This is a genomic window from Arthrobacter sp. SLBN-83 (genome assembly GCF_006715285.1).
Classification (GTDB): domain Bacteria; phylum Actinomycetota; class Actinomycetes; order Actinomycetales; family Micrococcaceae; genus Arthrobacter.
This window is the reverse complement of sequence record NZ_VFMX01000001.1, coordinates 2,952,261-3,006,737: the sequence shown is the minus strand read 5'-3', so window position 1 is coordinate 3,006,737 and position 54,477 is coordinate 2,952,261. Positions and strand designations below refer to the sequence as shown.

Annotated in this window: 60 protein-coding genes and 1 riboswitch (2 of these 61 running past the window's edge); of the genes, 40 read left to right on the top strand and 20 right to left on the bottom strand. The window is 65.2% G+C overall.

Features of this window, described 5'->3' with window-relative positions; genetic code table 11:
• A protein-coding gene (locus tag FBY30_RS14035) for a cation diffusion facilitator family transporter (RefSeq protein ID WP_142133411.1) crosses the window boundary here: on the bottom strand, window positions 1-888 show its 5' portion. The gene continues 63 nt to the left of window position 1, outside the view; 888 of the gene's 951 nt are visible here — the first part of the coding sequence; it begins with the start codon at window positions 886-888; its stop codon lies off the left edge, out of view.
• 124 nt (window positions 889-1,012) lie between these two features.
• Here FBY30_RS14035 and FBY30_RS14030 point away from each other — a divergent pair, with 124 nt between their 5' ends.
• The 4 genes from FBY30_RS14030 to FBY30_RS14015 all read left to right on the top strand — a co-directional run bounded on the left by FBY30_RS14030 (window position 1,013) and on the right by FBY30_RS14015 (window position 7,529).
• Entirely contained in the window at window positions 1,013-2,065 is a 1,053-nt protein-coding gene (locus tag FBY30_RS14030; protein ID WP_142133410.1) for a M4 family metallopeptidase, read from the top strand.
• Between the two features lie 59 nt (window positions 2,066-2,124).
• On the top strand, window positions 2,125-2,475 hold the full coding sequence (locus tag FBY30_RS14025) for a protealysin inhibitor emfourin (RefSeq protein WP_142133409.1): 351 nt from the start codon (window positions 2,125-2,127) through the stop codon (window positions 2,473-2,475).
• Window positions 2,476-2,540: 65 nt separating this feature from the next.
• Window positions 2,541-6,521 carry an ATP-dependent RNA helicase HrpA gene (gene hrpA / locus FBY30_RS14020; RefSeq protein ID WP_142133408.1) on the top strand — a complete coding sequence of 1,327 codons (3,981 nt, stop codon included), beginning with the start codon at window positions 2,541-2,543 and terminating at the stop codon, window positions 6,519-6,521.
• Window positions 6,522-6,545: 24 nt separating this feature from the next.
• Window positions 6,546-7,529: a beta-ketoacyl-ACP synthase III gene (locus FBY30_RS14015; RefSeq protein ID WP_142133407.1), complete on the top strand. Its 984-nt coding sequence runs from the start codon at window positions 6,546-6,548 to the stop codon at window positions 7,527-7,529.
• A gap of 73 nt (window positions 7,530-7,602) precedes the next feature.
• On the opposite strand, the gene FBY30_RS14010 is transcribed toward FBY30_RS14015, so the two are convergent.
• The 3 genes from FBY30_RS14010 to FBY30_RS14000 are packed head-to-tail and all read right to left on the bottom strand — an operon-like array spanning window position 7,603 to window position 10,096.
• Window positions 7,603-8,031 carry an HIT family protein gene (locus tag FBY30_RS14010; protein WP_142133406.1) on the bottom strand — a complete coding sequence of 143 codons (429 nt, stop codon included), beginning with the start codon at window positions 8,029-8,031 and terminating at the stop codon, window positions 7,603-7,605.
• Window positions 8,028-9,185, bottom strand: coding sequence for an NAD(P)-dependent alcohol dehydrogenase (locus FBY30_RS14005; RefSeq protein WP_142133405.1), 1,158 nt, complete (start codon window positions 9,183-9,185; stop codon window positions 8,028-8,030). The genes FBY30_RS14010 and FBY30_RS14005 overlap by 4 nt, the downstream gene beginning before the upstream one ends.
• Complete coding sequence (locus tag FBY30_RS14000; protein WP_142133404.1) at window positions 9,182-10,096, bottom strand: sulfurtransferase; 915 nt, start codon at window positions 10,094-10,096, stop codon at window positions 9,182-9,184. The genes FBY30_RS14005 and FBY30_RS14000 overlap by 4 nt, the downstream gene beginning before the upstream one ends.
• A 132-nt stretch (window positions 10,097-10,228) precedes the next feature.
• On the opposite strand from FBY30_RS14000, the gene FBY30_RS13995 reads away from it, so the two are divergent.
• The gene (locus FBY30_RS13995; protein WP_142133403.1) at window positions 10,229-11,341 is read left to right on the top strand and encodes a PLP-dependent cysteine synthase family protein; all 1,113 of its coding nucleotides are present in this window, start codon (window positions 10,229-10,231) and stop codon (window positions 11,339-11,341) included.
• Here the strand turns inward: FBY30_RS13995 and FBY30_RS13990 are convergent.
• Window positions 11,338-11,994 carry an MBL fold metallo-hydrolase gene (locus tag FBY30_RS13990; protein ID WP_142133402.1) on the bottom strand — a complete coding sequence of 219 codons (657 nt, stop codon included), beginning with the start codon at window positions 11,992-11,994 and terminating at the stop codon, window positions 11,338-11,340. The genes FBY30_RS13995 and FBY30_RS13990 overlap by 4 nt on opposite strands.
• Window positions 11,995-12,109: 115 nt before the next feature.
• On the opposite strand from FBY30_RS13990, the gene FBY30_RS13985 reads away from it, so the two are divergent.
• The gene (locus FBY30_RS13985) at window positions 12,110-12,571 is read left to right on the top strand and encodes a Fur family transcriptional regulator (RefSeq protein WP_142133401.1); all 462 of its coding nucleotides are present in this window, start codon (window positions 12,110-12,112) and stop codon (window positions 12,569-12,571) included.
• Here the strand turns inward: FBY30_RS13985 and FBY30_RS13980 are convergent.
• The 5 genes from FBY30_RS13980 to FBY30_RS13960 form a co-directional block, all read right to left on the bottom strand.
• Window positions 12,549-13,433, bottom strand: coding sequence for a metal ABC transporter permease (locus FBY30_RS13980; protein WP_142133400.1), 885 nt, complete (start codon window positions 13,431-13,433; stop codon window positions 12,549-12,551). The genes FBY30_RS13985 and FBY30_RS13980 overlap by 23 nt on opposite strands.
• Window positions 13,433-14,248, bottom strand: a complete 816-nt coding sequence (locus FBY30_RS13975; protein ID WP_142133399.1) for a metal ABC transporter ATP-binding protein — start codon at window positions 14,246-14,248, stop codon at window positions 13,433-13,435. Before FBY30_RS13975 ends, FBY30_RS13980 begins: the two co-directional genes overlap by 1 nt.
• Window positions 14,249-15,232: a metal ABC transporter solute-binding protein, Zn/Mn family gene (locus FBY30_RS13970; RefSeq protein ID WP_142133398.1), complete on the bottom strand. Its 984-nt coding sequence runs from the start codon at window positions 15,230-15,232 to the stop codon at window positions 14,249-14,251.
• 138 nt (window positions 15,233-15,370) lie between these two features.
• A complete protein-coding gene (locus tag FBY30_RS13965; protein WP_142133397.1) occupies window positions 15,371-16,441 on the bottom strand; it encodes a hemolysin family protein in 1,071 nt (356 codons plus the stop codon).
• Window positions 16,438-17,772, bottom strand: coding sequence for a hemolysin family protein (locus FBY30_RS13960; RefSeq protein ID WP_142133396.1), 1,335 nt, complete (start codon window positions 17,770-17,772; stop codon window positions 16,438-16,440). Before FBY30_RS13960 ends, FBY30_RS13965 begins: the two co-directional genes overlap by 4 nt.
• Window positions 17,773-18,328: 556 nt before the next feature.
• Here FBY30_RS13960 and FBY30_RS13955 point away from each other — a divergent pair.
• The 5 genes from FBY30_RS13955 to FBY30_RS21240 all read left to right on the top strand — a co-directional run bounded on the left by FBY30_RS13955 (window position 18,329) and on the right by FBY30_RS21240 (window position 24,468).
• On the top strand, window positions 18,329-22,147 hold the full coding sequence (locus FBY30_RS13955) for a multifunctional oxoglutarate decarboxylase/oxoglutarate dehydrogenase thiamine pyrophosphate-binding subunit/dihydrolipoyllysine-residue succinyltransferase subunit (RefSeq protein ID WP_142133395.1): 3,819 nt from the start codon (window positions 18,329-18,331) through the stop codon (window positions 22,145-22,147).
• Window positions 22,148-22,300: 153 nt separating this feature from the next.
• Window positions 22,301-22,900 (top strand): GDSL-type esterase/lipase family protein, encoded by a 600-nt coding sequence (locus FBY30_RS13950; protein ID WP_142133394.1) that lies wholly within the window; start codon window positions 22,301-22,303, stop codon window positions 22,898-22,900.
• Between the two features lie 82 nt (window positions 22,901-22,982).
• Window positions 22,983-23,813 carry a DUF4097 family beta strand repeat-containing protein gene (locus tag FBY30_RS13945; protein WP_142133393.1) on the top strand — a complete coding sequence of 277 codons (831 nt, stop codon included), beginning with the start codon at window positions 22,983-22,985 and terminating at the stop codon, window positions 23,811-23,813.
• Window positions 23,813-24,274 (top strand): PadR family transcriptional regulator, encoded by a 462-nt coding sequence (locus tag FBY30_RS13940; RefSeq protein ID WP_142133392.1) that lies wholly within the window; start codon window positions 23,813-23,815, stop codon window positions 24,272-24,274. The genes FBY30_RS13945 and FBY30_RS13940 overlap by 1 nt, the downstream gene beginning before the upstream one ends.
• A 119-nt stretch (window positions 24,275-24,393) precedes the next feature.
• Entirely contained in the window at window positions 24,394-24,468 is a 75-nt protein-coding gene (locus tag FBY30_RS21240) for a 50S ribosomal protein bL37 (protein ID WP_369299106.1), read from the top strand.
• A 104-nt stretch (window positions 24,469-24,572) separates the two neighbouring features.
• Here the strand turns inward: FBY30_RS21240 and rsrA are convergent, their stop codons facing one another.
• Window positions 24,573-24,833, bottom strand: coding sequence for a mycothiol system anti-sigma-R factor (gene rsrA / locus FBY30_RS13935; protein ID WP_142133391.1), 261 nt, complete (start codon window positions 24,831-24,833; stop codon window positions 24,573-24,575).
• Window positions 24,830-25,645 carry a sigma-70 family RNA polymerase sigma factor gene (locus FBY30_RS13930; protein WP_142135286.1) on the bottom strand — a complete coding sequence of 272 codons (816 nt, stop codon included), beginning with the start codon at window positions 25,643-25,645 and terminating at the stop codon, window positions 24,830-24,832. Before FBY30_RS13930 ends, rsrA begins: the two co-directional genes overlap by 4 nt.
• Window positions 25,646-25,882: 237 nt before the next feature.
• Here FBY30_RS13930 and FBY30_RS13925 point away from each other — a divergent pair, with 237 nt between their 5' ends.
• From FBY30_RS13925 to FBY30_RS13890, 8 genes are all read left to right on the top strand, one after another.
• Window positions 25,883-26,428: a DoxX family protein gene (locus tag FBY30_RS13925; protein ID WP_142133390.1), complete on the top strand. Its 546-nt coding sequence runs from the start codon at window positions 25,883-25,885 to the stop codon at window positions 26,426-26,428.
• A 6-nt stretch (window positions 26,429-26,434) separates the two neighbouring features.
• Complete coding sequence (gene aroA / locus FBY30_RS13920) at window positions 26,435-27,823, top strand: 3-phosphoshikimate 1-carboxyvinyltransferase (protein WP_142133389.1); 1,389 nt, start codon at window positions 26,435-26,437, stop codon at window positions 27,821-27,823.
• Entirely contained in the window at window positions 27,807-28,922 is a 1,116-nt protein-coding gene (rsgA, locus tag FBY30_RS13915; protein ID WP_142133388.1) for a ribosome small subunit-dependent GTPase A, read from the top strand. The genes aroA and rsgA overlap by 17 nt, the downstream gene beginning before the upstream one ends.
• A 45-nt stretch (window positions 28,923-28,967) precedes the next feature.
• Window positions 28,968-29,780 carry a histidinol-phosphatase gene (hisN, locus tag FBY30_RS13910; protein WP_142133387.1) on the top strand — a complete coding sequence of 271 codons (813 nt, stop codon included), beginning with the start codon at window positions 28,968-28,970 and terminating at the stop codon, window positions 29,778-29,780.
• A 152-nt stretch (window positions 29,781-29,932) separates the two neighbouring features.
• Window positions 29,933-30,046, top strand: a riboswitch (SAM riboswitch).
• A 37-nt stretch (window positions 30,047-30,083) separates the two neighbouring features.
• Complete coding sequence (locus FBY30_RS13905) at window positions 30,084-31,496, top strand: aminotransferase class V-fold PLP-dependent enzyme (protein WP_142133386.1); 1,413 nt, start codon at window positions 30,084-30,086, stop codon at window positions 31,494-31,496.
• 100 nt (window positions 31,497-31,596) lie between these two features.
• On the top strand, window positions 31,597-32,355 hold the full coding sequence (locus FBY30_RS13900) for a class I SAM-dependent methyltransferase (protein ID WP_142133385.1): 759 nt from the start codon (window positions 31,597-31,599) through the stop codon (window positions 32,353-32,355).
• A 49-nt stretch (window positions 32,356-32,404) separates the two neighbouring features.
• The gene (locus tag FBY30_RS13895; RefSeq protein ID WP_142133384.1) at window positions 32,405-33,118 is read left to right on the top strand and encodes a metal-dependent transcriptional regulator; all 714 of its coding nucleotides are present in this window, start codon (window positions 32,405-32,407) and stop codon (window positions 33,116-33,118) included.
• Between the two features lie 61 nt (window positions 33,119-33,179).
• Complete coding sequence (locus tag FBY30_RS13890; RefSeq protein ID WP_142133383.1) at window positions 33,180-33,557, top strand: hypothetical protein; 378 nt, start codon at window positions 33,180-33,182, stop codon at window positions 33,555-33,557.
• A 42-nt stretch (window positions 33,558-33,599) separates the two neighbouring features.
• Here FBY30_RS13890 and FBY30_RS13885 read toward each other — a convergent pair whose 3' ends face one another.
• Complete coding sequence (locus tag FBY30_RS13885; protein WP_142133382.1) at window positions 33,600-34,583, bottom strand: S1C family serine protease; 984 nt, start codon at window positions 34,581-34,583, stop codon at window positions 33,600-33,602.
• A 221-nt stretch (window positions 34,584-34,804) separates the two neighbouring features.
• Between FBY30_RS13885 and FBY30_RS13880 the strand changes: the two genes are divergently transcribed.
• The gene (locus FBY30_RS13880; RefSeq protein WP_142133381.1) at window positions 34,805-35,914 is read left to right on the top strand and encodes an acyltransferase family protein; all 1,110 of its coding nucleotides are present in this window, start codon (window positions 34,805-34,807) and stop codon (window positions 35,912-35,914) included.
• Between the two features lie 10 nt (window positions 35,915-35,924).
• A complete protein-coding gene (locus FBY30_RS13875) occupies window positions 35,925-36,389 on the top strand; it encodes a pyridoxamine 5'-phosphate oxidase family protein (RefSeq protein ID WP_142133380.1) in 465 nt (154 codons plus the stop codon).
• A gap of 75 nt (window positions 36,390-36,464) precedes the next feature.
• Here FBY30_RS13875 and FBY30_RS13870 read toward each other — a convergent pair whose 3' ends face one another.
• Complete coding sequence (locus tag FBY30_RS13870; protein WP_142133379.1) at window positions 36,465-37,520, bottom strand: zinc-dependent alcohol dehydrogenase family protein; 1,056 nt, start codon at window positions 37,518-37,520, stop codon at window positions 36,465-36,467.
• Between the two features lie 10 nt (window positions 37,521-37,530).
• On the bottom strand, window positions 37,531-38,418 hold the full coding sequence (locus tag FBY30_RS13865) for a hypothetical protein (protein WP_200830693.1): 888 nt from the start codon (window positions 38,416-38,418) through the stop codon (window positions 37,531-37,533).
• A gap of 148 nt (window positions 38,419-38,566) precedes the next feature.
• Between FBY30_RS13865 and FBY30_RS13860 the strand changes: the two genes are divergently transcribed.
• Together FBY30_RS13860 and FBY30_RS13855 are read left to right on the top strand one after the other, a co-directional pair.
• Window positions 38,567-39,037, top strand: a complete 471-nt coding sequence (locus tag FBY30_RS13860) for a pyridoxamine 5'-phosphate oxidase family protein (protein ID WP_142133378.1) — start codon at window positions 38,567-38,569, stop codon at window positions 39,035-39,037.
• A 49-nt stretch (window positions 39,038-39,086) separates the two neighbouring features.
• A complete protein-coding gene (locus FBY30_RS13855) occupies window positions 39,087-40,106 on the top strand; it encodes a zinc-dependent alcohol dehydrogenase family protein (protein ID WP_200830692.1) in 1,020 nt (339 codons plus the stop codon).
• A 67-nt stretch (window positions 40,107-40,173) separates the two neighbouring features.
• On the opposite strand, the gene FBY30_RS13850 is transcribed toward FBY30_RS13855, so the two are convergent.
• The 5 genes from FBY30_RS13850 to FBY30_RS13830 form a co-directional block, all read right to left on the bottom strand.
• Window positions 40,174-41,199 carry an ATP-dependent 6-phosphofructokinase gene (locus tag FBY30_RS13850; protein WP_142133376.1) on the bottom strand — a complete coding sequence of 342 codons (1,026 nt, stop codon included), beginning with the start codon at window positions 41,197-41,199 and terminating at the stop codon, window positions 40,174-40,176.
• Window positions 41,196-44,381, bottom strand: a complete 3,186-nt coding sequence (locus FBY30_RS13845; RefSeq protein ID WP_142133375.1) for an HAD-IA family hydrolase — start codon at window positions 44,379-44,381, stop codon at window positions 41,196-41,198. The genes FBY30_RS13850 and FBY30_RS13845 overlap by 4 nt, the downstream gene beginning before the upstream one ends.
• A 57-nt stretch (window positions 44,382-44,438) precedes the next feature.
• The gene (locus tag FBY30_RS13840; RefSeq protein WP_142133374.1) at window positions 44,439-44,903 is read right to left on the bottom strand and encodes a pyridoxamine 5'-phosphate oxidase family protein; all 465 of its coding nucleotides are present in this window, start codon (window positions 44,901-44,903) and stop codon (window positions 44,439-44,441) included.
• A gap of 320 nt (window positions 44,904-45,223) precedes the next feature.
• A complete protein-coding gene (locus tag FBY30_RS13835) occupies window positions 45,224-45,622 on the bottom strand; it encodes an ImmA/IrrE family metallo-endopeptidase (protein WP_142133373.1) in 399 nt (132 codons plus the stop codon).
• Between the two features lie 39 nt (window positions 45,623-45,661).
• On the bottom strand, window positions 45,662-46,192 hold the full coding sequence (locus FBY30_RS13830; protein ID WP_142133372.1) for a hypothetical protein: 531 nt from the start codon (window positions 46,190-46,192) through the stop codon (window positions 45,662-45,664).
• A gap of 288 nt (window positions 46,193-46,480) precedes the next feature.
• Between FBY30_RS13830 and FBY30_RS13825 the strand changes: the two genes are divergently transcribed.
• The 17 genes from FBY30_RS13825 to FBY30_RS13750 all read left to right on the top strand — a co-directional run.
• Window positions 46,481-46,780, top strand: coding sequence for a helix-turn-helix transcriptional regulator (locus FBY30_RS13825; protein WP_142133371.1), 300 nt, complete (start codon window positions 46,481-46,483; stop codon window positions 46,778-46,780).
• 16 nt (window positions 46,781-46,796) lie between these two features.
• Entirely contained in the window at window positions 46,797-47,054 is a 258-nt protein-coding gene (locus tag FBY30_RS13820) for a hypothetical protein (protein ID WP_142133370.1), read from the top strand.
• Complete coding sequence (locus tag FBY30_RS13815; protein ID WP_160141480.1) at window positions 47,051-47,290, top strand: helix-turn-helix domain-containing protein; 240 nt, start codon at window positions 47,051-47,053, stop codon at window positions 47,288-47,290. The genes FBY30_RS13820 and FBY30_RS13815 overlap by 4 nt, the downstream gene beginning before the upstream one ends.
• 79 nt (window positions 47,291-47,369) lie before the next feature.
• Window positions 47,370-47,723: a hypothetical protein gene (locus tag FBY30_RS13810; protein WP_142133368.1), complete on the top strand. Its 354-nt coding sequence runs from the start codon at window positions 47,370-47,372 to the stop codon at window positions 47,721-47,723.
• On the top strand, window positions 47,720-47,845 hold the full coding sequence (locus tag FBY30_RS21140) for a hypothetical protein (RefSeq protein ID WP_268815699.1): 126 nt from the start codon (window positions 47,720-47,722) through the stop codon (window positions 47,843-47,845). The genes FBY30_RS13810 and FBY30_RS21140 overlap by 4 nt, the downstream gene beginning before the upstream one ends.
• Window positions 47,846-47,998: 153 nt before the next feature.
• Entirely contained in the window at window positions 47,999-48,775 is a 777-nt protein-coding gene (locus FBY30_RS13805; protein WP_142133367.1) for a hypothetical protein, read from the top strand.
• Window positions 48,775-49,473 carry a hypothetical protein gene (locus FBY30_RS20830; RefSeq protein ID WP_200830691.1) on the top strand — a complete coding sequence of 233 codons (699 nt, stop codon included), beginning with the start codon at window positions 48,775-48,777 and terminating at the stop codon, window positions 49,471-49,473. The genes FBY30_RS13805 and FBY30_RS20830 overlap by 1 nt, the downstream gene beginning before the upstream one ends.
• Window positions 49,470-49,832: a hypothetical protein gene (locus FBY30_RS13795; RefSeq protein WP_142133366.1), complete on the top strand. Its 363-nt coding sequence runs from the start codon at window positions 49,470-49,472 to the stop codon at window positions 49,830-49,832. The genes FBY30_RS20830 and FBY30_RS13795 overlap by 4 nt, the downstream gene beginning before the upstream one ends.
• Entirely contained in the window at window positions 49,829-50,203 is a 375-nt protein-coding gene (locus tag FBY30_RS13790) for a hypothetical protein (RefSeq protein WP_142133365.1), read from the top strand. The genes FBY30_RS13795 and FBY30_RS13790 overlap by 4 nt, the downstream gene beginning before the upstream one ends.
• Window positions 50,204-50,205: 2 nt before the next feature.
• A complete protein-coding gene (locus tag FBY30_RS13785) occupies window positions 50,206-50,694 on the top strand; it encodes a single-stranded DNA-binding protein (RefSeq protein WP_142133364.1) in 489 nt (162 codons plus the stop codon).
• Between the two features lie 26 nt (window positions 50,695-50,720).
• Window positions 50,721-51,041, top strand: a complete 321-nt coding sequence (locus FBY30_RS13780; RefSeq protein WP_327437015.1) for a glutaredoxin family protein — start codon at window positions 50,721-50,723, stop codon at window positions 51,039-51,041.
• Between the two features lie 233 nt (window positions 51,042-51,274).
• On the top strand, window positions 51,275-52,237 hold the full coding sequence (locus tag FBY30_RS13775; protein WP_142133363.1) for a hypothetical protein: 963 nt from the start codon (window positions 51,275-51,277) through the stop codon (window positions 52,235-52,237).
• Between the two features lie 256 nt (window positions 52,238-52,493).
• Window positions 52,494-52,856 carry a hypothetical protein gene (locus tag FBY30_RS13770; protein ID WP_160141479.1) on the top strand — a complete coding sequence of 121 codons (363 nt, stop codon included), beginning with the start codon at window positions 52,494-52,496 and terminating at the stop codon, window positions 52,854-52,856.
• Window positions 52,857-53,005: 149 nt separating this feature from the next.
• A complete protein-coding gene (locus tag FBY30_RS13765; RefSeq protein ID WP_142133361.1) occupies window positions 53,006-53,428 on the top strand; it encodes a hypothetical protein in 423 nt (140 codons plus the stop codon).
• Between the two features lie 71 nt (window positions 53,429-53,499).
• Window positions 53,500-54,093, top strand: coding sequence for an HNH endonuclease (locus FBY30_RS13760; RefSeq protein WP_160141478.1), 594 nt, complete (start codon window positions 53,500-53,502; stop codon window positions 54,091-54,093).
• The gene (locus FBY30_RS13755) at window positions 54,090-54,362 is read left to right on the top strand and encodes a hypothetical protein (RefSeq protein WP_142133359.1); all 273 of its coding nucleotides are present in this window, start codon (window positions 54,090-54,092) and stop codon (window positions 54,360-54,362) included. The genes FBY30_RS13760 and FBY30_RS13755 overlap by 4 nt, the downstream gene beginning before the upstream one ends.
• Before the next feature lie 77 nt (window positions 54,363-54,439).
• A protein-coding gene (locus FBY30_RS13750) for a VRR-NUC domain-containing protein (protein WP_142133358.1) crosses the window boundary here: on the top strand, window positions 54,440-54,477 show its start. It continues 259 nt past the right edge of the window; only the first 38 of its 297 coding nucleotides appear in the window; its start codon is at window positions 54,440-54,442; the stop codon falls past the right edge of the window.

Here is a 54,477-nt window from a genome sequence, read left to right as displayed (position 1 = left end):
GTGGTCCTCCAGCTCACGCTCGATCCGCCGCAGCACCACCGCGACCTCGTGCTCCGGATGGTCCCCCTGGAGATCCACGGCCGCTACGAGGTACAGCTTGCGCGGGCCCACGAATTCCAGGTGCAAATAGGTAAGGCGGGCGATGTCCTGGTGCTCCAGTACCCGCCGGGCCATGGACCGCTCAATGTCAGGTGTGACACCCTGCCCCACGAGGAAGCGCCTGTTCCGGTCGATCAGGACGACGGCGACGACGGCGAGCAGCACGCCAACGGCGATCGAACCGATCGCATCCGGCAGCGGTGATCCGGTGACCTGGTGCAGGAACACGCCCACGAACGCCACGACGAGGCCGATCAGCGCCGCCGCATCTTCGGCGAAGACTGCCCTCAGGGTGGGATCGGAACTGATGAGGACCTGTTCAAGGGTGTGCCGTTCCAGCTCATGGGCCGCTTTCCGGGTTTGCCGGAAGGCCTGGACGAACGAAATCCCTTCCAGGACGAAGGCCACGCCCAGGACCACGTAGGCCACCACGAAGTCCGACGCGGGTTCCGGCTCCAAAATCTGCTGGACGCCGTGCATGATCGACACCACCGCGCCGGCTGTGAACAGACCGAAGGCGGCAAACATCGACCATACATAGGCCTCCCGGCCGTAGCCCATGGGATGGCTCTTGTCCCGGGGACGGGCAGACCGGCGCTCCGCAAGGAACAGGAAGACCTGGTTACCGGTGTCTGCCCAGGAGTGTGCCGCCTCCGCGGCCATCGAGGCTGAACCGGAGAGGACAGCCGCCACCGACTTCGCCGCAGCCACCAGCGTGTTCGCCGCAAAGGCGACGATGACCGTCAGCAGCGTGGAGCCGGACTTTTTTCGCTTTTCGGTTTCAGCCATGCGCCTACCGTACCCACCAGGACCGGTATCAGTACGCGGGAGGGTGCACAATTCCCGAAGCGGGGTCCCGACGAATGTCAGTGGCTGCTCGTAGGCTGAAACCACCTAGCTGAGGGAGTACGCCATGCACGTTCAGTTCTGTTCCATCGTTCCGCCCTACCTGCTGCGGCGGCTCGCCCAGCAGGACGCGCCGGGGTTCTCTTCGGCGGCGAGCGCCGCCCGGAAGGCGTTGGGCCACGTCGAATCGTTCCAGGCCACCCGCGCCCAGGCTGTGCCGGTCCTCCCGCCCGGTCTTCGGCAGGTCAAACCAGGGCCTGTGAGCCGTACCATCTACGATGCCGGCGGCGAGGAAACGTTGCCGGGCAGGCTGGTCCGGGACGAAGGCGGGAAGGCGACCGGCGACGCCGCCGCGGATGAAGCCTACGACGGGCTGGGCAACACCCACCGCCTCTATGCCGACGCCTTCGGACGCGACTCCGTGGACGGGCGCGGGTTGAAGCTGGACGCCACTGTGCATTTTGGCAAGCTTTATGACAACGCCTTCTGGAACGGCAGCCAGATGGTGTTCGGCGACGGCGACGGCGACGTTTTCCAGCGCTTCACAAAGTCCGTCAGCGTCATCGGACACGAACTGGCACACGGGGTAACCCAGTACTCGGCGGGACTTGCCTACCGGAACCAGGCCGGCGCCCTGAACGAATCGATGTCGGACGTCTTCGGCGCGCTCGTGGAGCAATTCGTGAAAAACCAGTCCGCCGCGGAGGCAAGCTGGCTGATCGGCGAAGGCCTCTTCACGCCCAAGGTCCAGGGGCTCGCCCTGCGGTCGATGAAGGCACCCGGAACCGCCTACGACGACGACGTGCTGGGCAAGGACCCCCAACCCGACTCCATGGACTCCTATGTCCGGACCAGCGCCGACAACGGCGGCGTCCACATCAACTCCGGGATCCCCAACCGCGCCTTCTTCCTCGTGGCGGATGCCCTGGGCGGCTTCGCCTGGGAGGCGCCGGGCCGGATCTGGTACGAGACCCTGACCAACGGCTCATTGCCGGCGGCGGCCACCTTCACGGTCTTTGCACGCGCCACGGTGCGTGCCGCGGCAGACCTTTTTGGCGCCGCCTCCCCGGAGCATGACGCCGTAAGGGCTGCGTGGGAAACTGTAAAGGTCAAGGTTTAACCACTGCCCTGTTGCCCGCGCGTGGCAGCGGGGCCAATTGGAAGCCCAGGGGCCAGGCCATGAAGATCAAGGTGGAGCGCACCGGCGGGATCGCGGCGATGACGAGGGTGTGGACGGTTGACGCCCGGACAGACAGCGACTTGAGCCAATGGCAGCCCATTCTGGAGGCCTGCCCGTGGGATGCGGTTCCCAGCACCCCGCGGGCAGCGGCCGCGGCATTCGAGGCGCCGCAGCCGGACCGCTTCATCTACTCCATTACGGCGGGGCAGCGGAGGGCTGCCCTCCCCGAACAGGCCCTCACGGGCCCGTGGCGCATCCTGGTGGACACCGCACGGGCTGCCTCTGAGCAATCAGCCGGGGCGTTCCGTCCCGGGCCGGACGATGACGCGGAGGCCGGCAGCCCAAGCTGAACGGCGGGCTGCACGCAGACGTCGCATAAAGGCCCGTCGGCGACGGCAGTAGACTGTCTGCAGCCATGACTTTTCATATCTCCTATCCCGCCGAGCTGCCGGTTTCCGAGCGCCGCGAGGACCTGATGGCCGCCATCGCCGCCAACCAGGTGACCATCATCGCCGGCGAGACCGGCTCCGGAAAAACCACCCAGATCCCCAAGATGTGCCTGGAGCTGGGCCTGGGCGAGAAGGGCCTCATCGGGCACACGCAGCCCCGCCGGCTGGCAGCCCGGACGGTGGCCGAGCGCATCGCGGAGGAGCTCGGCGTCGAGATCGGCCAGGAAATCGGCTTCCAGGTCCGGTTCACGGGCGAGGTCAGCAAGGCGACCAAGGTCAAGCTAATGACCGACGGCATCCTGCTCGCCGAGATCCAGCGGGACAAACTGCTGCGCAAGTACAGCACCATCATCATTGACGAGGCGCACGAACGCAGCCTCAACATCGACTTCATCCTGGGCTACCTCAAGCGGATCCTGCCGCAGCGGCCGGACCTGAAGGTCATCATCACCTCGGCCACCATCGATCCGGAACGGTTCGCCAACCACTTCGGCACCTCCGACAACCCGGCACCCATTATCGAAGTCTCCGGCCGCACCTACCCTGTGGAGATCCGCTACCGCCCCCTCACGCAGCCGGCCGCGGACGATGAGAAGGCCTCTGACGATGAGCTCGAAGAGGACCGCGATCCCCTGGATGCCGTCTGCGACGCGGTGGACGAGCTGGCAGCGGAGGCGCCCGGGGACATCCTGGTGTTCTTCTCGGGTGAACGGGAGATCCGCGACGCCGCCGACGCCCTGCAGTCCCGGATCCAGTCCAACCGGAGGCTGGCCAACACCGAGATCCTCCCCCTGTTCGCCCGCCTGAGCCTGCAGGAGCAGCACAAGGTGTTCCACCCGGGCAGCAAGCGCAGGATCGTGCTGGCCACCAACGTGGCGGAAACATCCCTGACAGTGCCGGGCATCAAGTACGTCATCGATACAGGTACGGCGCGCATCTCCCGGTATTCGCACCGCACCAAAGTCCAGCGCCTGCCCATTGAACGCGTCTCGCAGGCATCGGCCAACCAGCGCTCAGGCCGCTGCGGCCGTGTGTCCGATGGCATCGCGATCCGGCTGTACTCCGAGGAAGACTTCGAGTCCCGGCCCCGGTTTACGGATCCGGAAATCCTGCGCACCAACCTCGCGGCCGTCATCCTCCAGATGACGGCGATGGGCGTGGCCAAAGGCCCTAAGGATGTTGAGGAATTCCCCTTCGTCGAACCGCCGGAAACCCGGGCCATCAACGACGGTGTCACGCTCCTTCGCGAGCTGGGCGCCCTCGCTCCCCCGCGCCAGCAGGCCAAAGGCGGCAGGACCGAAGCAGCCGAAGGCCGGGGCGGGCAAAAGGGTGGCGGCCTTACCGCCGTCGGACAGAAACTCGCCCAACTGCCCGTGGATCCGCGCCTGGGCCGCATGATCGTGGAAGCCGGAAAACGGGGCTGCGTCCGGGAAGTCATGGTCCTGGCTGCCGCGCTCACCATCCAGGACCCGCGCGAACGGCCCACGGACAAGCAGCAGCTGGCCGCGGAAAAGCACAACCGCTTCCGCGATGAGAACTCCGACTTCACCGGCTACCTCAATCTCTGGAACTACCTGCAGGAGAAGCAGCAGGAACTGTCGTCGTCAGCCTTCCGCAGGTTGTGCCGCGCCGAATTCATCAACTACCTGCGCGTGCGGGAATGGCAGGACCTCTTTACCCAGCTGCGCCAGCTCGCCCGGCCGCTGGGCATCACGCTGGACAATAAGCGCCTGGCCGACCCCGTGGGCAACCATGACGGCATCCATATCAGCCTGCTCTCCGGGCTCCTGAGCCACATCGGCATCCTGGACGAGCGCAAGCGCGAATACGCCGGCGCCCGGGGCAGCCGGTTCGCCATCTTCCCGGGTTCCGCGCTGTTCAAGAAGTCCCCCACATTCGTCATGGCGGCGGAGCTGGTGGAAACCAGCAGGCTCTGGGCCCGGGTGGCGGCCAAGTTCGATCCCCTGTGGGCCGAGCAGGTGGCTCCGGACCTGGTCAAGCGCAGCTACAGCGAACCGCACTGGTCCACCAAGCAGGGCGCCGTAATGGCCTACGAAAAAGTCACCCTTTACGGCGTGCCGATCATCGCGCAGCGACGCATCAATTACGGCCGGGTGGATCCGATGGTGGCCCGTGAACTGTTCATCAGGCATGCCCTGGTGGAAGGCGACTGGCGTACCCACCACAAGTTCTTCCACCGCAACCGCGCCCTCTTGCACGAGGTCGAGGAACTTGAGGCCCGCATGCGCCGCCGGGACCTGCTGGTGGATGACGAGACGCTGTTCGAGTTCTACGACGCCAGGATCGGTCCGGACGTCGTCTCCGAGCGGCACTTCGACAAATGGTGGAAAGATGCCCGTAGGGAAAATCCGGACCTCCTGGACTACGACAAGTCGCTGCTCCTGATCGGGGACGCCGACGACCTTGACGAATCCGCGTACCCGAAGACCTGGCTGCACAAGGGCTTCGAGCTCCCCCTGACGTACGAATTCCATCCTGTGGCGCCGGGCTCTGCCCCCGACCCGTCGGACGGTGTCACGGCTGAAGTGCCGGTCCTGTTCCTGAACCAGCTGGATGACGCACCGTTCCGCTGGCTGATTCCGGGCCAGCGTGTCGAGCTGGTAACCGCGCTTATCAAGTCGCTGCCAAAGCAGGTCCGGAAGAATTTTGTTCCCGCCCCCGATGTTGCGCGGCAGGCGGTGGCCCTCCTCGAATCGGACTTCGATCCTGCCAAGGACCAGCTGGAACCGTCGCTGGAACTTGCGCTGCGGCGGATCCGCGGCGCCATCATCCCGCCCGGTTCTTGGAACTGGGACGCCGTGCCCCCGCACCTGCGGGTGAGTTTCAAAGTGGTGGACAGCAAGGGCAAGGTCCTGGGCGAAAGCAAGGACCTTGCGGAGCTGCAGGAGCGGCTTGCCCCCGCCACCCGCCGCGCCATCGCCGAATCGCTCGGCGCTACCCCGGCCTCCGCAGCTGCCGGCACGTCCAAGCGGCGCAACGGCAAGGTGTCCGACGGCGGACCGGCCGCACGCCAGCCGGCCGCCGGGGTGCCGGGAGCCCCTGCCGGGGCCGGGTTCGTGGAGCAGGATGGCCTGACGGAGTGGGCTGTCGGCACCATTGAGCGCCGGGTGAGCAGCGTGGTCAAGGGGCACACTGTCACTGGTTATCCGGCGCTGGTGGACCAGGGCAAGTCCGTGTCACTGCGTGTGTTCCAGACCCCCGAAGAGCAGCTCGATGCGATGCGCGGCGGCGTGATCCGGCTGCTTGCCCTTCGTGTTCCGGCACCTGACCGGTACGTCCTGGAGCACCTGAGCAACACCGAGAAGCTCACCTTCAGCCAAAACCCTCATGGTTCGGTGTCTGCCCTTATCGCAGACTGCGCGCTGGCGGCCATCGACAAGCTCACCCCCGTGGAACTTCCATGGGACCGGGCGGCGTTCGACCAGCTGTACGAGCTGGTGCGCGCGGAACTGATCGACACGGTCTTTTCGGTCACTGCCGTCGTCGAACGCATCCTCTCCAGCACCCGCCGGATCGAAAAGCAACTCAAGGGCACCACCAGCCTGGCCCTGATCAGCGCGCTGAACGACATCAAAAGCCAGCTGGAGCAGCTGGTGTACCCCGGTTTTGTAGCACGCACGGGCTACTCGCAGCTGAGCCAGCTGCCGCGCTACCTGGCCGCGATCGAAAAGCGGCTGGAGCGCCTGCCCGGAAACGTGCAGCGGGATGCCCTGAACATGGCTGTGGTGCAGCGGCTCGAGGATGACTACGACGACGCTGTTTCAGCGCTGCTGCCGGGACGGGGCGCCGGACGGGAGTTAACCCAGGTGCGCTGGATGATCGAGGAACTACGGGTGAGCCTGTTCGCCGTCGAACTCGGCACGGCCTACTCCGTCTCCGAGAAGCGCATCCGCACCGTACTCAACAAGGCCCTGGCACCCGCCTAGCAGCGGCCCCTACGAGAGGAACACATGAAGCTCACGCTTGCCCAAGGTCCGGCAGGGACAGAGATTGCCGGGCTCGGCCATGCCCAGCCCGCGCGCATCATGGACAACCATGAACTCGAAGGCATGATGGACACCAGCGATGAGTGGATCCGCCAGCGCACCGGCATCGTGACCCGGCACATCGCCGGTGAAGGCGAAACCGTGGTGGACCTCGCAATCCCCGCAGCCCGGATGGCGCTGGGCGATTCGGGAGTCGCTGCGCAGGACATTGACCTCGTGGTGGTGGCCACCACGACGGCGGCCGAGCGGTCCCCGAACACTGCGGGCCGGGTGGCCCAGGCGCTTTGCCTGGGCAGGGACGGCCGGGGACCGGCGATCATGGACGTCAACACAGCCTGCTCCGGGTTCGAGTACGCCCTGGGCGTGGCGGACCAGGCCATTCGCAGCGGCAGCGCGTCCCACGCAATTGTGGTCGGCGCCGAGACCCTCTCAGCCGTGACGGACTGGACGGACCGTGCGACGGCGGTGCTGACCGCCGACGGTGCCGGCGCCGCCGTCGTGCGCCCGTCCAACACGGCCCGCATTGGCCCGGTGGTCTGGGGCTCGGAGGGCGGCATGGCTGACGCTGTCACCATCTCCCCGCCATTGGGCAGGTTTTCGCAGAACGGGCGTGAAGTGCTGCGCTGGGCCCTCACCAAGGCCCCGGAACGCGCCCGCGAAATCGTGGCGCGCGCCGGCTTGTCACTGGACGACATCCAGGTCCTCGCCGCGCACCAGGCCAACCTGCGCATCATCGAACCGCTCGCGGACGCTCTGGGCCTGACGGACCGGATCGTCATCACCGACGTGACGGAGTCGGGTAACACCTCCGCCGCCAGCGTGCCGCTGGGGTTGAGCAAATGGTGGCACGCCGGGAAGATCCCGGCAGATGTCCCCGCACTGCTGTTTGGATTCGGCGGCGGATTCACGTACGCGGGCATGGTGGCCATGACGCCGCGCAGGGACTGAGCCTTCAACGCCGTGCCGGGGCGCTAAACGCAGGCCCCGGCCGCGCCCTCCGCAACGGCGGGCGCGGAGCCGGCTATGACGCCGGAACAAACTCCCCGTAGCCGGCTGCGCGGAGGCCGTCGCGCAGCTTCTGCGCGTTGGCGTCCAGCACTTCAGGATCCGGGTTGTGGTCCGCGGAGCCGAAGTCGAAGTCGGCCATGCTTCGCGACGGCCAAACGTGCACGTGCAGGTGGTTGACCTCGTAGCCGGCCACGATCAGGCCCGCACGCCGCGCCCCGAAAATGTCCACCTGCACTGCGCCGATGCGCTGTGCCACCTCCATGACTTTGGCGAGGGTCTCCGGCGAGGCGTCCGTCCAGCGGTCCACTTCCTCGGTGGGAACCACCAGCGTGTGGCCATCGGCGAGCGGGCCTGTGGTCAGGAAGGCCGACACGTCGTCCTCCCGCCAAACGAACCGGCCCGGGATCTCACCCTTCAGGATCTTCGTGAACAGCGTGCTCATGCGTTTGCCTCCTCGGCGGCTGCCTGCAGCGTGCTGGTATCCAGCACGAACCGGTACTTTACGTCTCCAGCGACCATCCGGTCGTAGGCCTCATTCAGCTGGCCGGCGGACACCATCTCGATGTCGGCCACCACGCCGTGCTCCGCACAGAAATCCAGCATTTCCTGGGTTTCGGCGATGCCGCCGATCAGCGAGCCCGCATAGGCGATCCTGCGCCGGATCAGCGACCCCGGATTGACCGGCGGCATCGCTTCCGACGGCAGGCCCAGCTGGAACAGGGCACCGTCCACGCGCAGGGTGCGGAAGAACGGGTTCAGGTCGTGCGGGGCGGCAACGGTGTCGATGATGAGGTCGATGGTGCGGTCCGCGGCGGCCATCGCGGTTTCGTCCCGGGAGAGGACCACCTCGTCGGCCCCCAACTCCAGCGCAGCGGCAACCTTGGACTCCGAGGTGGTGAAGACCACCACCTTCGCGCCCATGGCCTTGGCGAGCTTGACGGCCATGTGGCCCAGTCCGCCGAGGCCCACCACGCCCACCACGTCGCCTTCTTCGACGTCAAAGTGCCGCAGCGGGGAAAACGTCGTGACGCCCGCGCACAGGAGGGGGGCGACGGCGGCCGGGTCCAGTGAGTCCGGAACGCGCAGGACATAGCGGCGGTCCACCACGATGGACGAGGAGTAGCCGCCCTGGGTGATCGTGTCGCCGTTCCTGCGGTCCTTTGCACCGTAGGTGCCGGTCATTCCCTTTTCGCAGTACTGCTCCAGGCCGTCCAGGCAGCTGTCGCACTCGCGGCAGGAGTCCACCAGGCAGCCCACGCCCACCCTGTCGCCCACGGCAAAGTCGGTGACGTCGGACCCGATCCTGCTGACTGTTCCCACGATTTCGTGGCCTGGCACCAGCGGGTAGGTCTGGCCGCCCCATTCGCCCCGGGTGGCGTGCACATCCGAGTGGCACAGTCCGCAGAAATCGATGGCGATCTCAACGTCGTCCGGTTTGGGCGCGCGCCGCGCCACGGTCAGGGGGACCAATCCGCTGTCTCCGGATACTGCACCGTAGGCTGCGGCGAGGGCACCGGCTTCCGCTGCGGCACCGGCTTCGGCGGCAGGAACAATGGGTTTGGCAAAGGGCGGTGGTACGGGGCGTCCTGGTGTCATAGTGCGACGCTACCCCCGGCTCCTGCGGAGTTTCCAGCCGGCGACCTGCCCGCCCCGGCGTCCGTCCCGCCGCCGCCCGGTTCCGGGCCAACGGCAACCGGCAGTTCCCGGCGGTTGGACCATTCCGAGAAAGAGCCGGGATACAGCGCTGCCCGGTACCCGGCAAGTTCCAATGCAGCAACCTCATGGGCTGCCGTGACTCCTGACCCGCAGTAGACCGCCACCGGCGTTCCCTCCTGGACCCCGAGGTCCTCAAACCTCCGCCGCAGCTGCGCTGCCGGCAGGAACCGCCCGGCGGCATCCACGTTGCCCGTCGTGGGGGCACTGACCGCACCGGGGATGTGGCCGGCGCGGGGATCCACGGGCTCAATCTCGCCCCGGTACCTCTCCCCTGCCCTCGCGTCGAGCAACAGGCCGCTGCGCGCCCAGCCGGCGGCAGCACCGGCGTCGGCCACGGGCATGTGCCCACTGCCCAGCTCCACGTCACCGGGCTTGGGCTGGACCGGGCCCGACTCGAGCGGGAGTCCGGCCGCCCGCCAAGCTGCCAAACCGCTGTCGAGCAGGCAGACATTGGAGAGTCCGGCGTCACGCAGCATCCACCACAGCCTCGCCGCCGCCATGTTGCCGCTGTCATCGTAGCCAACCACCACGTCGCCGTTCCGGATTCCCCAGCGCCGGGCCGCCTCCTGGAACTGTTCCGGCGCCGGCAGCGGATGCCGCCCGCGGTCCGGAACCGCCGGATCGGAAAGCTCAGTGGCCAAGTCGACGAAGACCGCGCCCGGCAGGTGTTCCGCCAGGTAGTGTTCATGGCCGTGAGGATCGCCCAGCGCCCAGCGCACGTCCAGCAGCACCGTACGGTGCCCGCCGGCAAGCCTGGCCTCAAGTTCCGCGACGTCGATCAACGGCTTCATTGGACTCCTTACGCCTTGTACTGCGAACCACGGCTCGTACTGCCACTGAGGCGAGTACTGCCACTGAGGCGAGTACTGCCAACGGGTCCCACTCTAGACGGATGGCCTGTGGGCCGCGGGTAGGCTTGATTGGTGACGATCGAGGGCAAGGCCGGCAACAGCAGCAACGGAAAAGACCGGGAGTGGGCCGACAGCGCCATCCGCACCATCAAAGCGGAGAACAACCGCTCCGCGGACACCCACCTTTACGCGGTGCCGCTGCCGGAGCACTGGGGCATCCAGCTGTACCTCAAGGACGAGTCAACGCACCGGTCCGGCAGCCTCAAGCACCGGCTGGCAAGGTCCCTCTTCCTGTTCGGTCTGGTAAATGGCTGGATCCGGCAGGACACCACCATCGTCGAGGCTTCCAGCGGCAGCACGGCGGTTTCGGAAGCGTATTTTGCCCAGCTCCTGGGACTTCCCTTCATCGCAGTCATGGCCCGCACCACCAGCCAGGAAAAGATCGCCCTGATCGAGCAGTTCGGCGGCTCCTGCCTGCTGGTGGAGAACGCATCGGACGTGTATTCCGTGGCAGAAGACGTGGCCGCTACCTGCAACGGGCATTACATGGACCAGTTCACCTACGCGGAGCGGGCCACGGACTGGCGTGGGAACAACAACATCGCCGAATCGATCTTCGGCCAGCTCAGCCTGGAACCGCACCCCGTTCCGGAGTGGGTGGTGGTGGGCGCGGGCACGGGCGGAACCAGCGCCACCATCGGCCGGTACCTGCGCTACCACTCTTATCCCACCAAGCTGCTGGTGGTGGACCCCGAAAACTCCGCGTTCTACCCCGGCTGGCTGGGTGGGGCGGATGGACAGCCCACCGGCCTGCCCTCGCGGATCGAAGGCATTGGCCGGGCCCGGATGGAGCCGAGCTTCATCCCCACCGTTATCGACCGGATGGTCCGGGTACCGGACGCCGCTTCGGTTGCCGCAATGCGGCACCTGGACTCCTACGCCGGCCTGCATGCCGGCCCGTCAACGGGCACCAACCTTTGGGGCGTCTGGGAAACAGTCGCGCAACTCCTGTCCGAAGGCCGGCAGGGCAGCGTGGTTTCCTTGATGTGCGACGGCGGCGACCGGTATGCGGGCACGCACTGGAACCAGGAGTGGCTGGCTTCCCAGGGGTTGGATCCGGCGCCCTACGAAGCGTCAATTGCGCGCTTCCTGGACACCGGGGAATGGAGCGGGGAGCCGGCCTAGACTTCCACGGACTCCCGCGGGGCCAGGTGCCGGTATTCCGTGCCGTACTTGGCTCCGATCCGCTTGACGTGCCCTTCGACGATGCCCAGGCCGTTGTCGTTGAGCAGCCCGTCGTGGATCTGGAACGCGCGCGGCGCCCGCACTCCAATCACGAAGTCCACCACTTCCGCGGACTTGCTCCACGGTGCGTGCAGCGGGACCAGGAGGGTTTGGACCTCCAGGCCGTCAGGGATGATGAACGAGTCCCCCGGGTGGTAAACGTTGCCATCCACCAGGAAGCCGATGTTGGCCACCATGGGAATTTGGGGGTGGATCAGGGCATGCTGGCCGCCGAAGCTGCGGATGTCGAAGCCGGCAGCCTGGAACGACGATCCCGGTTCCACCGCGTGGATCCTGTCCGCTGCGTCCGGAGCTTCCCCGCGCAGCTGGCCCGCGACGCCCTCGGGCGCATACAGCGCCAGGTCCTTGTCCTTTTGCAGCGCTTCCACCACCGCCTCGGTGTCAAGGTGGTCTGCGTGTTCGTGGGTCACCAGGACGGCCTGGGCTCCTTCCAGTGCCTCGGCGGATTCGGAGAACGTGCCCGGATCAAGGACCAGGACGCCGCCTTCCTTCTCGAGCCGGACACAGGCATGGGTGTATTTGGTCAGCTTCATAGCGCCAGCCTAGGGTCCGTCCCGGAATGGTGTCCACGCACGCCGCCGGCAAATCCGGCTGCCGGACGCCGGCTGGTAATCTTGATGTCTGCCCCCCACGGAAGCGAGTTCGTCCATGCCGATCGGCGTCAAGGCTGATTCCGCCGCCCCATCCCCGGCAGGAGGCGGCAGGGAACAGCGCGTTACCAAACAGCGGAAAGCCGTCAGCGCAGCCCTGGACAGCCTCGATGACTTTGTCAGCACGCAGGAGCTTTACCGGATCCTGCAGAACCAGGGCGTCTCCGTTTCACTTGCCACTGCCTACCGGATCCTGCAGTCACTGGCGGACGAAGGCCTGGTGGATGTGCTGCGCAACGGCGACGGCGAGGCCGTATACCGGCGCTGCGCCGTGACCGGCCACCACCATCACCTGCTGTGCAGGAACTGCGGAAAGGCAGTGGAGGTGGAAGCACCGGCCGTGGAAACGTGGGCGGTGCGCATGGCGGCTGAACACGGGTTTACCGAGGTGGACCACACCGTGGAAATTTTCGGCCTCTGCCCCGACTGCACTGCCCTTAGGGCTGCCGGGAAACTGTAAGGACCCGCCCGTTGACGCCGCGGGCGTCGCGCACGGAGCCGATGATGCGGCACACCACATAAATCAGGAACGACAACGTGGTGACGTAGGGACTGATCGGGATCCGTCCACCCAGGGCCAGCAGGATGCCGCCCACGGTCGCTGTCACGGCGAACACCACGCTCAGGACCACCACCGGAACCGGTGACGACGTGACCCGCAGCGCCGCTGCTGCGGGCGTAATCAGCAGGGCAAGCACCAGCAGGGCCCCCACAACCTGGATGGACAGGGCCACACTCACACCCAGCACAATCATGAACACGATCCCCAGCGTGCGGACGGGGACTCCCCTGGCCTCGGCGAGCTCGGGGTCCACGCTGGCGAAGTTCAGCGGACGCCAGACGGCCACAAGCACAAGCACAACCACGACGGCGGTCCCCGCCAGCGCCTGCAACTGGACGGTGTCCACGGAGACGATCTGGCCGGTCAGCAGGCCGAATTTGTTTGCGGCGCGGCCTTGGTACAGGGATAAGAAGAGGATTCCAAGTCCCAGGCCGAACGGCATGATGACTCCGATGATCGAGTTCTTATCCCTGGCCCGCACCCCCATGAGGCCCAGCAGCAGGGCAGCCGCCACCGATCCGATGAGCGATCCAAACACTACGTCCGCCCCAACCAGCAGGGCGAAGGCGGCCCCCGCGAAGGAAAGTTCGGAAATGCCGTGGACCGCGAAGGCAAGGTCACGCTTCATGACGAACGTCCCCACCAGGCCGCCGAGCAGGCCCAGGATAGCCCCTGCCCAGATCGAGTTCTGGACGAGGACCAACAGTTCGCCGTAATTGTCGAAGTTGAAGATGGCACCCAAAATGCTGTCGGCGTCCATCAGGCCACCTCCCCTGCCAGCGTGTCCGCGTCGTGGTGGTGATGGGTGGTGGCGTCCGGCAGGCCGACCACGACGATCCTGCCGTTGGCATGGATCACCTCCACGTGGCTGCCGTAAAGGTCTGAAAGTACTTCCGTGGTCATGACCTCTTCCGGCGCCCCCACCCGGAAACGTCCCCCCGCCAAATAGAGCACCCGGTCCACGTAATCGATGATCGGATTGATTTCATGGGTCACGAAGACGACGGCACTGTCGTGTTCCCTGCTTTGTTGGTGGATCAGGGCACTGACCGCCTGCTGGTGGTGAAGGTCAAGGGACAGCAACGGCTCGTCGCAGAGCAGCACCTTTGGATCTGTCGCCAGCGCCTGGGCCACCCTGAGCCGCTGCTGCTCTCCGCCGGAGAGCTGGCCAACGGGGACTTTGGCGTAGTCGGAGGCTCCCACCAGTTCCAGCAATTCGTCCACCCTGCGGTTGGTTTTGCGGGCTGAAAGCCGGATCCCAAACTTGTGGCCGTCCACCCCGAGTGCCACCAGGTCACGGGCGCGCATAGGGGTATCCGGGGCAAACGACTTCTGCTGGGGAATGTAGCCGATCAGGCTGCTGCCGCATTCCACCGGATGGCCGTCCAGTGTTGCCTGTCCGGACTGCAGCTTTTGCAGGCCCAGCAGGACCTTAAGGAAACTTGTCTTGCCGCTGCCGTTGGGACCCAGCACGGCGAAAAACTCCCCGGGCTTGATGTCCAGGTCCAGGTCCTCCCAAAGTGTGCGCTGGCCGAATGCGAGGCACGCCCCTTTGAGGCTTACGACGGATTTCACCTAGTTTGTCTCCAAAACCTTGCTGATGTTGTTCACATTGTCCGTCATCCACTGCAGGTAGGTCTTGCCCTCAGGCAGGGTCTCAGTGAAGTCGACCACCGGAACACCTGCGGCTTCGGCCGCCTTTTTCAATGCCTCCGTCTGCGGGCCTTCCGTTTGGGCGTTGTAGGCCAGGAGGCGGACGGACTTCGAGCCAACCAGGTCCGTGGCCTCCTTCAGCACTGCGGGAGGAACGTCGCTGCCCTCTTCGATGGCAGCGGTGTACTGCCCAGGCGTGGCGTTCACCAGTCCCGCCTCTTCCAACAGGTACAGCGGAACAGGTTCCGTGACTGCAACGCGGCTGCCCGGCGCGGCCGCCTTCATGGCCTCCACCTTGGACTGAAGCTGCGACAGGGAGGACTTGAAGGAGTCCGCATTGGCAGTGAAGGAGGCGGCCGAGGCAGGATCCAGCGACGCCAGCTTGCCCGCAATCGCGTCGGCCACGCGTTCCATTGCGGGCAGGCTGTACCAGACATGCTCATTCAGGCTGCCATGATCGTGTCCGTCGTGCCCGCCGGCTCCCTCTGCCGGTGTTGCCGACGCACCGGCCGTGGCTTCCTCCGGGTGGGCAAGGCCGGAAATCTCGACGGCGGTCAGCACGTTTGCGCTGTCGATCTTGCTGCTCTCCACCAGGGTATGGATGAAGTCGTCGTAGCCGCCCCCGTTTTCAATGACCAACTTCGACTTGGACACGGCCAGCCGGTCCTGGGCGTTCGCCTCGTAGGAGTGCGGATCCTGCCCGGCATTGTTGATGATCGAGGTGACCCTGACCTTGTCACCGCCGATGGTCCGTGCGATGTCTCCGTAAACGTTCGTTGACGCCACCACGTTGATGCCCTGCGCCGCGTCCGGGGCCTGGGACTGCTGGGGGCTGCATGCACTGAGCAGGAGCCCGACGCCTGCCAGGGCGGCAAGGAAGGAGCTGGCGGTGGCTGTACGGCGCACGGAAAACCTCAGTTCACACAGAAAGGGAGGGCAATACAGCCAAGCGTATACCTAAATGCGAATGATTCCTATTTAGATTGTGGAACCGGACCGGCTGCCCCGTGGCGCCCCTGCGCAGCGGAGGAGCACCACGGGATGTCAACTGCCGTTCGGCTGACCCAGCCGGCGGATGCCGGTGGCCTGCGTTGCGTCCCGGATCTCGCCGACGAGTTGTTCGATGACATCCTCCAGGAAGAGGACACCCCTGGTATTGCCATCAGGACCGATCACCCGCGCCAGGTGGGAACCTGTCCGCTGCATGACGGACATGGCCTTTTCGATCTCATCGCCAAGGGAAAGGTTGGCCAGCGAGCGGACGCGGCTCTCGGCAATCGGCAGCTCGTAGCCTGACTCCGGGATGGACAGCACATCCTTCACGTGGAGGTAGCCGTACAGCATGTCCTCGTCATCCAGCATCGGGAACCGCGAGAAGCCGGTTCTGCTGACGGCCTTCTCAAACTCCACCGGGGTGGTGGAAGCCCCCAGCATGACGAGTTTCTCGAGCGGCACCATGATGTCCTCCGCAGTGTGCTCCGAGAACTCAAGTGCACCGGTGATCAGCCCGGCGTCGTCGTCAACCAGTCCGTGGCGGGTGGACTCCTGCACGATCGACTGCACCTCCTCCAGCGTGAAGGAGGAAGTGACCTCGTCCTTGGGCTCGATGCGCATCAGCTTCAGGATGTGGTTGGCGGACCAGTTGAGCGCTGAGATCACAGGGTGGACCAGGCGTGAGATGAACAGCAGGGGCGGAGCCAGGAACAGTGCCGCCTTGTCGGCCACGGACACCGAGATGTTCTTGGGCACCATCTCGCCGAACGTCACGTGCAGGAACGTCACCATCATCAGGGCCACCGCGAAGGCCGCAACGTCGGCCGCTTCCGCCGGCAGGCCCACGGTCTCCATGGGGACAGCCAGCAGGTGGTGGATCGCCGGCTCGGCCACCAGCAGGATCAGCAGCGAACAGACAGTGATGCCCAACTGTGCGCAGGCCAGCATCAGGGAGACGTTTTCCATGGCGCGCAAGGTGGTTTGGGCGCGCTTGGATCCGGTGTCAGCCAAGGGCTCGATCTGGCTGCGGCGCGCTGACATGATGGCGAACTCAGCGGCCACGAAAAAGGCGTTGCCCAGCAGGAGGAACCCCAGCCAGAATATTCCGGCCCAGTCGCTCATGGCTTGCTCCTGTCATTGGCATCGTGCGCAGCTGGTTCCGCCACTGGGTGGAAGCAGATGCGGTCAATCCTGCGGCCGTCCATCCTGGTGACGCTGAGGGTTCCGCCATTAACGTCCACTGTGTCGCCGACGAGGGCGATCCTGCCCAGCTTGCTCATCACGTAGCCGCCCACGGTTTCGTAGGCCGCTTCATCCGGAACGCTCAGGCCCGGGATCTGCTCGGACAGTTCGTCGGGCCGGAGGAGCCCCGGGAAATACCAGTCGCCGGAAGCGCTTTGCAGCAGTCCCGGGCGGACCCTGTCGTGCTCGTCCGCCACCTCCCCCACGATCTCCTCCACCAGGTCCTCGAGGGTGGCGATGCCGGCGGTTCCGCCGTACTCGTCCAGCACCACGGCCAACTGCAGGTTTCCTTCCCGCAGTTCGGCCAGCAGCGCATCCAGGTGGATGGTCTCCGGAACGCGCAGCACCTCGGTCATGATGGCGCCGGCTTCGAGGTTCTGCCGGCGTTCCCACGGAACGGCAACGGCTTTTTTGACGTGCACCAGGCCGCGGATGTCGTCGGCGGAGTCACCGATGACGGGGAACCGCGAGTACCCGGTCCGGCGTGCCGCGTCCACCACGTCGGACACCGGCTGGTCGGCGTCGATCGTCTCCAGCCGGATGCGCGGGGTCATCACGTCCGCCGCTGTCCGTGAGGAGAAATTCAAGGTTCGGGCAATGAAGTTGGCGGTCCCGGCGTCGAGCGTTCCCATCGCCGCTGACCTGCGGACCAGCGAGGCAAGCTCGGCGGGCGTCCGCGCACCCGAAATCTCCTCTTTGGCTTCCAGGCCAAAGACGTGCAGGATCCGGTTGGAGAAACCGTTGAGGACCAGGATGGCCGGCTTGAAGATCGTGGTGAAGACCAGCTGCGGCCCCGCCAGGGCCCGGCCCACGGGGAAGGCCAGCGCGATCGCCATGTTTTTCGGCACCAGCTCACCCAGGAGCATGGACAGCAGCGTCGCCAGGACCATTGCCAGGATGAGCGAGACGGACTGCACCGCCACAGCGGGAAGTCCCACGGCGGACAGCGGCGCCTCAAGGAGGCGGCCCACGGACGGTTCCATGACGTAACCGGTGAGCAGCGTGGTCAAGGTGATGCCCAGCTGGCAACTGGACAACTGGGTTGACAGGGACTTAAGGCAGGTGAGCAGGGGCACTGCCCCTGTGTCGCCGTCGTCGATTGCGCGCTGGACGGTGGGCTGGTCCAGGGCGATGAGAGAGAATTCGACGGCAACAAAGAACCCTGTGCCGGCGATCAGCAGCAAGCCTGCTGCAAGGAGAAGCCACTCCATTCAGCATCCCGCCTGACGTGCGGAAAATGCCTCAAGCGTGCTCAATAGGAAGGTTGGGAAGCTGTTTCGACCCGGCGGAGGATGGTCGGCAGATACCGATGCCTGGTCCGTGCGGGTTGCGGCAAGCTGGGCCGTTGGCTGGTGATGGGCGCGTTGTCGGGGTTTGCCGGCTCTGTGGGCGGACTGCGCGGCGCTTCTCTTCATGCTCCGCTGACAGCGCCCAGGCCGGCACCTAGATTTACTGTCCATAAGAATTTCAGTCTACAGGAGCACCCCTTGCCGCAAGGCCCCGCCGGACGGCGGAAAACGCCCGGTTCCGGCGGCCGGAAGGAGGCGAAGTCATGGCCCGGGGACATGGTGGCGGCACCGGAGAGCCGCCATATTTCTGCCCCCGTCCGCCACATCATGATTTGGGTCACCCTTATTGGCAGTTAACACGGAATGCTCACTAGACTTGCAAAGGTCCGGGTTCAGAGGACAGAGACTGGTTCGAACGTAGTGCTGAAGCACCGGGGGGCCAAAGAGAAATCAAACTCATGGAAGAGGCGTATTTCAAGTGCCAGAGCAGCCAAGCCACCGTCTACCAGAGGAATTTGGCGGGAACGAGTGGCTCGTTGACGAACTGTACGAGCAGTACCAGCAGGACAAGAATGCGGTGGACGCCAAGTGGTGGCCCCTGTTTGAATCCTTCGACTCGGGCAACGGTTCTTCTTCCAACGGAAATTCCGCGCACACTGCCAACCCTCCCACCCGGGAACTCCCTGTCGTAAAACCGGCTCCCGCCGCTCCGGCGCCGTCGCCGGCAGCTGCCCCTGCCACTCCCCCGGCGGCGCCGGCCGCCGCTGCCCCGGCCGCCCCTGCAGCAGCCCCCGCACCCGTCAAGAAGGCCCCCGCGACCGAGGCCCGCGACGGCGGCAAGAAGACTGAGGCGGCCACCGGCTCCCAGCCCATCCCGGCCCAGCTGCCCAAGAACGTCAAGGCCCCCACCGCCCCAGAGGAAGACGTCGTCTCCGTCCTCCGCGGCCCTGCCAAGGCCATCGCCACCAACATGGTCACCAGTCTCCAGGTGCCTACGGCCACCAGCGTGCGCGCCATTCCCGCCAAGCTGCTCATCGACAACCGCGTGGTCATCAACTCCAACCTGGCCCGCGCCCGCGGCGGCAAGGTGTCCTTCACCCACCTCATCGGCTATGCCGTGATCCGGGCGCTGTCCCAGTTCCCGTCCATGAACGTGTACTACGACGAGGTGGATGGCAAGCCCGTCGCGGTCCAGCCGGCACACGTCAACTTCGGCATCGCCATCGATATGCCCAAGCCCGACGGCACCCGCCTCCTCATGGTCCCGAACATCAAGAAGGCCGAGACCCTCAACTTCGCCGAGTTCTGGCACACCTACGAGGACCTCATCAAGCGGGCCCGCAACGGCAAGCTCACCGCTGAGGACCACCAGGGCACCACCGTGTCCCTGACCAACCCCGGCGGCATTGGAACCGTGCACTCGGTGCCGCGCCTTTCCAAGGGCCAGGCAGCCATCATCGGCGTCGGCGCCCTCGACTACCCCGCTGAGTTCCAGGGCGCCAGCGAGAAGATCATCGCCCAGAACGCCATCAGCAAGGTCCTCACCCTGACCTCGACCTACGACCACCGCGTCATCCAGGGCGCCGGCAGCGGCGAGTTCCTGAAGCTGGTCCACCAGCTCCTGCTGGGTGCACAGAACTTCTACGACGAGATCTTTGAAGCACTGCGCATCCCCTACGAGCCCGTCCGCTGGAGCCCCGACCTGCAGGTGGACCCGGCCGACGAGATCAACAAGGTGGCCCGGATCCAGCAGCTGATCCACTCCTTCCGCGTTCGCGGCCACCTCATGGCTGACACCGATCCGCTGGAATACGTGCAGCGCAAGCACCCGGACCTTGACGTCCTCACCTACGGCCTGACCCTCTGGGACCTGGACCGCGAATGGCCCACCGGCGGCTTCGGCGGCAAGCCAATGCTTAAGTTCCGCGACATCCTTGGCGTTCTCCGCGATGCCTACTGCCGCACCACGGGCATCGAGTACATGCACATCCAGGAACCTGCCGAGCGCAAGTGGTTCCAGGACCAGCTGGAACACCCCTACTCCAAGCCCAGCCGGGAAGAGCAGCTGCGGATCGTCTCCAAGCTGAACGCTGCCGAGGCATTCGAGACCTTCCTGCAGACCAAGTTCGTGGGCCAGAAGCGCTTCTCCCTTGAGGGCGGCGAGTCCCTGATCCCGCTGCTGGACGCGATCATGTCCGATGCCGCCGACGACGGCCTGGACGAGGTTGCCATCGGCATGGCCCACCGAGGCCGCCTCAACGTCCTGACCAACATCGCCGGCAAGACCTACGCCCAGGTGTTCCGCGAATTCGAGGGTACGCAGGATCCGCGCTCCGTCCAGGGGTCCGGCGACGTCAAGTACCACTTGGGCACTGAAGGCACGTTCACCTCGGACAACGGCAAGGAAACCAAGGTCTACCTCGCCGCCAACCCGTCGCACCTGGAAGCCGTGGACTCCGTCCTCGAGGGCATCGTCCGGGCCAAGCAGGACCGCTTGGACCAAGGCGAATCGTTCCCCGTCCTGCCCATCATGGTGCACGGTGACGCAGCCTTCGCCGGACAGGGTGTTGTGGCCGAGACCCTCAACCTGTCCCAGCTCCGCGGCTACCGCACCGGTGGCACCATCCACATCGTGGTCAACAACCAGGTGGGCTTCACCACCGCCCCGTCGTCGTCGCGCTCGTCCACATACTCCACGGACGTTGCCAAGATGATCCAGGCGCCGGTATTCCACGTAAACGGCGACGACCCCGAGGCCGTTGTCCGCATCGGCCAGCTGGCCTACGAATTCCGGCAGCGCTTCCACAAGGACGTTGTCATCGACATGGTGTGCTACCGCCGCCGCGGCCACAACGAGGGCGACGACCCCTCGATGACCCAGCCACTGATGTACAACCTGATCGAAGCCAAGCGCTCCGTCCGCAAGCTGTACACCGAGTCGCTCATCGGCCGCGGGGACATCACCGAGGAAGAAGCCGAGCAGCTGCTCCGCGACTACCAGGAACGGCTGGAGCGGGTCTTCGCCGAGACCCACGCCGCCCAGACCTCACCGATTCCGATCGTGACCGCGGATTCCGCAGCCGTGTCCGACATCGAACGGCCCAAGTCCCAGCAGTCCGATTCCAGCGTCAGCGCGCCGGCCTCCACGGCCATCAGCGCAGAAACGCTGGCCCGGATCGGCAAGGCCCACGTGGAGATTCCCGAGGGCTTCACGGTCCACCCCAAGCTGAAGCAGCTGCTGGAAAAGCGCGAGCAGATGTCCCGCCAGGGTGGCATCGACTGGGGCTTCGGCGAGATCGCTGCCTTCGGCTCCCTGATCATGGAAGGCGTCCCCGTACGCCTGGCGGGCCAGGACTCCCGCCGCGGTACGTTCGTCCAGCGCCACGCCGTCTTCCACGACCGTGCCAACGGCAAGGAATGGCTGCCCCTGGGCAACCTCTCTGACGACCAGGCCAAGCTGTGGATCTACGACTCCCTGCTGTCCGAATACGCAGCCATGGGCTTCGAGTACGGCTACTCCGTGGAGCGCCCGGATGCCCTGGTCCTTTGGGAGGCCCAGTTCGGCGACTTCGTCAACGGTGCACAGACCATCATTGATGAGTTCATCTCCTCGGCAGAGCAGAAGTGGGGACAGCGCTCCTCGCTGGTCCTGATGCTCCCGCACGGCTACGAAGGCCAGGGCCCGGACCACTCCTCGGCAAGGATCGAGCGCTTCCTGCAGCTGTGCGCGGAGGACAACATGATCGTGGCCAACCCCACCACGGCCGCCTCGCACTTCCACCTGCTGCGCCGCCAGGCCTACAGCCGCCCCCGGAAGCCGCTGATCATCTTCACACCCAAGCAACTCCTTCGCCTGAAGGCCGCCGCCTCGTCCGTGGAGGACTTCACCAGCGGCACCTTCCGCCCCGTCATCGGCGAGCATGAGCAGCTGCCGGCCACCGCCGTCGAACGCGTGCTCCTGGTTTCCGGCCGCCTGTACTACGATCTCCTGTCCACACGGCAGAAGACCGGCGACCAGACCACTGCCATCGTCCGCGTGGAGCAGCTGTACCCGCTGCCGCACCAGGAGATCGCAGCGGAACTCGCCAAGTACCCCAACGCAGAAGTGGTGTGGGCACAGGACGAGCCCGCAAACCAGGGACCGTGGCCGTTCGTTGGCCTGCACCTGCCGGAGATCCTTGACCGGCGCGTGCGGCTGGTGTCCCGGCCGGCATCCGCCTCCACCGCCGCCGGTTCCATGAAGCGCCACGCTGCGGAGCAGGATGCCCTCCTGAAGCAGGCATTTGAACGGAAGTAAGCAGTAAGGCTGCCCGGCCGGACGTCGAAATACCAGACTCCGGCCGGGCAGTTCTGTTTAATGGACTGACAGCGCCGCCTTCAACCTCCGCAGCCGCGGCGGCGGAGGCACCGGCCGTCCGAAGTAGACCCGTACCGAAGTAAAGAGGAACGCGTGGAAGACAGGAAGCTGCGGATCGCAGCTGTAGGAGATGAATTGCTGGCCGGACTGGGCGATCCCCGGGCGCTCGGCTGGCTGGGCCGGGTGCTGGCCCGCACTCCCCAGGACGGCATGCTGCTGGAAAGCTATGCGCTCCCCTGCCCGCAGGAAGGTACCGAGGGGTTGGCGGCGCGCTGGCTGGACGAAGCCGGCCGCCGTTTCAGCGTCCAGGCGGAGAACCGGCTTGTAATCGGACTGTCCGGACGTGACATCGAGTTTGGCCTGTCCACCGCACGGAGCAGGCTGAACCTGGCCAACATCCTGGACTCAGCTTCCCAGAACCGCATCGAGGTTTTCGTAGTGGGACCGCCCCCCACGCTCGATCCGGCCCAGAACCGGCGGCTTGACGAGTTGAATACCGCCTTTGCGGATGTCACCACCCGCCGCAAGCATCTTTACGTCGACACCTTCTCACCCCTCCTGAACCACGAGCAGTGGCGCCAGGACCTGGCCGCCAACGGCGGCACGCCGGGCCAGGCGGGTTACGGCCTCATGGCCTGGCTGGTGCTGCACCGCGGCTGGTTCCAGTGGCTGGGTCTGGAAGCACCGCAGTAGGCTTCGAGCTATATCTTGACCCTGCCCTGGGGCGGCGATAGGTTGTAGTGGCAACGCGATATATCGCTTTATGGAGGGGACCGTGGCCGAGGAAACCTGGACTGTTGAGAACCCGCAGACGCTCGTCATAGCGGACGTTGGATCCCTCAAGCTGGGGATGGTCCGCGGCAGCTTCCGCGTCGTGGCGCACGCCGAACCCGTGGTCCGGCTCGACGTGTCCGAGGTCCACGGGGACCCGGTAGCGGTCTCCCTCAGCGGCGGCAGGCTGGAGGTCCGGCACCAACTGCACGGTGCCCAGGGCTGGTTCAAGAACCTGATGGAGACGGTCAACCACAACAGCGGGAACTCCGCCGTCATCACCATTGCAATTCCCGCCAATGTCGAGGTCGAAGCGGGAACTGTCAGCGGTGACGGACTGGTGTCCGGTACTTCCGCCCACGTGCGCCTCAACACCGTCTCCGGGACGGTCGCCGCAGAAGGTACGTCCGGCGAACTGCAGGTCAACACCGTCAGCGGAAGCGTGGCCGTCCGGGACCACCGCGGCGTACTTACCGCGAAGAGCGTCTCCGGGGAGGTTACGGCGTCCGGCCAGTTCACCAATGTGCGCACCAACACCGTCAGCGGCCACCTCAACTTCGACCTGCTCGATTTCACCCGCGACTTTGGCTCAAATTCGGTATCCGGCGACCTCACCATCCGACTGCCCCATGACGTAGGCGTGGACATTGTGGCCAAGTCGGCCGGAGGTGCGGTGGTCCTTGACGGCCAGCAGTGCCTCCTGGCCAACGGCAAGGTGGAGACCATTGCCGGGCCGGATGGGCAACTGATGCTGGTGCGGACCAACTCCGTGTCCGGCAAGACCTCGATCTTCCACGCTCCCGCACCCGTTGACGGCGGCAAAGCGGAACGCTGATGCCGCCCGTCTTCGCACATGGAGCGTTGCGCCTCTACCTCCTGGCCCTCCTCGAAAGCGGGCCCAAACACGGTTACGAGCTCATCAAGGCGCTCAAGGACCGGTTTGGCGGAACCTATGCGCCCAGCGCCGGAACCATCTACCCAAGGCTGGGCAAACTCGAGGAGGACGGCCTGGTGTCCACCGAACCGGCAGGGCGGCGCACCAACTACCGCATCACCGCCGCGGGCCGCGCAGAGCTGGACCGGCGCCGGGACGACGTTGCGGGCGTGGAGAACGGCATCGCAGCCTCGATGCAACGCCGTGACGTTGAATTGATGCTGCAGCAGTTCAGTGAGGACCTCCGTGCAGAGCTGCGCCGGTACGCCCTGCGCGAGCCCTTAGGCCCGGCGACCCTGGAAACTGTCCGTGCAGTCCTGGAAGACGCCCGGGCAGCCATCCACAGCACCCTGCGCCGCTAGGGGGCAGGGGCCGAACGCACTGCCGCAGGTCATCCGCCGTTTCCCGGTTCGCGAGGCGCCACATCATGTGGGAGACTGGAGGGCAGCTCTTTTGAGTACCAACAGTAAGGAGGCCAGCTATGAGCAAGCGTGCACGCAAGCGTCGTGACCGTAAGCGTGGCGGCGCGAACCACGGGAAGCGCCCCAACACCTAGGCACATGCCAGGAACCACGGTTCAAGCGAAGGACCCCGCAAGCCACTCGGCTTACGGGGTCCTTTGCTGTCTGAGGCCCGTGGCCGCACACTGACGCTTTTTGCTTACGCCTCCACGGGGCGGATCGTGTGAATCCTGTCCAGGATGGCGTTCTTCAGGTTGTCCGGAGCGGACTCTGTGCACGAGCGCTTGACCAAGTTGCGGATGACGCATTCGAGGTCGTACTGCTGCGTGCACTCAGGGCACTCATCCAGATGGTTCTTGATCTCGGTCAAGTCCTCACGGGTCAACGCCCCGTCAAGGTATTCGTAGATGCGTTGCATCCGGGTGTCGTCGCAGTCGCCCAATCCCTGGCAGTCGCTCATTTCCTGTTCTCCTGTGCTTTGCTTCCTGCCGCTTCCGACGCATCCGCGGCTGTTTTGAATCCCCGCTCTGCGGCGTATTCCGCGAGCATGTCCCGCAACATTCGCCGGCCGCGGTGCAGCCGGGACATCACGGTGCCGATGGGGGTGTTCATGATGTCTGAAATTTCCTTGTAGGCGAAGCCCTCCACGTCGGCGAAATAGACCGCCAAGCGGAACTCTTCAGGGATATCCTGCAGGGCCCGCTTCACGTCCGAATCCGGAAGGTGGTCCAACGCCTCGGCCTCGGCCGAACGCAGTCCCCTCGACGTGTGCGACTCCGCCCGTGCCAGCTGCCAGTCCTCAATGCTGTCCGAATTGGACTGCAAAGGCTCGCGCTGCCGTTTGCGGTACAGGTTGATGTAGGTGTTGGTGAGGATCCGGTACAGCCAGGCCTTCAGGTTGGTTCCCGGCTTGTACTGATGGAACGCAGAGAAAGCCTTGGTGTAGGCCTCCTGGACCAAGTCCTCCGCGTCCGACGGGTTCCGTGCCATGCGCATCGCGGCCGAGTACAGCTGGTCCACGTACTGCATGGCGTCCCGCTCGAAGCGAAGGCGGCGCTCCTCCATGGTCTCCGCGGAGACATCCAGGCCGGTGCCGTCATTCGGGTCGGCTTCGGCGGCCTGCGAAGCAGGGCCGGGCTGGGCGGACGGCAGCGGCGCGGCTCCCGCCTTGCCGTTCACTTCGGCGGGGGTAGCCTCATACATGGCCGCGACGGCCGGATCCAAGGTGTTCATTGCCTTCAAGTCTACTGTCCGGCTTCCCGCCCGGAGCATGCCGTACTCCAGCGGCTCCGCGGCAAGAGTACCCACTGCCACCGGCCCCGCCGGTCTTGTTCCGTCCAACACCTTCCCCAAGGCCCAACTCCGCTCTGTATCGGGTGAATGATCGCCTGGGCTCCTGTCACGAACCCGACATCGATAACCGCCCCCCGCGGGCAAATATTCCCCAAAAGTGCAAGACTAGGACCGACTCCGCCGCTTGGCGCGGCTCGTCCATCCAGGAGGAAATCCATGTCCTTTGTCCGCACGCTCGCTCGCCCCATGCTTGCCTCCAGTTTCGTTCTTGCCGGACTGGATAAGCTCAAGAACTCCGACGACACCGCCCAGCAGCTTTCGCCGCTCCTGCGCAAGGCGGCGGCCTCACTCCCCTTCCAGGCGAGCGAGAAGACCTTGGCGCGCGTGATCGGCGGAACCCAGGTGGGAGCCGGCGTCCTGTTCGGCCTTGGCAAGTTCTCCAGGCTCTCGGCCGGCCTTCTGACCGTGATCTCGCTCCTCAACACCTTTGTTGAGTGGCGCAGTGCGGACATCAGCAGCAAGGAAGGGCGTGAAAACCGCCGGAACCAGCTGCTCAAGAACCTCTCGCTGAGCGGCGGGGCGCTGTTGGCTTCCGTGGACACAGCGGGCAAGCCGGGCCTGGCCTGGCGCGCCGAGCACCTGGCCGCCGATGCCCGCAGGAACGCCTCGCACATTGCTGCCGACGCGCGCCGCACCACCACCAAGAAGCTGAACAAGGCGGACAAAGTCGTACGCCGTGCAGTACACGCCACGGGAGCATAAGCACGAATGACCGCAACAGCTGCCACCCGGGACGGGTCCGGAACACCTGTGGAGCACTGGGACGCACCCTTTGCGTCCCGGCCCGTCGATGCCGCCGTGACGGTGCCCGGATCAAAGTCCCTGACCAACAGGTACTTGGTCCTGGCCGCCTTGGCGGAGGGTCCGTCCCGGCTGCGCGCGCCCCTGCACTCCAGGGATTCCGCATTGATGATCGACGCGCTCCGGCAGCTGGGTGCCACGATTACCGAGGTGCCAGGGGACGGTGACTTTGGCCCTGATCTGGAGGTGGTTCCGCTGCCGGCAGCCGCCGAGGCGTCCCTCACCAGGATCGACTGCGGGCTGGCCGGCACCGTCATGCGGTTCGTTCCGCCACTGGCGGCGCTCCGCAACGGAACCAGTGTCTTCGACGGTGATCCGCACGCCCGCAAGCGGCCTATGGGGACCATCATCGAGGCCCTGAAAGCTCTGGGTGTTGCCGTTGCCTCCGAAGACGGCTCCGCACCGTCATCGCTCCCGTTCACCGTGGAAGGCAAGGGCTCGGTCCGGGGCGGCCATCTGGTGATTGACGCCAGCGCATCGTCGCAGTTCGTTTCCGCCCTCCTCCTGGTGGGGGCGAGGTTCGACGAGGGCCTGCACCTGGAGCACGTGGGGAAGCCGGTGCCCAGCCTGGACCACATCAACATGACCGTGGCTGTCCTGCGCGGTGCGGGCGTCTCGGTGGACAACTCCGTTCCCAATCATTGGGTGGTGGCGCCCGGGCCGATCCGCGCCTTCGACCAGCGGATCGAGCAGGACCTTTCCAACGCCGGTCCGTTCCTGGCAGCCGCGCTGGCTTCGAAGGGTACGGTGCGGATTCCCAACTGGCCGGCGGAGACCCAGCAGGTGGGAGACCTGTGGCGCGACATCCTCGCGAAAATGGGCGCAGACGTTACCCTGGCCGACGGGGTCCTGACCGTCACCGGCGGCGAGGAGATCAAGGGCGGCACCTTCGCCGACACCAGCGAGCTTGCGCCTACGGTGGCAGCCCTGTGTGCGCTGGCCACCGGCCCCTCCCGGCTCACCGGGATCGCCCACCTGCGCGGACACGAGACGGACCGGCTCGCGGCCCTGGTGACGGAAATCAACCGGCTTGGCGGAGACGCAGAGGAAACCAGCGACGGCCTGGTGATCCGTCCCGCCCGACTGCATGCCGGCGTCGTCCGCAGTTATGCTGACCACCGCATGGCCACTGCCGGCGCCATCCTGGGCCTGGCGGTGGAGGGGGTGCAGGTGGAGGACATTGCCACCACCGCCAAGACCATGCCTGATTTCCCCCAGCTATGGGCAGGCATGCTGGCCCAGGACGCCGCGGCGGCATCCGGACCGGAGGAGCCCAGCGGTGGCGCGGCGCACTGACTCCTGGGACGAATCCGACGTCCGAATCCGGCCGAACAAGAAGGGTTCCAGGCCCCGCACCAAGGACCGGCCCAGCCACGACGACGCCGTCACCGGACGGATCATCACCGTGGACCGCGGCCGGTACACGGCAGTGGTGGGTGAGGACTCGAAGAACGAACGAGTGGTGATTGCGGCACGCGCCCGCGAACTTCGCCGCTCGCCGGTGGTTGCCGGCGACTTTGTCTCGCTTGTGGGAGACGTGTCGGGAGCGCCGGACACGCTGGCCCGCCTGGTGAAGATCCAGGACCGCAAAACGCTCCTGCGCCGCAGCGCCGACGACACAGACCCGATCGAACGTGCCGTGGTGGCCAACGCGGACCAGCTGGTGATCGTGGTGGCGGCGGCCAACCCTGAGCCGCGGACCGGATTCATCGATCGTGCCCTGGTGGCCGCGTACGACGCCGGCATCGAACCGATCCTGCTGGTCACCAAGGCCGACGTCAAGGACCCCGCGGAACTGTTGTCCAACTACACCCACCTGGACTTCCCGGTGATCATCAGCCGGACGGCTGACGCCCAGGCCTCGGGCATCGATGCGCGCTCCGACGACGGCCTTTCGGCCCGGTTGGACAGCGCCGCCGTGGCCGAGCTTCGCGCGCACCTGGACGGCCAGGTCACGGTCATGCTCGGACATTCGGGCGTGGGCAAGTCCACCATGGTCAACGCGTTGACCGGGGCCGAGCGGGCCACCGGCGGAGTCAACGCGGTGACCGGCCGGGGCCGGCATACATCGTCGTCGGCCCTGGCGCTGCGCCTGGCGGACGCGCCGGCCGGCAGCTGGATCATCGATACCCCGGGCATCAGATCCTTCGGTTTGGCCCACGTGGACCCTGACCGGATCCTGCGCTCTTTCCCGGACCTCTCCCCCGGCATCGAGAACTGCGAACGGGGCTGCAAGCACACGGCAACTGCAGTGGACTGCGGCCTCGACGACTGGGTGGCGGACGGACACGCAGGTCCCACTGGTCCCGCACGGCTCGCCTCGCTGCGGCGGCTGCTCGGCACGGATCCAAGGATGGAAGCACAGGAAACCAAAGAGCTCGGCAGCGTCAACTGACGCGTTCTCCCCGGAAGAAGCATGGGCAGACGGTAGTTTGGAACCATGATCCAACCCGCTTCGAGCTACAACGATGACCTGCGCCTGGCACATGTCCTGGCCGACTCCGTGGATGACCAGACCATGAGCCGCTTCAAGGCCCTGGACCTCCACGTTGAGACCAAGCCGGACCTGACCCCGGTCACCGATGCGGACAAGGCCGCCGAGGAAGCGATCCGCGGGCAGCTCTCACGTTCCCGCCCCCGTGACGCGGTCCTGGGCGAAGAGTTCGGCAGCACGGGCCACGGTTCGCGGCGCTGGATCATCGACCCCATTGACGGGACCAAGAACTTTGTCCGCGGCGTTCCGGTCTGGGCTACCCTGATCGCCCTCGTTGACGAGGGCGAGCCGGTGGTGGGCGTGGTCAGCGCCCCGGCCCTGGGCAAGCGCTGGTGGGCGGCAAAAGGGATGGGCGCGTACATGGGCAGGTCGCTGGCGGCTGCCACCCGGCTCCGCGTCTCCAACGTCTCCAGCCTCGCCGATGCCTCCCTCTCCTACTCCAGCCTCACTGGATGGAAGGAACGGGGAAACCTCGACGAGTTCCTGGGCCTCACCGAGGACGTGTGGCGGACCCGCGCCTATGGGGATTTTTGGTCGTACTGCATGGTGGCCGAGGGCTCCGTGGACATCGCCTGCGAACCGGAACTGAACCTTTACGACATGGCCGCCCTGGTGCCGATCGTGGTGGAGGCCGGCGGCCGTTTCACGTCTTTGGAAGGCGAGGACGGCCCCTTTGGCGGGAACGCCCTGGCCACCAACTCCATCCTGCACTCGGAGGTGCTGCACCGCCTGAACCCTTACCTGGACGATTTGCTGTAACAGTTGACGTTCCAGTGGGAAAACGAATAAAGCGACGACGGACACCTTCCAAAGGAGGTGTCCGCCGTCGTTTATTCGGCGGCGCGTAACAAAGGGCTTAACAATCGTTGCTGGTTCAGTCTTGGCCGCCGCATGTCCTACGCTTTTATCCAGGTCACGAGTGCCAGCGCTAAACCCCGGTTTGCTGGCCGGCAACCCTCCATTCGCGGTGGGGTGCCCCGGGTGACGACCAGGCCGGTCCGGAGCGGATGCGGCAAGCGCGGATTCCACTTTGCCGGAGTCCTGTATTCAAGTGAGGTCTCTGTGACAACTGCCACCGTCTCCCCCCAGCCCGCCATCACCGAAGCCACCGTTGCTGCTGAACGCCACGCAATACGGCCCCTCGCGGCGGTCACCGGCGCGGAAATCCAGGCGCCGCTCATCACCGGCGGCCACGTGCGGTACGCGAACCTTGACTATGGCGCCTCCGCCCCCGCGCTCTCCGTGGTGTCCGCCTACCTGAACGAGATCCTGCCCTACTACGCAAGCGTCCACCGCGGGGCAGGGTACGCCTCCCAGATCAGCACCTCGGTTTACGAGAACGCGCGCAGCATTGTCCGCGATTTCGTCGGGGGCCGCCCGGACGACTCGGTCATCTTCACCCGCAACACCACGGACTCGCTGAACCTCCTGGCAGGTTGCCTTCCCATCAGCGATGGCCGGCCCGCCGGCGATGTGCTCTACCTGGACATCGAACACCACGCCAACCTGCTGCCCTGGCAGGGCGTACCGCACCGGAGCATCGTCGCCGCGGACACGCTCACCGGCACCCTCGACGCTGTCCGCGCCGAGCTGGAGCAGGGCGGGGTCAGCCTGCTGGCAGTCACCGGCGCATCAAACGTCACCGGCGAGATCCTTCCCATCCGGGCCCTGGCCACGCTGGCCCACCAGCACGGTGCACGGATCGTAGTGGATGCGGCGCAGCTGGCACCGCACCGCCGGGTGGACATCAGCGACGACGGCATAGATTACCTCGCGTTTTCCGGCCACAAGCTGTACGCACCGTTCGGCGCCGGTGTCCTGGTGGGACGCCCTGACTGGCTGGACGCGGGCGTCCCCCACCTTGCCGGCGGCGGCGCGGTAAAGGAAGCAAAGCTCGACGGCGTCAGCTGGGCCACCGGCCCTGCCCGCCATGAGGGGGGCTCACCGAACGTCCTCGGAGCCGCCACCCTGGCCCGCGCCACGCAGGTGATCGCGGCGCTGGACCAGGACCGGTGGCATGCCCACGAATCCGCCATCCGTTCCTTCCTGGTGGAGGGACTGAAGGACATTGACGGCGTCACGGTCCACCAGATCTTCAAGGACAGCAACCCGGAAACGGACACCATCGGCGTGGTCAACTTCTCCGTGGAGGGCTACGACGCGGGGCTGGTGGCGGCCTACCTCGCCGCCGAGCACGGCGTGGGCCTGCGCGATGGACGCTTTTGCGCCCATCCCCTTCTGAAGCGCCTTGGCCTGCCGTCCGGCTCGCTTCGGGCAAGCTTCGGCGTCGGATCACGGCTGGAGGATGCCGAACGCCTCCTCACGGGCATCCGCTCGCTGCGCAGCGAAGGGCTGGGCTGGGACTACGTGGTGGACGCCGGCCGGTGGGTGCCCGCCAACGATGCCCGCACCTACCCGCACTGGGCACCGAACACCCCGGGGACGGCCGGCGCAGCGCCCTGCATCGACGACTAGGCAGTTCCAGGGAAGGGGTGCACCCTTCCAGCAGCAACCGGCGACCGTCCGTGCGGTAAATTCAAAGGGAGATCACTGGCAGCACAGAAGGAGGCCACGCGTGGTTCGGGGTGGCCCCAGGCTCGATCACGGGCGGCGCCGGGAGCTCGGGCAGAGCTTCCAGGACGGCGGCAGGCACTACCATCGCATCCGCCCGGGATACCCGGAGGAATCGGTCCGCTGGCTGGTGCCCACCGATGCCAAGGACGCGCTGGACGTCGGCGCGGGGACCGGAAAGTTCACCTCGTTGCTGCTGGACCTGGGACTGGACGTCACCGCCGTCGACCCCTCCGCGGACATGCTTGCCCAGCTGACGGCCCACTGCCCGGGCGCCAGGGCTGTGGTGGGAACCGCCGAGGCGACCGGCCTGCCCGACTCGTGTTTCGACGTCGTTACCGTTGCCCAGGCCTGGCACTGGTGCGACCCGCTGGCCGCAAGTAACGAGCTGGCCCGGGTGCTGCGCCCGCACGGAACCCTCGGCCTGGTCTGGAACCAGCTGGACACCTCGGTGCCCTGGGTACACCGCCTTTCCCGGATCATGCACGCAGGTGACGTGTACCGGCCGGGCCACAAACCCGTGGTGGGGCCTGAATTCCACGGGCTCGAAGGACACGTCACCCACTGGCAGGACACCGTGACCGCCAGGGACCTGATGGAGCTCACCAAGTCGCGCAGCTACTACCTGCGGGCCAATGAGGCAACGAGGGCCAAGGTCCTGGCCAACCTGGACTGGTACCTGCACGAGCACCTTGCGTACGTCCCCGACCAGCAGATCCAACTTCCCTACCTCACGTTGGCGTGGCGCGCCGTGAGGGCATGACCGGCGCAGCGCACCGTGCCGCCACAGCTCAACCGGTAGGCTTGGACCTGTGAAGACCAGCGCGCCCTCATCCTCCATCGAGGATTACGTCAAGGTCATCTATTCGTTCACTGAATGGCAGGACAAGCCCATCACGTCCTCGCAGCTGGCACAGAGGCTGGGAGTGGCCAATTCCTCGGTTTCCGAGATGGTCCGCAAGCTCAAGGACCAGGGCCTGGTGGACCACAAACCGTACAGCGCCGTCACCCTCACCGAAGCCGGCCTGCGGCTGGCCCTGGCCATGGTCCGCCGCCACCGGCTGATCGAGACTTACCTCGTCCAGCGCCTCGGCTATAGCTGGGACGAAGTCCACGACGAAGCTGAACAGCTGGAGCACGCGGTCTCGGACACGTTCATTGAACGCGTCGCGGCCAAGCTCGGAGACCCGAAGCGGGATCCGCACGGCGATCCCATCCCCACTGCCGACGGCCAGGTGCTGATGCCGCGTGCCCACCTGCTCGCCGAACTGGACGAAGGCCACAGCGGCCGGATCACCCGGATCAGCGATGACAACCCTGAACTGCTGCGGTACCTCGCCGCCCAGGACATCGATCTCGACGCTGACGTGGAAGTGGTGGGACGGCGCCCATTCGGCGGCGCCCTGGTAGTGCGGATCGGCGGCTCCGACTCACCCCGGGACTTCGACCTTGCCGATGAAATCGCCTCAGCGCTGTGGGTCTCCAGCGACACCCCCCACCCGGGCTGCCTCCTGGACAAACCCTGACCCTGCGATGCCCGCCGGCTCCAGCCCGGCGATTTGGCCGCCTCCCGTATGGTTGAAGGTGATGATCAGCAGACGCGACGCGGCAATTACCCTTGATGTTCCCCTTGAAATGGCACAGCGCCACGGCCTGCCCAAGTGGATGACGGAGGCCGAACTCCGCGCCATTCTGGACAATCCCCCGCCCTGGCTGGTGCAGTCGCGCGCTAACCGGACGGGAAAGCGGCCCGTCTGGGTGCACCTGGAATGCGCCGTCTGCGGCTATGAGGAGGCTGCGCGCCCCAAGAAGTGGTGGCCCGACTTTACGTATGTGGTGTGCGGGCACCATCCCCCGGCGGACATGCCGCCCGCCCGCCCCGGCTGCGTCCGCAGCGAGTACGACGGCGTGGGGACGCGTTTCGTGGGCATCGCGGACGTGGAAGCGCCCCCGGTTCGCCCATAGGTCACCGGGCGTGCCTGCGCAAGGTGCCGGCCCGCCGTCGAACTAAGCCGTGCCGTTGGCGGTCATTTCCTCCGGAACAGCGGTGAGGTGCAGTTCGACGCCGTCACGCAGCACTGCCACGTCGAGCGGCTGGCCGATGGCGTCCGCAAACAAGAGCCTCTGCAGGCTCTCGGCATTGTTCACGGGGCGGCCCCCGGCCGTCACGATGATGTCCCCTGCGGACAGGCCTGCCGTATCTGCGGGGGAACCGGGCAGCACCTCCACTACGCGAAGGCCTTCCCGCAGCCCTGTCCGGATCACCGCACTGGGGGTGAGCTGCATCGGAGTGCTGACCAGGCCCAGGTAGGCGCGGCGCACCCGCCCGTCCGCCAGCAGCGCGGAGATGATACGGCGGGTGGTGGCGTTGATCGGGATGGCCAGCCCCAGGCCGGCACCCGCCACCGCGGTGTTGATGCCCACGATCCTGGCATGGGTGTCTGCCAGCGCACCGCCGGAGTTTCCGGGGTTCAGGGCCGCATCCGTCTGGATGACGTCTTCAATGACACGCCTGTTACCTCCTGACCAGACAGGTATGGCACGGCCCAGGCCGCTGACCACCCCCGCAGTCACGGAACCAGCCAGCCCCAGCGGGTTCCCCACCGCCACCACAAGCTGCCCCACTCGCAGGGACTCCGCGGCGCCGAACTCGGCAGGCCGGACCTTGGGCCTGGAACCGTGGACCACCGCGAGGTCGGACAGTGGATCTGCACCCACCAGCTCGACTTCCATCCTGCTGCCGTCGCCAAAGACCGCATAGCCCTGCCGGGTGCCCGCCACGACGTGCGAATTAGTGAGGAGGTAGCCGTCCTCCGTGAAGAGCACCGCCGAGCCCGCTCCCACCCTGACCCGGCCATTGCGGCGCTGGGCAGTCATCTCGATGGCCGCCACATGCGGGGTAACCGCTGCCGCCACCCTCATGACGGTCCGGGAGTAGGCGTCCAGGACGTCTTCGTCCTCCGGTTGTTGGAACTCCGGCGCCTGTTCCATGGCTAACCTCCTGACTGCGTTCCGCCCTGTTCCGCCGTGCTCAGCCGGCGGCGGCAGCTTGCCCTTGAGGGGCCTTATGAAAAACAACGACGGCCTCGACCAGTCCAGTCCCGCCTTCGCTACGCCTTGGGTGAACGCGGACTGGAAGAGCGGCTGTCCTCCAGCATCAAAATTCCATCAAGTCGAGGAATTCGTCATTCCGGCGCTGCTAGCTTGATGCAATGTCACGGGGAAGTCACGGTTCAGCGCCGGTTCAGCATGCAGAAAAAGCCCGCATCGAGTGGATCGATGCGGCACGCGGGCTTTGCGTCGCAGCGGTGGTCCTTTTCCACGTTGGGTTGTGGCATTTCCTGAAGTTTGAACACGACAGCAGTGTGGCCTTCACCTTCTGGGACGCCGTGGCAACGGGACTTGGATCCGTGCGGATGCCGCTCCTTCTCGCGGTTTCCGGAATCCTTGCCGCTTCCAAGGTCCGCAACGGGTTCGGCAACGGAAAGGCGTGGAGCTCCAGCCTGAGCAACTACTACCTGTACGCCGTCTGGCTGCTTGTCTATGCGCTTCTCAGCATCGTCCTGGCAGGTTCCCCGCGGCCCCAGCGGGTGGTATCCGTCGGCGACTTCTTCCTGCAGCTGATCGCCCCGGATACTCCCCTGTGGTTTATTTTCGCCCTGGCGGTCTACGTACCACTACTGACCTTCTGCAGGAAGCTTCCGCCGTCGGTGGTGCTGACCGCGCTTGCCGGCTTGAGCATCCTCACTGCCCTGGTTATGGACAGCACCGCGGGGCAGTGGGGCAAGGTGCCGGAGTTGGCCGTCTTCTTCGCGACAGGTGTGTACGGAAAGAAGCTCTTCCTGCACATTGCTGAGGCCCACAGGGTGCTCTGTTTCGCTGTGGCCGCCCCAGTCTTCGTCGCCCTGATGGCGCTGCCGGAGATACATCCCGGCATCGACCAGGTCGTCTACATCCTGCAGGGACTGGCGGCGGCCGCGGCACTTGTAGCCTTCATCAGCGCCATCACCAGGTACCGGCCCATTGCCATGGCAGGGTCCTGGGTCGGCCGCCGCACCCTTGGCATTTACCTCCTGCACACGCCGATCATGGATTTCCTCGTCCTTGCTTTCCATGGGCCCTTGTCACCGGTTGCGCCGGCCATCTCGAGCTCGGTGCCCGTCGCCCTGCTGTACCCCCTTGTGCTGACCTGCGCCGTCATCGCAGCCTGCGTAGGCTCCGAATACCTCCTCAGGAAGTGCGGGTTCGCCTTCCTCTTCCAGCGTCCCGGCGCGGCCCCGGGCCGGGTCTCCACCCGTGCGCGGCTGCTGACCAGGCTCTAGGATCGGTACCATGACTGATTCCCCTGCAGGGTCCCAAACGGAAATCCTGCCCGCCGATGAGTGCTGGAAGTATCTTCGGTCCTCCTACATCGGCAGGCTGGCGGTCATCAACGGTGACATTCCGGAGATCTTTCCCGTCAATTTCTCCGTGACCGGGGAAACTTTGGTATTCCGCACCGCGCCGGGCACCAAGCTTCGCGCACTGCTCAGCGGTGCGGTTGCCGCCTTCGAGGTGGACGGGCTCAATCCCTATGCCACGGAAGTCTGGAGCGTGGTGGCTAAGGGCAGGCCCCAACCCTTTGACGAAACCCGGATGTCCCTGCCGGACGGTGACGCCGACCGCGAACCGTGGCAGCCCGGTATCAAGGACCACCTGGTGGCCCTCACGCCTACGGACCTCACCGGGCGCAGGTTCGCGGTCAGGTCACGCACCCGGTGGTGGCCGCCGGTGGATTTTTCCGCCGACTGGCTGTAGGGGTTTGGCCCTCGTCACCTGCCTGCTGCGGGAATTACGCTTCCGTCATAGCTGGAGGCTTTAGGGCTGGACGCTTCAGGGCTGGAGGACCACCTTGAGCGCCTTGGTCTCGGCGGCGCGGGAGAAGGTGTCGTAGGCGTCGAGGAACTGGTCGAAGCCAAAATGGTGTGTGGCGAACTTTTCCGCCCGGATTTTTCCCTGTGACACGAGCTTGAGCAGCATAGGCGTGGTGTTGGTATTCACCAGTCCCATGCTGATGTTGATGTTCTGGATCCAAAGATCCTCGAGGTGCAGTTCCACCGGTTTTCCGTGCACTCCCACGTTGGCCACGGAACCGCCCGGCCGGACAATGTCGGTGCACATCGCGAACGTCGCCGGCACGCCCACCGCTTCGATGGCCACGTCCACGCCGTGTCCGCCTGTGAGTGCGAGGACCTGTTCCTTCCAGTCAGCGCTGCCGGAGAGGACCGTGTCCGTGGCCCCGAACTCCTTCGCCTTGTGGAGGCGGTTGGCGTCCAGGTCGATGGCCACCACAGTGGCGGCGCCATAAAGCCCCGCCGTGGTGATGGCCGCCAGGCCCACCGGCCCTGCACCCACCACCGCCACGCTGTCGCCGGGCTTGACCCTGCCGTACTGGACCCCGATTTCGAAGCCGGTGGGAAGGATGTCCGAGAGCATGACAGCCTGTTCATCGCTCACGCCCGCAGGCAACAGGTGCAGCGAGTTGTCAGCGTAGGGAACGCGGACGTACTCGGCCTGGGTACCGTCGATCAGGTGGCCGAAAATCCATCCAGTGCCTTGCTGTCCTTCTGCGCCAAGGCAGTGTGAGTACAGGCCCGACTTGCAGTTGGCACAGTGCCCGCAGGATTTGATGCAGGAGATGATGACGCGGTCGTTTACCTTGAGGCCGGTCACGGAAGGGCCGGTCTCGACGACCGTCCCCACTCCCTCGTGGCCCAGGATCCGGCCCTGCTGTACGGCGGGCACGTCACCTTTGAGGATATGCAGGTCGGTACCGCAGATGGTGGTTGTATCGACTTTGACGATTGCGTCGCCGGGTTGCTGGATCCGGGGGTCGGGGACGTCGGTCCAGGACTTTTTACCGGGTCCGCCGTAGACCAGGGCTTTCATAAGCTTCTCCTTAATGTGAGGGCCGGCTCTGCGTTCGCCGGCCGGTTGATGGTTGCCGGTGCGCCGGCTGCGTATCCGCCGGCTGGAGGACCGGAAGGCTTTCCCCTGGTGGCCATGCGGTCCGGAGTTTGGCAAGGTGCAATGTCGCAAGCACCAGGAACAGCGCCGAGAGGGCAAGCGACTGCACGAGTGCCGCCCCGTCCGGCGCTGCCCCAAACAGGGGCTTAACCAGTTCACCCGCCGCCAGGGAGAAGATGAGCGTGAAACCCAGGACATGCAGGGCCGGCAGGAGCAACAATCCTGTCCGGTGGTTCCGGTATGCCAGGAAGGACAGGATGACGAACCCGGGCATGATGAAGCAAAGGTCCAGGATAGAGATTGAGTAGAGGGAGTCGATTTGCTCGCCCGCAGCCATGAGGGGCAGGAGCATCCCGATCCAGAGGGGATAAAAAACCAAGGGCTGAAGGATGGCGCCCGAAGCCGACGTAAGCCGCACCGCGCGGGGCAGGGATACCGACGGGGTTGTGCGGTCCAGGGTGGCTCCGGCCGTGGCCAGCGCCCAAAAAGACAGTGCGAAGACCGCCATGTACAGCAGGTACAAGGCGTTGTAGGTCCGCTCGATGACGTAAATCCCGTAAGCGTAGAAAAGGTAGCCGAGGAGCCCAAGGGCCACAATTTGGTGCCTTGTCCTTTGCGGCCTGGCCGCGCAGGCCAGGTAGAGCAAACCGAGCCCGGCCGCCGCGGAAAGCAAATCCTGCGAGTATGCACCGGGGACAAGCCCGGGGGCCACCACCCGGTCGTAGATTTCAGTTCGCCAGATTCCCGTTGCTGCAGCACCCAGTGCCAACAGTCCGGCAACACTCCACAGGAGGCGGTTGAGGAACAGATGCGTCAGCATGGCCACCTTTCGCAGGGAAGATCAGCTTCCCCGGCGTCTCCCCAGCGTCCCATCGGCCCTTCCGGGGTCCAAGGGCCTTAGGTCCTTCCCTTCAGGCCGGGCCTTTGTGCCCTTTTCGCAGGCAGGAGGGTTGCCTACGCTGTGCCGTATGACTGACAACACGAACGTACCGGCGCCGGAAATCCTTGACGCGGAGGAATGCTGGGCGCTCCTCTCCCAGACCGGGGTGGGACGGCTGGCCGTCATCGCCGACGGCCATCCCGACGTCTTCCCCGTCAACTACAAGGTGGACGGCCAATCGCTGGTTTTCCGCACGGGCAGCGGCACCAAGCAGCAGGCAATCCAATCGGATGCCGTTGTTGCACTGGAAGCGGATGCGGTCAGCTCACAGTTCGGCCTCGCCTGGAGCGTTGTCATCAAGGGCAAGGCACAGGAGACAACGCCCACAGGCCCTGACCTGGATGACATCCGCCGTGCCCTGTTTCCGTGGCAGGGCGTCGGGCAGGAGCACTTCATCCGCATCACGCCGGAGTCCATCACGGGGAGGCGCTTTACCGTAAGCGCGCCGCTGCTGTGGCAGACCCCGCTGGATGACGCAACCCGGGCGGGCTTCGAATAAGGGGCCGGCGGGGCGGAGGCACCGGCAGGCCAACGGAGCGGGAGGCGCTGTGCGCGCATGGTGGGTGAACGAACCCGGGCCCCTCTCCACCCATCCCCTGGTGCTGGGACACCGGGCCACCCCCAGTCCGGCCACCCGCGAACTCCTGGTGGAAGTTACCGTCTGCGGTATCTGCCGCACAGACCTCCATCTCGCAGAAGGAGACCTGGCACCGCAGCATCCGCACGTAGTGCCCGGCCACGAAGCAGTCGGCGTCGTCATTGAAACGGGGACGGACTGCTCCCGTTTCAAGGTAGGAGACAGGGTCGGGGTGGCCTGGCTCGGCGGGACCTGCGGCAAGTGCCCTTACTGCCGCCGAGGTGACGAAAATCTATGCTCGTCACCGGTCTTCACCGGTTGGGACCGGGATGGCGGCTACGCGGAGCACCTCACAGTGGCGGAGGACTTCGCGTACCCTCTGCCTGCCTCCTTCACTGACGAACAGGCTGCACCGCTGCTGTGTTCCGGGATCATCGGTTACCGGGCCCTGAAACGCGCCGCGCTGCCGGTCGGCGGGCGCCTGGGCATCTACGGATTTGGCAGTTCAGCACACATCACGGCCCAATTGGCGCTCAAACAAGGTGCGTCCGTGTTCGTGATGACCCGTTCTGCGAGCGCGCGGTCACTGGCGCTGGAGCTGGGAGCGGAGTATGCAGGCGACGCTTACGCCGAACCGCCGGTACCGCTCGATTCCGCCATACTGTTTGCCCCGGCAGGCGACCTCGTTCCCGTCGCGCTGCGTGCCCTGGACCGTGGCGGGACGCTGGCCATTGCCGGGATCCACCTGACTGACATACCGGCCCTGAATTACGCCAGGGAGCTCTTTCTTGAACGGCAAGTGCGGAGTGTGACTGCCAACACCAGGGCGGACGGGCACGAGTTCCTAACCCTCGCAGCCCGGCTTTCCCTGGCCCTCACCACCACGGTTTACCCGTTTGACGACGCGGACAAAGCTTTGGAAGACCTTGCCGCGGACAGGGTTACCGGATCGGCGGTCCTGCGGGTCCGGCCGGCACATGATGGGAAATAGTTTTGCCGAGCGCTCAATCCAATAATCCCCGCCCAGGAACAAGCTGGCTTCCCTTAAGTGCGATACTTCAGCCGAACAGGACGGCAGCTTCCTGGTAGCGCGCCTCCGGCACCACTTTCAGTTCCCCCAGCGCCTCCTCCAGTCCGACATTCACGATGTCCGTGCCACGCAGCGACACCATGGTTCCCCATCTGCCCACCGCTGCAGATTCGACGGCGGCCAGGCCCAGGCGGGTGGCAAGGACACGGTCGAAGGCCGTGGGTTCGCCGCCGCGCTGGATGTGGCCCAGGACTGTGGCCCGGGTTTCGATGCCGGTCCTGATCTGCAGCTCCCCTTCAAGCAGCAGTCCAATGCCTCCGAGGCGTGGCCTGCCAAAAGTATCCAGGCCGCGGGGTGCGTAAGGCGCCGCGTGCCCCTCGGGTGCGAAGGCTTCGGCCACCACCACAAGGGGCGCCCTGCCGCGGTCACGGGCGGACAGCACCCACGAACAGACCTGGTCCAGGGATACGGGATGTTCCGGTATCAGGATGGCGTGCGCGCCGGAGGCCATTCCGGAATGCAGCGCTATCCACCCGGCGTTGCGGCCCATCACTTCCGCGACCATGCAGCGGTGATGGGATTCTCCCGTGGTCCGCAGGCGGTCTATTGCTTCCGTGGCAGTTTGGACTGCGGTGTCAAAACCGAAGGTGTAATCCGTGGCGCCAAGGTCGTTGTCGATGGTCTTGGGTACCCCCACCCCATTGATGCCTTGCGCGCACAGTTCCCGGGCAGCCGCCAGCGTCCCCTCTCCCCCGATGGCGATCAGGCCCTCCAGCCCGTTGCGCCGAAAACACGCCCGTACCCCGTCGATTCCCTTGCCCACCAGCGGGTTGGTCCGGGACGTGCCGAGGATGGTTCCGCCCAGGCGTGAGATCCCTCGGACGCTCGTCCGGGGCAAGGGAACGGCGTCCTGTTCCAGGACACCCCGCCACCCGTCCTTGAATCCAACGAATTCGTACCCGTGGGCGACGTCCCCGCCCAGTACCGCTCCCCGGATGACGGCGTTGACCCCCGGGCAGTCACCACCACTGGTGAGGATCCCCAGCCGTTTCACGACGCCGCCAGTCCGGGGGCCCGGGCAGGCATCGGGAAGTGCCGGGTCCGGCCGGGAGGCAAGACAACATCGGTGCCGTACACATGCACCTTGATGGGGCCGGCGTCGCCGGGGGCGGAGGTGATGCTCATCCGGCCGTCCTTGAGGTGCACCCGAAGCCGGTGCCCTCTGTAGAGGACCTCGAAGGCGACGGCGCGAAGACCCGTGGGCAAGTTGGGCGCGAACACGATGGTTTCCCCGCTGAACCGCAGGCCCGCGAAGCTGCGCTGCACCACGTCGATGGTGCCGCCCATGGCGCCCAAATGGATCCCCGCGCGCGTGGTGCCATGCTGGGTGTCGTCCAGATCGGCGTCGAGCGCTTCCCGGAAGCTGTCCCAAGCCCTGTCCGCGTCCAGGCCTGCCAGGACAGATGCGTGCGCAACCCTGCTCAGCGTGGATCCATGCGCCGTTCGGGCCAGGTAGTACTCGATTGTCCGGTTGAGTTGTTCCTGTGTGAATCCGTAGTGCAGCCGCTGGAGGATGGCGACCAGTCCTTCGTGGCCCAGCAGGTACGGCAGCATGAGGACATCCGCCTGTTTTGCCAGTTTGTAGCAATTGGTCGCATCGTTTTCGGCTTCCAGGATCAGGTCCAGGCGTTCAATGTCGCCGTACTCGTCCCGGTAATGTTCCCAGTCAAGCTCCTTCAAGTCCCCGTAGCCCTCGAACTGGCTGATGATGCCGTCACCGTGAAAGGGGACGTACATCGCGCTTGCCATGTGCGCCCACCCGGCTGTTTCCTCAGCGGTGACACCGAGGCGTTCCATGAGCCCTGCACGCTCGCTGCCATGGAGGAAGGACGTGATGCCAGCCGCTTGGGAGCAGACCCACGCCGCCATGACGTTGGTGTAGGCATTATCGTCCAGGCCTGGTTTGTCCCGGCCAGGGTAGCCTGTGTGGTATTCGTCCGGTCCCACCACGCCACACAGGTGGTACCGGCCGCCCTGCTCGTCGTAGCGGGCCAGGGAACGGAAGAAACGGGCAACCTCGATTACCAACTCAGCCCCCTTTTGGAGGAGCCAAATTTTGTTGCCGGTGGCCTGAAAGTACTGCCAGGCGTTGAAGGCAACGGCCAGGCCCGAGTGGACCTGCAGATGCGAATGGTCTTTCACCCACCTGCCGGACCTTTCGTTGTACAACCACTTCGGTGTCTCCTCGGTTCCGTCACTGCCGCTCTGCCATGGAAACTTGGCCCCCGCCAGCCCTGCCGCAACTGCAGCGTGCCGGGCAGCGGGAAGCCGCCGCCACCGGTAATCGAGCACGGAGCGGGCAATGTCGGGCGTCTTCGAGGTGAGTACCGGCAGGACGAACAGCTCATCCCAAAAGACGTGGCCGCGGTAGCCTTCGCCGTGCAGGCCGCGCGCGGTGACGCCGGCATCGAGTTCGGCCGTGTGGTGCGTCAATGTCTGCAGCAGGTGGAAGATGTGCAGGTTGAGAACCAGTTGCACCTGGACCGGGGCGTCAATATCCACCAGGAACGGCCGGAGTTCCCGGCGCCAGGCCTCCTCATGCGCCGACAGCAATGCATCATAGTCTCCGCCCATGCGCTCCAGCACGGCTCTGGCCTCCGTCTCCGGGGAGGAGATTGCGCGGTCGCGGGAGGTCACCACTGCCACTGTCTTGGTGAGCCGTGCCGCCTTGCCCGCCTCAAGGGAAAGCAAGAGGACGTGGAAGTGGTACCCGCCTTTCCTGCCCTCCTCGATTCCGGCGGCCTCCTGGCACACGAATGTTCGGTAGGCTGCCGCGATACGGATCAGGCTTTGGGTCGTTTCCACTTCCACCACAGAGGTTGTACCTGGTGGCACCTCCGGACTGGGGCCGCGCGGGGCAGTCCTGTCGGCGAGATGGATGTCGGAGCCCAGGGCACGTTCTGGCAGGTTGGCATTGCGCACGGCGGCATTGATGCCACTGCGTACTTCCAGGTCACCGTCCCAGCCCAGCGCAGTGATCACCGTTTCAAGGACCAGCAAGTGGGGTTCGGCCATGGATACAAAGCGGGTTTGCACCACTTCCAGCCGCCGGTGGTCCGCGCCCTCCAACAGCAGCCTGCGCTCAAGCAGCGCCTTTTTGAGGTCCAGGACGCGGCGCTCCCGGACTACGGTCATCCCCCCCTCCGACCACCACGGCTGGCCGGGCAGGCGCAGATCAAGCCGCAGGCAGTCGGGTGCGTTGACCATATGTTCTTCCAGCAGCGTTTCACCGGCTGCCGTGGCCAGGACCCGGTTGTACACGCCCGCAAGATACATTCCCGCGTAGCTGAAGGGGCCGCCCTCGGGTGCCGCACCCCGCACGCCCATGTAGCCGTTGCCCAGGGTAGTCAGGGCTTCCCGGTGCCCCTCGTGCGCGGCGTCGAACCCTTCGTAGACGAGGTGCCATGCGTTGCCGATGACTTGTCCCAGGTCCAGCTCTCCCACGTCGTTGAGGACGATTCCGGCCCCCGCCGCTTCAAGCTGGCGGCGGTTGCCGGTGCGGTCGATCCCCACCACAAGGCCAAACCCGCCCCGCCGGCCGGCTTCAACCCCCGCCGCCGAATCCTCCACCACCACAGCGTGTGCCGGGGCCACTCCCAACTGTGACGCGGCCGCGAGAAACACGTCCGGTGCAGGCTTTCCGCGCAGACCCTGCCCGGCCGCCGTCGTTCCGTCCATCACGACGTCGAACAGATCGTGGATGCCTGCCGCCTGCAGGACCAATGCTGCGTTGCGGCTTGAGGTGACCACGGCGGTTGGAACCGCCGCGCCCGCAAGCCGTTGCAGCAGTTCGAGCGTCCCGGGGTAGCTCTGGACGCCGTCCTCCCGGAGGTGCTGCAGGAAGTATTCGTTCTTCCAGGCACCCAAGCCGAATCCCGTCCAGGCTCCGGCTTCGTCAGTCTCTTTCCCCTTTTCGACCCGCACTCCGCGGGCCGCCAGGAACCTCATCACCCCTTCCTCACGCGGCATCCCGTCAACGTATTTGAGGTAGTCCGTCCTGCTGAGGGGGGCACGGTTGGCGGCCGCCGGAACCCGTGGATCGTGGAGGATCCGGTCAAACGCGTCTTTCCAGGCAGCCTGGTGGACCAGCGCCGTGTTGGTGACCACGCCGTCGAGGTCGAAAATGACGGCGTCGAACGGTGGTTTGGCGGCAGCGGCGGTGGGCGACCCGATCATAGGTCAGTGGTACCAGCAAGCCCGCATTACGGAAAGGGCCGATGGGCCCGGCGCAAGCTACCCAGTGCCCCTGCTTGCTGCCTGTCCCACGTGGTTCCACCACGTCAGCGGCGACGTGATGGTGAAGCGCCTGCCGCTGACGGAGGTGGGGACAATTCGGACGAAGTGATCCTTTTGGCCCGCCTGCCAGGGAAAGAGTGTCAGTCCGGCCCCGGACAGGATTTCCTCCGAAGGGTCCAGGATGACGGCCCTGCCTTTGACCAGCACGCTCCACGCCCGGGACGCGTCATGGCCGTCGGCTTCTAGCGCGACGGCAAGTGGTCCCCCGGCTGCGCGCAGTTTGGTTCCTTCCCCGGTGCGGAAGACAACAGATTCCTGGTCCACCTTGAAGTTGACCGGAAAGACTTCCGGATAGCCGTCCACTAATACCGCCAAATGGCCGACGGACACTTCCCGGAGGAGGTCCCAGCACGTTCCGGCATCCAGGACTTCGGTGGGCGTTTGCGGCGCGTCATTGTGCATGATCCGAAAATAACGGCGCGCGGGCCCGACTGCTAGAGCATTTCGACCCGGCCAAGGAGCCGCGTTTCCAGTGCAGACTCCCTTACGCAAATCACCGGCGCGGGGCAAAGAAAAACACCCCGGTCCGAAGACCGGGGTGTTTTAGATGGTTCGAGCCATCCGTGAAGGATGGCTCGAACCGTGGGGTGGAGATGGGGGGAATTGAACCACCCCAGCCACCAAGAATAGCGCCGAAGTTCCGCATGTTTCCGGGGTTTCGTGCGACTTGAAACTACCATTAAAGACTTCGCAAGACGGTTCTTGTGCACTAAGTGCACACGCTATGCGGCGCATTCGAAGCGCATCTGCAGCACGTACCGGGCATCCTCCGGGAGGCTGGCGATCCAGTCCGACAGAACGCTCTTGGTCACCATGACATCCTCTGCCAGTTCGTCCAGTGAGTGCGCCCAGGGAGCGTGATCCCATACCGCCTGCCAGGACACGAGACGGTCCGCCGCCGCAGCCCGGACCTTCTTCTCGACGGCCGGCGACTGGCACTCTTTGTGGCCGAGTTCGATGTGGACGAGTTCGTGGATGATGGCGCAGCGCCGCTCCCGGTAGGTGAGCCTGTCATCAAGATAGATCGTCCTGCCGTCCGTGGCTGCAACGAGGAATCCGGGCAGCCGGTGGGTGACGATACGCACGCCCAACGCTTCTGCCAATCTCTCCCCCGAGTCCATGCCAGCACCCTAAAGGATGCGACTGACACTGACGAGTAACTACTCCCGCTCCTGGGACTCTTCCCCGGCACGAGCGGAACGGGCCGCTTCCCGTTTTCCCTCAGATTCCACCTCGGTCATGGCGGCCATCTTGGAGAAGTCCGGCGCCCGGTCCTCGGTCTTGCGTGTGGGCAACTTCACTACGTTGTCCGGCGCGCTGGTGGTTTGCTTCCGGCTGCCGTCCATCCAGTTGAGGAATTCGCCGGCGGTGTTCCGGAGGATGTCTTTGGATTCGTCGGGCAGGCGGCCGGCGCCCCAGAGGATGAGGTCGGACTCGTTGTTGTCTCCGACGTCGATGCCGAGGGTGCGGGCCGCGGCGAGGACGAGCTCGCGGGGGCTGACGCTGAATGCTTTGGAGAGACCGGCGATGGTCTCCGGGGTTGGCATGCGGGTGAATCCGTCTTTGACGATGGACTGCAGGGCGCGGGCCTTGGGGACTCCGCCGGCGCGCTTGGAGATCGCTTCGTAGGAGTCGTCCTTTTTGTGGGCCAGGACGAGCTGTTGGAAGTTGGGGCCTGTGTTCGTGGTCATGCCATTGAGCTTTCCTGTGGGTGTCCTGGTGCGCAACGCTGACGGTGCGCACTATGCCTACCGGTAGGCGGTACCTCTAATTTTAGGGTCCTGCCTACTAAAAATTCCCCCCATCCCTTTAGTGATCAGTGTGGGTGCGGGAAATCCGCACTGTCAGTGCTTGACTTACCGCCTACCGGTAGGCAATACTCAAAGGGCAGCAGATAACAGGCGAACCGCCTACCGAAACAAGAAGGAGAGCTCATGTCACCCTGGCGCACTAAGGCCCGTTGGCCGAAAGGAACCTACATGCGACTGGTCTCAAAGGAAGCGCTCCGCGCCTTCCTCATCACTCAAAAAGACATCGACGCGCACCGGGCGGGCGCACCGATCCCACACAAGATGACGCAGCGGGGGCTGGCTGACCGTGTGGGCGTCCACCCGTCCTTCATCAACCACCTGACCAGCGGCCGCCGCCGCTGCCTGGAACCCGAAACCGCAACCCGCATCGCGGAGGTCCTCAACATCCCCGTAGAGGTCCTTTTCGAGCCCGTAGCACCGTCTGCCAAGCGGCAAACCACCCGCTCACAGCGCCTATCAGTCGCTTAGGAAAGGACACGCCGACATGGCACAAGCAATCGCATTGGAAGACAACAGTTGGACGGAGGACGCAGTGGCCACCATCGCGGACCTCGCTTCCAGGGGAGGCACTGTCACTGCCGATGACCTACGCAGGCACCACCGCCCGGCACCCCACCCCAACAAGGTCGGAGGCGCTTTCAAGATCGCCCGCTCCCGCGGCCTCATCCGCGAAGCAGGGATCTCCACCTCCAAGCAGCGCTCCCGCCACGGCGGAGTCCTCCGCGAATGGGTGGCGGCATGAACACCTACTACACCGTCCCCGAAGTAGCCCAGATGTTCCGGGTGTGCGAGGAGACAGTCCGCCGCCGGGTCCGGACCAACAAATGGCCGGCATGGCGGGACGGGACGCAGATCAGGTTCGGCGCCGAGGACATCGAAGCGATCCGCCGCCAGGGAGCGAAAGCCCCCACCCCGGCGAAGGAAGAACGCCGGGCCCGCAACCGCCAGCTCCGCAACATCCCCGTCTTCGCCCAATAAAAAAGGGCCCCGCAGCCGACCAAAGCAATCGCGGGACCCCATGAACAAGCAAGAAGCTCATCTACCGGAAGGATACCCGATGTACACCTACCACTTCACGAAACGGCAGGCCGAAACCGCGGCCCGCGCCACCATCGTCAACTACTACGAGCGGTACCCGAACGAATGGCAGGACGAGGAGAAGCTCGCGTTCGACGTCTCCGCCCTCCTCGGCATCCGCCCCGAACCGAACTACACCGCAGCTGCCCTCCAGGCACTCGATGATCTCCGCAAGGTGGAGAACGGCACCCACATGGACCTCGAGTCAGCCGAAGCTGAGGACCTGGTGGAGCAGTTCGAAGGGGACCTGCTCACCGCGATCCGCGACGTGATCTCCACCTTCCCTGACCTGGGCCAGCAGGTCTTCATCCCAACGATGGAGTTGGCAGCATGAGCCGCCAGCGGATCCGACTCACCGCCCGTGGCGAGGCAGTCTTTGGCACCCTCGCCGGCGTCGCGTTCCTCTTCACCCTCGTCATCTTCTGGGCCGCCGTGGGCGACCTCCTGGGGATCTGACCATGAACTGCTACTGCCGCGGAGCCGGCCATTGCGAAGACTGCGGCGGCCACGTCTGCACCGGCGGCTGCATCTGCCAGGTAGACGGAGCCCCCCAAACCCAAGAACTCGTAACGACCGGCTGGGCACCGGCCGGGAATAGGAGCTAGATCAGTGAGTAAGACAAAGGAACTCATTCGCGGCCTCTCCTACGAGGACGAGGGCCACAAGTACCTGCTGGACGGGAAGCGGGCCACCTCGGTTACCACCATCCTGTCCGGCGGCATCCCTAAGCCGTTCCTCGTCCCCTGGGCAGCGAAGAAAGCGGCAGAGTTCGCCGTCGCCAACCCGGGCGCTTCATTCGAGGAAATCAAGGAAGCCCCTAACCGGGAACGCGATGCGGCCGCGGTGCGCGGGACTGCCGTCCACGACATCGCGGAGAAGATCATCCACGGCGAGGCGGTTGACATCCCCGAGGAGCTGTACTCCTACGTGGATGGATACGTTCGCTTCCTGGATGCCTTCAACGTGCAGCCCCTCCTTATCGAGAAGCCGGTGGCCAACCGCCGGCTGGGCTACGCCGGCCGGTTCGATGCCATCGTGCAGCTCCCCGGCCTGAATGGTTCGGACCCGGTCATGGTGGACCTCAAGACCTCGAACGGGGTCTACCGGGAGACAAAGGCCCAGTGCGCCGCGTACTCCCTGGCGGACTTCTACGTGGAGCCCGATGCCCCATCAGTGGAGATGCCACTCCCTGAGATCCAGGCGTCCTACGTCGCCCACATCACCCCGGACGGGACCTTCCTGCACCCGCTGGCCCGCGATCGGGCGGAGCTGCTCGAGCACTTCGAGATCTTCGAGCACGCCCACGCCATCTACAAGTTCGGCCTTGCCAAGCACAAGGTCCTTGATCCCGTCCCTTACCCCTCCATCGAATTTGAGGCTGCATAATGACCGAGACAAACACGGGCCTTGCCAGGCTCCGCGACCCGTTCCCCCCGAACGCGATCAACCTCCTCCCCAAGCAGGTCCGGAGGGACGACAAGAACCGCTTCCAGTGCAACCCCCAGAACGGCCGGCAGGTCTCTATGGATGGTAAGTACTGCGGCGGCTACCACGCCCTCTCCATCCACTTGGACTACGTCGGCCATGCCGCCCTCACGGACCGGCTGCTCGAGGTGGACCCGGAGTGGTCCTGGGAGCCGCTGGCCATCGGGGAGAACGGCCTCCCGGTTTTCGACAAGGACGGCGGCCTCTGGATCCGGCTGAAGATCTGCGGGGTGGAACGTCTCGGCTACGGAGACTCCCAGGGCAAGACCGGCGGCAACGCCGTAAAGGAAGCCATCGGTGACGCCCTCCGCAACGCCGGCATGCGCTTCGGCGCCGCCCTGGACCTCTGGCACAAGGGAGACCTGCACGATGCCTCGGAGGAGCAGGGCAAACTGGATGCCCCAGCGGAGGAACCAGCACCAGCGCCGGCACGGAAGTTGCAGCGGAAGACGGTAGACCTCGACATCTGGGTGGACAAGATCGCTGACTGCGGCACCAAGGCAGAGCTGCAGGCCCTTTGGAAGACCGCTCAGGCTGAGGGCCAACCGGAGGCCGTTCTATCGATGATCGTCCAAGCTGCAGGTGAGCGGGCAGCGTGACCACACCAACCGCTAACGATGTCGTCCTCCTCCTGGCCCGGCTGGGCCGGGAGTTGGACGCCAAGCAAGGCGAGATCAGCCGCCTCGATGAGGAAGCCGTCCGGCTCCGGTCAAGGTACGAGATCACCCTCTCCCGGTCCTTCCTCCAGGCCGAGGGGCCCATGGATGTCAGGAAGCATCAGTCCATCATCGACGCGGCAGCCTACAAGCTGGACGCCGAGATCGCGGACCAGAAGCTCCGGGCTGCGAGGGAGTCCATCCGGGTCCTCCGGGACCGCCTTGACATCGGTCGGTCCCTGAACTCGGCCATCAAGAGCGAATGGATGGCCCAGCCGGCCGGGCAGCAGGGGGCGGCATGAGCGGGAACACCGGCTTCACCCGGGCGCAGAAGATCACCATCGCCGCCCGTGACCTCGGCTGCGTCATCCACGGCGCCACCGGGTGCGCTGGGGAACTCGTCCACCACCACCGGAAGGGCCGCGGCGCAGGCGGAGTGAAGTCCCGCAACCGAGTCGCTAACGGCCTTCTGGTCTGCTCCGCCTGGAACGGAGACGTGGAGTCCCTGCCCGACGTCGCGGCGCAGGCCCGAAAGAACGGCTGGAAGCTCCGCACGGACCACGAGATCGACACCCTCCCCGTGTACATCCCCCGACTCGGCCAGTTCGTCTTCCTGGACGACGCCGGTAACTACCTCAACATGCAACACCAACCCCTACGAAAGGCGGCCTAGACATGGCAGGCGAAACCCAAACCACAGTGATCGGGAACCTCGTGCAGGACCCTGAACTCCGCTTCACTCCTTCGGGTAGCGCGGTGGCGAATTTCACCATCGCTTCCACCCCGCGGACCTTTGACCGGCAGGCCAACGAGTGGAAGGACGGGGAGACCCTGTTCCTCCGGGCAGCAGTGTGGAAAGAAGCGGCGGAGAACGTCGCGGAGACCCTTCGGAAGGGTATGCGCGTCATCGCCCAAGGCCGGTTGAAGTCCCGCTCCTACGAGACCAAAGAGGGCGAAAAGCGGACCGTCATCGAGCTCGAGGTGGACGAGATCGGCCCGTCCCTCCGTTCGGCCACGGCCACCATCACCAGGACCCAGCGGAACGGAAACGGCGGCGGTAACTACCAGCAGTCCTCCGGTAACTGGGGCGGTAACCAGCAGCAGGAAGAACAGTGGCCCGCCCAAGCCACCGCAGGCGGCTACGACTCCGAGCCTCCCTTCTAAGAATCAACCAGACAGGAAACGAAACCGTGACCATCACCGACCTCACACCCCGCATCGAAGCCCGCAACGGCGTAGCAGTCACGCTCTACAGCAAGCCGAAGGGATGCGTGCAGTGCGATGCCACCAAGCGGAAGTTCAAGAAGGAAGGAGTCGAGTACACCGACGTCGATGTAACCCAAGACGCCACGGCGCTGGAGTTCATCAAGTCCCTCGGCTACTCCCAGGCGCCTGTCGTCTACGTCTCGAAGGCGGACGGCGATCACCACTGGTCCGGCTACGACGTGAACGAGATTGACGAGCACATTCTCGGCAAGGTTCCCGGGGCCGCGCTGGAGGCTGCCTCGTGAAGACCATCGCACTCATCCCTCCCAAGCCGGCCCTGAACATCCCCCGCCGGCAACCCACCGTCACCCTCTGCACGTCTTGCGATAGGCCGCTCAACGAGACCGAAGAGTGCGCTGGCTGCACTAAGTAAAGCCCTCCCTGTCAGCGCCTGCAGCACCGGGCCCGCACAGGGAAACACTCGGGGCTCCCACACCACCCGTGGGAGCCCCACCCAACCCTCTACGAAAGAGCGAACATGAATCAGCAAGATCCCACGCTCCGCATCCTCTCACTGGGTGCCGGCGTCCAGTCCTCCGCTCTCCTGATCCTCGCGGCCCGCGGCGACCTCCCTAAGCTCGATGGGGCGATCTTCTCGGATACCGGCTGGGAGCCCGCCGCTGTCTACGAACACCTGGACCGCCTGGAGCGCGAAGTCGCCAAGCCTGCAGGCATCCCCATCTACCGTGTCTCATCCGGGAACATCAGGAACGATGCCCTGGACCCGGCCCACCGCTTCGCCAGCATGCCCCTGTACATCAAGAACAAAGACGGCGGCGACGGTATGACGCGGCGTCAGTGCACCAGCGAGTACAAGCTCAAGCCCATCAAGGAGAAGACCAGAGAATTGCTGGGCGCAGAGCCCCGAGAAGACGGCAAACCGGGAAGGGTCCCCGCCGGGCGCTTCGCTGAACAATGGGTAGGCATCAGCACCGACGAGATCAGCAGGGCGTTGGACCAGGAGGGCAACCTCAAGACCGGAGACGTGAAGTACTCGCGGAACCGGTACCCGCTTATTGAGCTGGGCATGGACCGTGATAAGTGCCGGGCGCTGCTCACCGCCCACGGCTTCGGAGACACCCCTAAATCTGCGTGCATCGGCTGCCCGTTCCACTCGAACATGCAGTGGCGGCAACTCCGCGACGAAAACCCCAAGGAATGGCAGGACGCGGTCGAGTTCGACGCTGCAATCCGTGCCGGCTCAGCCAGGGCCAACGCCCAGGGCCAACCGCTCCTAGGCCAGGCATTCCTACACAGGTCCCGCGTACCGCTCAGCGAAGCGCCGATCGACAAGGTGTCCTACTTCGAGTGGGCTTCCAGGCAATCCGATGTCTTGAGCCTGTTGGCTGTCTCGGAGTTCGAAGAGCGGCTCAGCCAGGAGGACAACGCAAGCATGACGGGTTGCTCCCCGTTCTCTTGCCGCTCCGATGAGGCGGCGTGAGTACCCGGCAGGCGTACCGGGTGCAGCACCGAAAACCCCACTTCTTCACCTGCGAATGCGGGAAGGCCTACTCACCCACACGGGACGAAGCCAGACGACTACGCAGGGAGATCGCGGGGCCCGGGGCGCTGCTGGAGGTGTGCCGGTTCTACGAATGCGATCACGGCGGATGGCATTGGACGAGACAAACAGGATGGGACGAGTAGTGGCAAGGAAGAAAGACGGGCGTTCATTCATCGCCGTCCACGATGACGCAATGGACCACCCGAAGATCGAAGCGATGTCGGACACGGCCAAGGTCCACTGGCTCCGGCTCACGGGTTGGTGCAATCGGATGAGGACGGACGGGTACGTGTCCGCGGCTAAGGCCAAGGAACGCGGCCCGAAGGTCTTCAAGGAACTCACCACCGAGCTTGTGCCAGGACGCGGGGCGATGCTCGAAGCACAACCGGATGGCCGCTACCGCCTGCATGACTACCTGAACCACCAGTGGTCGAAGGAAGAGATCGAATTGCAGGCGGCGAAGAACCGGGAAAACGGCGCTAAGGGCGGCAGACCAAGAACCCAACCAAAACCCACTGGGTTAGAGCATGGGTTGCGAGTGGTTGGCGAAACCTAACCCCCTATTACCTAGTACCTATTACCTACTCATCTCACCTAAGTGCCTTTCCAGATTTTTAAAGAATCTGGGGTGAAGAAAAGCGTCGATCGTCACTCACTTAACGCGAGAGACCGGGACGCACGACGATTCTTCTTTGAAGGAGATCCATGTACAAGCTCACGGACCAGGAAGGGCAACGCCTCACGGCCATGATGGTCGCGGCCCGCCCGGACTGGACCCCGAACAAGCCCGGCCTGATCCTCCGGGAAGCCAACGAGGAAGGATTCCCGGGGAAGGACTTCGGGCATTGCGTCCGGGCCCTCGCCCACTACGCCACCCAGCAAGACCCCGGTGGGGGATGGGCGAAGCGGACACCGAACTTCTACCCGCAGGACGGCCGCCACTGGTCCTCCACAGCCCCGGACGACTGGCAAGCCCCAAGGACCTGGACACCATGCGCCGACCACCCCGAGCAAGAAGCTCATCATTGCCGCTGCTGTTGGGCGGATGTAAAAGCCGGACAAAGACCGGAATCCCATATCGGAAAACACTGGAATTCCCCGGAAATTCAAGGAAATGAGATAGAATGAGAGCATTAGAAACTCCCGCGATTGCGTCAACAATCCGGGAGCGCGACCACCGCTTTCTGAGGAGCGATGATATGCCCAAGCTTAGCTGCGCCATACCCACTTGCCAAAGCCCGGCGAAAGCCCGCGGCTGGTGCGCCATGCACTACCAGAAGTGGTCTCGCTACGGCGACCCAGAGCACCCCACCAACCCCCGGTACTCGACACCCGAAGAATCCTTCGCTGCCCGAACCAAGCGCCAAGGCGATTGCCTCATATGGACCGGAGCGAAGTACGGCGACGGATACGGGAAGATCACCGTCCGTAGCACTGAAGCGATGTCCGTCCATCGGTGGGCCTACGAGAAGGCTCACGGACCGATCCCGGAGGGCATGAAGGTTGACCACACCTGCCACAACCCGCTGTGCTGCAACGCCGAACACCTGCGACTAGCAACCCAGAAGCAGAACGGTGAGAACCGGGCAGGGACCAATCGGAACAACAAGTCATCCAAGACCCTCGGCGTTTCATTTGACAAACAAACCGGACGTTGGTCGGCCTCGGTCATGCACAACCGGAAGATGTACTGGGGCGGCAGGCACGACACCGAAGCCCAGGCCGCCAAAGCGGTAGCGGCTCTGCGAAACAGCCTCTTCACCCACAACGACGCAGACAGGACCGCAGCATGAGTACCACCGGCATGCACACCGAGACCACCCTCAAAGCCCGGCACAAAGAAGCCCTAGATATCTTCGAAGCATGGTGCGACCGCGTCCAAACCAGCGGCGGACATGACAGGGTAGCTGCCGAACTCCAGCAGATGGAAGCCTGGGACTGGGTAGAGCAAACCGCAGAAGACCTGCGGCTCTACCGTGAGGTTATGCGCTCAAACGCCACAGCAGCCCGCAGGAGCGCCTCAAACACCCGAGGACGTCTCCATGCCCACAGGACGCACTAACAGTGCCTGAGAAGCGCACTGAGCGCGTTACCGGACGACGTGAAGAACGCGCATATGGGTTTCATTTGCGGCCGGGGATGAGCGAGAAGGAGTTCCAGGGGATCGTGATGGAGTT

What these genes read in the sequence shown, in the direction of transcription:
- FBY30_RS14030 (WP_142133410.1), top strand. Translation starts at nt 1,013, where the DNA reads ATGCACGTTCAGTTCTGTTCCATCGTTCCGCCCTACCTGCTGCGGCGG.
- FBY30_RS14025 (WP_142133409.1), top strand. Translation starts at nt 2,125, where the DNA reads ATGAAGATCAAGGTGGAGCGCACCGGCGGGATCGCGGCGATGACGAGG.
- hrpA (WP_142133408.1), top strand. Translation starts at nt 2,541, where the DNA reads ATGACTTTTCATATCTCCTATCCCGCCGAGCTGCCGGTTTCCGAGCGC.
- FBY30_RS14015 (WP_142133407.1), top strand. Translation starts at nt 6,546, where the DNA reads ATGAAGCTCACGCTTGCCCAAGGTCCGGCAGGGACAGAGATTGCCGGG.
- FBY30_RS14010 (WP_142133406.1), bottom strand. Translation starts at nt 8,031, where the DNA reads ATGAGCACGCTGTTCACGAAGATCCTGAAGGGTGAGATCCCGGGCCGG.
- FBY30_RS14005 (WP_142133405.1), bottom strand. Translation starts at nt 9,185, where the DNA reads ATGACACCAGGACGCCCCGTACCACCGCCCTTTGCCAAACCCATTGTT.
- FBY30_RS14000 (WP_142133404.1), bottom strand. Translation starts at nt 10,096, where the DNA reads ATGAAGCCGTTGATCGACGTCGCGGAACTTGAGGCCAGGCTTGCCGGC.
- FBY30_RS13990 (WP_142133402.1), bottom strand. Translation starts at nt 11,994, where the DNA reads ATGAAGCTGACCAAATACACCCATGCCTGTGTCCGGCTCGAGAAGGAA.
- FBY30_RS13985 (WP_142133401.1), top strand. Translation starts at nt 12,110, where the DNA reads ATGCCGATCGGCGTCAAGGCTGATTCCGCCGCCCCATCCCCGGCAGGA.
- FBY30_RS13980 (WP_142133400.1), bottom strand. Translation starts at nt 13,433, where the DNA reads ATGGACGCCGACAGCATTTTGGGTGCCATCTTCAACTTCGACAATTAC.
- FBY30_RS13965 (WP_142133397.1), bottom strand. Translation starts at nt 16,441, where the DNA reads ATGAGCGACTGGGCCGGAATATTCTGGCTGGGGTTCCTCCTGCTGGGC.
- FBY30_RS13960 (WP_142133396.1), bottom strand. Translation starts at nt 17,772, where the DNA reads ATGGAGTGGCTTCTCCTTGCAGCAGGCTTGCTGCTGATCGCCGGCACA.
- FBY30_RS13940 (WP_142133392.1), top strand. Translation starts at nt 23,813, where the DNA reads ATGCCGCCCGTCTTCGCACATGGAGCGTTGCGCCTCTACCTCCTGGCC.
- rsrA (WP_142133391.1), bottom strand. Translation starts at nt 24,833, where the DNA reads ATGAGCGACTGCCAGGGATTGGGCGACTGCGACGACACCCGGATGCAA.
- FBY30_RS13930 (WP_142135286.1), bottom strand. Translation starts at nt 25,645, where the DNA reads ATGCTCCGGGCGGGAAGCCGGACAGTAGACTTGAAGGCAATGAACACC.
- FBY30_RS13925 (WP_142133390.1), top strand. Translation starts at nt 25,883, where the DNA reads ATGTCCTTTGTCCGCACGCTCGCTCGCCCCATGCTTGCCTCCAGTTTC.
- aroA (WP_142133389.1), top strand. Translation starts at nt 26,435, where the DNA reads ATGACCGCAACAGCTGCCACCCGGGACGGGTCCGGAACACCTGTGGAG.
- hisN (WP_142133387.1), top strand. Translation starts at nt 28,968, where the DNA reads ATGATCCAACCCGCTTCGAGCTACAACGATGACCTGCGCCTGGCACAT.
- FBY30_RS13890 (WP_142133383.1), top strand. Translation starts at nt 33,180, where the DNA reads ATGATCAGCAGACGCGACGCGGCAATTACCCTTGATGTTCCCCTTGAA.
- FBY30_RS13885 (WP_142133382.1), bottom strand. Translation starts at nt 34,583, where the DNA reads ATGGAACAGGCGCCGGAGTTCCAACAACCGGAGGACGAAGACGTCCTG.
- FBY30_RS13880 (WP_142133381.1), top strand. Translation starts at nt 34,805, where the DNA reads ATGTCACGGGGAAGTCACGGTTCAGCGCCGGTTCAGCATGCAGAAAAA.
- FBY30_RS13875 (WP_142133380.1), top strand. Translation starts at nt 35,925, where the DNA reads ATGACTGATTCCCCTGCAGGGTCCCAAACGGAAATCCTGCCCGCCGAT.
- FBY30_RS13870 (WP_142133379.1), bottom strand. Translation starts at nt 37,520, where the DNA reads ATGAAAGCCCTGGTCTACGGCGGACCCGGTAAAAAGTCCTGGACCGAC.
- FBY30_RS13865 (WP_200830693.1), bottom strand. Translation starts at nt 38,418, where the DNA reads ATGCTGACGCATCTGTTCCTCAACCGCCTCCTGTGGAGTGTTGCCGGA.
- FBY30_RS13860 (WP_142133378.1), top strand. Translation starts at nt 38,567, where the DNA reads ATGACTGACAACACGAACGTACCGGCGCCGGAAATCCTTGACGCGGAG.
- FBY30_RS13845 (WP_142133375.1), bottom strand. Translation starts at nt 44,381, where the DNA reads ATGATCGGGTCGCCCACCGCCGCTGCCGCCAAACCACCGTTCGACGCC.
- FBY30_RS13840 (WP_142133374.1), bottom strand. Translation starts at nt 44,903, where the DNA reads ATGCACAATGACGCGCCGCAAACGCCCACCGAAGTCCTGGATGCCGGA.
- FBY30_RS13835 (WP_142133373.1), bottom strand. Translation starts at nt 45,622, where the DNA reads ATGGACTCGGGGGAGAGATTGGCAGAAGCGTTGGGCGTGCGTATCGTC.
- FBY30_RS13830 (WP_142133372.1), bottom strand. Translation starts at nt 46,192, where the DNA reads ATGACCACGAACACAGGCCCCAACTTCCAACAGCTCGTCCTGGCCCAC.
- FBY30_RS13825 (WP_142133371.1), top strand. Translation starts at nt 46,481, where the DNA reads ATGCGACTGGTCTCAAAGGAAGCGCTCCGCGCCTTCCTCATCACTCAA.
- FBY30_RS13820 (WP_142133370.1), top strand. Translation starts at nt 46,797, where the DNA reads ATGGCACAAGCAATCGCATTGGAAGACAACAGTTGGACGGAGGACGCA.
- FBY30_RS13815 (WP_160141480.1), top strand. Translation starts at nt 47,051, where the DNA reads ATGAACACCTACTACACCGTCCCCGAAGTAGCCCAGATGTTCCGGGTG.
- FBY30_RS13810 (WP_142133368.1), top strand. Translation starts at nt 47,370, where the DNA reads ATGTACACCTACCACTTCACGAAACGGCAGGCCGAAACCGCGGCCCGC.
- FBY30_RS21140 (WP_268815699.1), top strand. Translation starts at nt 47,720, where the DNA reads ATGAGCCGCCAGCGGATCCGACTCACCGCCCGTGGCGAGGCAGTCTTT.
- FBY30_RS20830 (WP_200830691.1), top strand. Translation starts at nt 48,775, where the DNA reads ATGACCGAGACAAACACGGGCCTTGCCAGGCTCCGCGACCCGTTCCCC.
- FBY30_RS13790 (WP_142133365.1), top strand. Translation starts at nt 49,829, where the DNA reads ATGAGCGGGAACACCGGCTTCACCCGGGCGCAGAAGATCACCATCGCC.
- FBY30_RS13785 (WP_142133364.1), top strand. Translation starts at nt 50,206, where the DNA reads ATGGCAGGCGAAACCCAAACCACAGTGATCGGGAACCTCGTGCAGGAC.
- FBY30_RS13775 (WP_142133363.1), top strand. Translation starts at nt 51,275, where the DNA reads ATGAATCAGCAAGATCCCACGCTCCGCATCCTCTCACTGGGTGCCGGC.
- FBY30_RS13770 (WP_160141479.1), top strand. Translation starts at nt 52,494, where the DNA reads ATGGACCACCCGAAGATCGAAGCGATGTCGGACACGGCCAAGGTCCAC.
- FBY30_RS13765 (WP_142133361.1), top strand. Translation starts at nt 53,006, where the DNA reads ATGTACAAGCTCACGGACCAGGAAGGGCAACGCCTCACGGCCATGATG.
- FBY30_RS13760 (WP_160141478.1), top strand. Translation starts at nt 53,500, where the DNA reads ATGCCCAAGCTTAGCTGCGCCATACCCACTTGCCAAAGCCCGGCGAAA.
- FBY30_RS13755 (WP_142133359.1), top strand. Translation starts at nt 54,090, where the DNA reads ATGAGTACCACCGGCATGCACACCGAGACCACCCTCAAAGCCCGGCAC.